General features: G+C 66.0%; 41 protein-coding genes (1 of these 41 running past the window's edge). 31 read left to right on the forward strand and 10 right to left on the reverse strand.

The features are described from left to right. The first annotated feature begins 40 nt into the window (after window positions 1–40). Window positions 41–4,642, forward strand: a complete 4,602-nt coding sequence (locus AB0H61_RS29550; RefSeq protein ID WP_357310802.1) for a type I polyketide synthase — start codon at window positions 41–43, stop codon at window positions 4,640–4,642. Between the two features lie 91 nt (window positions 4,643–4,733). Here AB0H61_RS29550 and AB0H61_RS29555 read toward each other — a convergent pair whose 3' ends face one another. From AB0H61_RS29555 to AB0H61_RS29565, 3 genes are all read right to left on the reverse strand, one after another. Then, a complete protein-coding gene (locus AB0H61_RS29555; RefSeq protein WP_357310804.1) occupies window positions 4,734–5,618 on the reverse strand; it encodes an alpha/beta fold hydrolase in 885 nt (294 codons plus the stop codon). A gap of 344 nt (window positions 5,619–5,962) precedes the next feature. After that, window positions 5,963–7,174: an MAB_1171c family putative transporter gene (locus AB0H61_RS29560; protein ID WP_357310806.1), complete on the reverse strand. Its 1,212-nt coding sequence runs from the start codon at window positions 7,172–7,174 to the stop codon at window positions 5,963–5,965. A 1-nt stretch (window position 7,175) separates the two neighbouring features. Continuing rightward, window positions 7,176–7,688 (reverse strand): hypothetical protein, encoded by a 513-nt coding sequence (locus AB0H61_RS29565; protein WP_357310808.1) that lies wholly within the window; start codon window positions 7,686–7,688, stop codon window positions 7,176–7,178. A gap of 265 nt (window positions 7,689–7,953) precedes the next feature. Between AB0H61_RS29565 and AB0H61_RS29570 the strand changes: the two genes are divergently transcribed. Further along, complete coding sequence (locus AB0H61_RS29570) at window positions 7,954–8,832, forward strand: proline dehydrogenase family protein (protein ID WP_357310810.1); 879 nt, start codon at window positions 7,954–7,956, stop codon at window positions 8,830–8,832. A 346-nt stretch (window positions 8,833–9,178) separates the two neighbouring features. Continuing rightward, window positions 9,179–9,787, forward strand: a complete 609-nt coding sequence (locus AB0H61_RS29575; RefSeq protein WP_357310812.1) for a hypothetical protein — start codon at window positions 9,179–9,181, stop codon at window positions 9,785–9,787. A gap of 337 nt (window positions 9,788–10,124) precedes the next feature. On the opposite strand, the gene AB0H61_RS29580 is transcribed toward AB0H61_RS29575, so the two are convergent. Further along, complete coding sequence (locus AB0H61_RS29580) at window positions 10,125–10,331, reverse strand: hypothetical protein (protein ID WP_357310814.1); 207 nt, start codon at window positions 10,329–10,331, stop codon at window positions 10,125–10,127. Between the two features lie 509 nt (window positions 10,332–10,840). Then, window positions 10,841–11,533: a MerR family transcriptional regulator gene (locus AB0H61_RS29585; RefSeq protein ID WP_357310816.1), complete on the reverse strand. Its 693-nt coding sequence runs from the start codon at window positions 11,531–11,533 to the stop codon at window positions 10,841–10,843. 277 nt (window positions 11,534–11,810) lie between these two features. On the opposite strand from AB0H61_RS29585, the gene AB0H61_RS29590 reads away from it, so the two are divergent. From AB0H61_RS29590 to AB0H61_RS29645, 12 genes are all read left to right on the forward strand, one after another. After that, a complete protein-coding gene (locus AB0H61_RS29590) occupies window positions 11,811–12,263 on the forward strand; it encodes a hypothetical protein (protein WP_357310818.1) in 453 nt (150 codons plus the stop codon). 49 nt (window positions 12,264–12,312) lie between these two features. Next, a complete protein-coding gene (locus AB0H61_RS29595) occupies window positions 12,313–13,206 on the forward strand; it encodes an ROK family protein (protein WP_357310820.1) in 894 nt (297 codons plus the stop codon). Window positions 13,207–13,363: 157 nt separating this feature from the next. After that, window positions 13,364–14,488 carry a GAF domain-containing protein gene (locus AB0H61_RS29600; protein ID WP_357310822.1) on the forward strand — a complete coding sequence of 375 codons (1,125 nt, stop codon included), beginning with the start codon at window positions 13,364–13,366 and terminating at the stop codon, window positions 14,486–14,488. Window positions 14,489–14,554: 66 nt separating this feature from the next. Then, the gene (locus AB0H61_RS29605) at window positions 14,555–15,568 is read left to right on the forward strand and encodes a conjugal transfer protein (RefSeq protein ID WP_357310824.1); all 1,014 of its coding nucleotides are present in this window, start codon (window positions 14,555–14,557) and stop codon (window positions 15,566–15,568) included. Window positions 15,569–15,587: 19 nt separating this feature from the next. Further along, window positions 15,588–15,848, forward strand: a complete 261-nt coding sequence (locus AB0H61_RS29610) for a hypothetical protein (protein WP_357310826.1) — start codon at window positions 15,588–15,590, stop codon at window positions 15,846–15,848. Beyond that, a complete protein-coding gene (locus AB0H61_RS29615; RefSeq protein WP_357310828.1) occupies window positions 15,845–16,327 on the forward strand; it encodes a hypothetical protein in 483 nt (160 codons plus the stop codon). The genes AB0H61_RS29610 and AB0H61_RS29615 overlap by 4 nt, the downstream gene beginning before the upstream one ends. After that, window positions 16,327–18,822, forward strand: a complete 2,496-nt coding sequence (locus tag AB0H61_RS29620; RefSeq protein WP_357310830.1) for an ATP-binding protein — start codon at window positions 16,327–16,329, stop codon at window positions 18,820–18,822. Before AB0H61_RS29615 ends, AB0H61_RS29620 begins: the two co-directional genes overlap by 1 nt. Next, entirely contained in the window at window positions 18,819–21,302 is a 2,484-nt protein-coding gene (locus AB0H61_RS29625) for a hypothetical protein (protein WP_357310832.1), read from the forward strand. Before AB0H61_RS29620 ends, AB0H61_RS29625 begins: the two co-directional genes overlap by 4 nt. Before the next feature lie 9 nt (window positions 21,303–21,311). Next, entirely contained in the window at window positions 21,312–22,181 is an 870-nt protein-coding gene (locus AB0H61_RS29630) for a hypothetical protein (RefSeq protein WP_357310834.1), read from the forward strand. A gap of 440 nt (window positions 22,182–22,621) precedes the next feature. Then, window positions 22,622–23,716 carry a DUF4226 domain-containing protein gene (locus AB0H61_RS29635; RefSeq protein WP_357310836.1) on the forward strand — a complete coding sequence of 365 codons (1,095 nt, stop codon included), beginning with the start codon at window positions 22,622–22,624 and terminating at the stop codon, window positions 23,714–23,716. Then, entirely contained in the window at window positions 23,717–24,946 is a 1,230-nt protein-coding gene (locus AB0H61_RS29640; RefSeq protein ID WP_357310838.1) for an FxsB family cyclophane-forming radical SAM/SPASM peptide maturase, read from the forward strand. A gap of 100 nt (window positions 24,947–25,046) precedes the next feature. Further along, on the forward strand, window positions 25,047–26,960 hold the full coding sequence (locus AB0H61_RS29645) for an HEXXH motif domain-containing protein (protein WP_357310840.1): 1,914 nt from the start codon (window positions 25,047–25,049) through the stop codon (window positions 26,958–26,960). A gap of 59 nt (window positions 26,961–27,019) precedes the next feature. On the opposite strand, the gene AB0H61_RS29650 is transcribed toward AB0H61_RS29645, so the two are convergent. Then, window positions 27,020–27,982, reverse strand: coding sequence for a transglycosylase SLT domain-containing protein (locus AB0H61_RS29650; protein ID WP_357310842.1), 963 nt, complete (start codon window positions 27,980–27,982; stop codon window positions 27,020–27,022). Between the two features lie 1,021 nt (window positions 27,983–29,003). Here AB0H61_RS29650 and AB0H61_RS29655 point away from each other — a divergent pair. The 7 genes from AB0H61_RS29655 to AB0H61_RS29685 are packed head-to-tail and all read left to right on the forward strand — an operon-like array spanning window position 29,004 to window position 36,517. Next, window positions 29,004–30,665: a hypothetical protein gene (locus AB0H61_RS29655; protein WP_357310844.1), complete on the forward strand. Its 1,662-nt coding sequence runs from the start codon at window positions 29,004–29,006 to the stop codon at window positions 30,663–30,665. A 24-nt stretch (window positions 30,666–30,689) separates the two neighbouring features. Further along, a complete protein-coding gene (locus tag AB0H61_RS29660; RefSeq protein ID WP_357310846.1) occupies window positions 30,690–32,180 on the forward strand; it encodes a PPE domain-containing protein in 1,491 nt (496 codons plus the stop codon). Continuing rightward, window positions 32,177–32,521, forward strand: coding sequence for a hypothetical protein (locus tag AB0H61_RS29665; RefSeq protein WP_357310848.1), 345 nt, complete (start codon window positions 32,177–32,179; stop codon window positions 32,519–32,521). Before AB0H61_RS29660 ends, AB0H61_RS29665 begins: the two co-directional genes overlap by 4 nt. Beyond that, the gene (locus tag AB0H61_RS29670; protein ID WP_357310850.1) at window positions 32,518–33,234 is read left to right on the forward strand and encodes a hypothetical protein; all 717 of its coding nucleotides are present in this window, start codon (window positions 32,518–32,520) and stop codon (window positions 33,232–33,234) included. The genes AB0H61_RS29665 and AB0H61_RS29670 overlap by 4 nt, the downstream gene beginning before the upstream one ends. Then, on the forward strand, window positions 33,231–33,593 hold the full coding sequence (locus AB0H61_RS29675) for a hypothetical protein (protein WP_357310851.1): 363 nt from the start codon (window positions 33,231–33,233) through the stop codon (window positions 33,591–33,593). Before AB0H61_RS29670 ends, AB0H61_RS29675 begins: the two co-directional genes overlap by 4 nt. Further along, on the forward strand, window positions 33,590–33,934 hold the full coding sequence (locus AB0H61_RS29680) for a hypothetical protein (protein ID WP_357310853.1): 345 nt from the start codon (window positions 33,590–33,592) through the stop codon (window positions 33,932–33,934). Before AB0H61_RS29675 ends, AB0H61_RS29680 begins: the two co-directional genes overlap by 4 nt. A gap of 6 nt (window positions 33,935–33,940) precedes the next feature. Continuing rightward, window positions 33,941–36,517 (forward strand): hypothetical protein, encoded by a 2,577-nt coding sequence (locus AB0H61_RS29685; RefSeq protein WP_357310856.1) that lies wholly within the window; start codon window positions 33,941–33,943, stop codon window positions 36,515–36,517. On the opposite strand, the gene AB0H61_RS29690 is transcribed toward AB0H61_RS29685, so the two are convergent. Further along, window positions 36,445–37,635: a hypothetical protein gene (locus tag AB0H61_RS29690; RefSeq protein ID WP_357310858.1), complete on the reverse strand. Its 1,191-nt coding sequence runs from the start codon at window positions 37,633–37,635 to the stop codon at window positions 36,445–36,447. The genes AB0H61_RS29685 and AB0H61_RS29690 overlap by 73 nt on opposite strands. Window positions 37,636–38,690: 1,055 nt before the next feature. Here AB0H61_RS29690 and AB0H61_RS29695 point away from each other — a divergent pair. The 4 genes from AB0H61_RS29695 to AB0H61_RS29710 all read left to right on the forward strand — a co-directional run bounded on the left by AB0H61_RS29695 (window position 38,691) and on the right by AB0H61_RS29710 (window position 44,118). Further along, entirely contained in the window at window positions 38,691–40,622 is a 1,932-nt protein-coding gene (locus AB0H61_RS29695; protein WP_357310860.1) for a type VII secretion target, read from the forward strand. 73 nt (window positions 40,623–40,695) lie between these two features. Further along, the gene (locus tag AB0H61_RS29700; protein ID WP_357310862.1) at window positions 40,696–41,091 is read left to right on the forward strand and encodes a hypothetical protein; all 396 of its coding nucleotides are present in this window, start codon (window positions 40,696–40,698) and stop codon (window positions 41,089–41,091) included. Window positions 41,092–41,129: 38 nt separating this feature from the next. Next, the gene (locus tag AB0H61_RS29705) at window positions 41,130–43,268 is read left to right on the forward strand and encodes a hypothetical protein (RefSeq protein ID WP_357310864.1); all 2,139 of its coding nucleotides are present in this window, start codon (window positions 41,130–41,132) and stop codon (window positions 43,266–43,268) included. 22 nt (window positions 43,269–43,290) lie between these two features. Next, on the forward strand, window positions 43,291–44,118 hold the full coding sequence (locus tag AB0H61_RS29710; protein ID WP_357310866.1) for a GNAT family N-acetyltransferase: 828 nt from the start codon (window positions 43,291–43,293) through the stop codon (window positions 44,116–44,118). Window positions 44,119–44,134: 16 nt separating this feature from the next. Here the strand turns inward: AB0H61_RS29710 and AB0H61_RS29715 are convergent, their stop codons facing one another. Then, window positions 44,135–44,905 (reverse strand): hypothetical protein, encoded by a 771-nt coding sequence (locus tag AB0H61_RS29715; RefSeq protein ID WP_357310868.1) that lies wholly within the window; start codon window positions 44,903–44,905, stop codon window positions 44,135–44,137. A gap of 720 nt (window positions 44,906–45,625) precedes the next feature. Here AB0H61_RS29715 and AB0H61_RS29720 point away from each other — a divergent pair. Both AB0H61_RS29720 and AB0H61_RS29725 read left to right on the forward strand, forming a co-directional pair. Then, window positions 45,626–46,570, forward strand: a complete 945-nt coding sequence (locus tag AB0H61_RS29720; RefSeq protein WP_357310870.1) for an NlpC/P60 family protein — start codon at window positions 45,626–45,628, stop codon at window positions 46,568–46,570. 3 nt (window positions 46,571–46,573) lie between these two features. Next, window positions 46,574–48,370, forward strand: a complete 1,797-nt coding sequence (locus tag AB0H61_RS29725) for a hypothetical protein (protein ID WP_357310872.1) — start codon at window positions 46,574–46,576, stop codon at window positions 48,368–48,370. Window positions 48,371–49,447: 1,077 nt separating this feature from the next. On the opposite strand, the gene AB0H61_RS29730 is transcribed toward AB0H61_RS29725, so the two are convergent. Further along, window positions 49,448–49,990, reverse strand: a complete 543-nt coding sequence (locus AB0H61_RS29730) for a type VII secretion system-associated protein (protein WP_357310874.1) — start codon at window positions 49,988–49,990, stop codon at window positions 49,448–49,450. 720 nt (window positions 49,991–50,710) lie between these two features. Here AB0H61_RS29730 and eccA point away from each other — a divergent pair. After that, complete coding sequence (gene eccA / locus AB0H61_RS29735; RefSeq protein WP_357310876.1) at window positions 50,711–52,471, forward strand: type VII secretion AAA-ATPase EccA; 1,761 nt, start codon at window positions 50,711–50,713, stop codon at window positions 52,469–52,471. A gap of 4 nt (window positions 52,472–52,475) precedes the next feature. Here eccA and AB0H61_RS29740 read toward each other — a convergent pair whose 3' ends face one another. Further along, entirely contained in the window at window positions 52,476–52,667 is a 192-nt protein-coding gene (locus AB0H61_RS29740) for a hypothetical protein (protein WP_357310878.1), read from the reverse strand. A gap of 737 nt (window positions 52,668–53,404) precedes the next feature. Between AB0H61_RS29740 and eccB the strand changes: the two genes are divergently transcribed. Together eccB and eccCa are read left to right on the forward strand one after the other, a co-directional pair. Then, window positions 53,405–54,958 (forward strand): type VII secretion protein EccB, encoded by a 1,554-nt coding sequence (gene eccB / locus AB0H61_RS29745; RefSeq protein ID WP_357310880.1) that lies wholly within the window; start codon window positions 53,405–53,407, stop codon window positions 54,956–54,958. Continuing rightward, window positions 54,955–57,671 carry the 5' portion of a type VII secretion protein EccCa gene (gene eccCa / locus AB0H61_RS29750; protein WP_357310882.1) on the forward strand. Its footprint extends 1,294 nt past the window's final position, so only the first 2,717 of its 4,011 coding nucleotides appear in the window; its start codon is at window positions 54,955–54,957; its stop codon lies off the right edge, out of view. Before eccB ends, eccCa begins: the two co-directional genes overlap by 4 nt.

Here is a 57,671-nt window from a genome sequence, read left to right on the forward strand (position 1 = left end):
CATCGAGCAAACACCGGCTGTAGCGGTGGAGCCGGTACCAGTGGTCAAGACCGTCCTGGCTGGTGGAGTGCTGCCGTGGGTGGTCTCGGCGCGTAGCGGCGAGGCTCTTGCCGGTCAGGCTGCCCGCCTGGCATCGCATGTGGGTGATCACAATCCGGATCCGGTGGATGTCGGTTTCTCATTGGCGTCCACGCGTGCTGTGTTCGAGCATCGTGCCGTTGTAGTGGCCGGTAATCGTGATGGTCTGCTGGCGGGTGTGCGCGCATTGGCTGCCGGTGTGCAGGCTCCTGGTGTGGTGACCGGTCGCATGGTGTCGGGTTCCACGGGTGTGGTGTTTTCGGGTCAGGGTGCGCAGTGGGCCGGTATGGCTGCCGAGTTGCGCGCGGCGTATCCGGTGTTCGCCGAACATTTCGATGGGATCGTCGCTGAACTGGATCCGATGCTGGGACAGTCGGTTTCGCTGAGTGTCGCGTTGGCGTCCGAGGATCTGGTTGATCGGACGGTGTTCGCGCAGGCGGGTTTGTTCGCGTTCGAGGTGGCGTTGTTCCGGCTGCTCGAGTCGTGGGGTGTTCGCCCGGACGTGGTGGCCGGTCACTCGATCGGGGAAGTGGCTGCCGCGCATGTGGCGGGTGTGTTGTCGCTGGCGGATGCGTGTGTGCTGGTGGCTGCGCGTGGCCGGTTGATGCAGGCACTACCCGCTGGTGGGGCGATGGTCGCGGTCGGTGCTTCAGAAACCGATCTGTCGCCGCTGCTGCTGGATGGCGTGTCGATCGCGGCGGTCAATGGTCCATCGTCGGTGGTGCTCTCCGGCGTCGAATCCGATGTCGTGGCTGTCGCCGATCGGTGTGCCGAGATTGGTTGGCGCACACATCGTTTGCAGGTTTCGCATGGGTTCCATTCGGTGTTGATGGAGCCGATGCTGGCTGAATTCGCCTCGGCAATCGAGGGTTTGGCGTTTGCTCGCCCGAGCCTGCCACTGGTGTCGACGGTAACCGGTGTCCGTGTCGAGCACGAGATGTCGGATCTGTCGTATTGGGTGGGTCAGGTTCGTGAGACGGTGCGATTCGCTGATGCCGTCACCGCTATGGCGGGGATGAGGGTGACCCGGTTCGCCGAGGTCGGACCTGATGCTGTGTTGACCCCGATGGTCGCCGAGACACTCGACACCGCAACCACAATCGCTTTGACCAAACGTCACAATGCGGACCCCGCAACCGTGCTGACCGGGCTCGCACGTTTGCATGTCGCGGGTTCGACGGTGGATTGGACGAGCTACTACGCCGGTTCCGGAGGCGCGATGATAGATCTACCGACATACAACTTCCAGCACCGCCGATTCTGGGCCACAGGTCAACTACATACCGGAGAGGCATCCGCGCTCGGTCTGCGGTCTATGGAACACCCCATGCTGGGTGCATTGGTGGCGCAGCCGGAGGGCGGGGGCGTCAGACTGACCGGCCGCCTGTCTACTGTCACCCATCCCTGGTTGGCTGATCATGACGTACTCGGCACGGTGCTGCTGCCTGGCACAGGATTCGTTGAGCTGGCCATTCACGCCGGAGACCAGGTCGACTGTCCAGAACTGGAGGAACTCACTCTTCGGGCGCCGCTGGTGTTCGAAGGGCATGGCGGAGTGCAGATCCAAGTGATCGTCGGTGACAGCGATGAGACCGGTCGCAGACTGCTCGACATCTACTCGCGTAAAGACGAGGACGATCCGGCAGTCTCATGGACTCACCATGCGCAAGGCAGTGTGAGCTCGGGCAGGGAGACCGAGGAGCCACAAGATTGGGCTGACTTTGTTCAGTGGCCACCGCTCGGTGCCACGAAGGTGAAGTTGGATGGTGCTTACGATGAACTCGCCGACTATGGGTACAACTACGGGCCTGCCTTTCAAGGGCTGGTAGGCCTATGGCGCCGCGGTGAGGAACTCTACGCTGAGGTTGCGCTCCCCGAGCAGACCGCTACTAGAGGCTATGGCGTACATCCGGCGCTGTTCGATGCGGCCCTGCACGCACTGACAATAGGCCGTGAGCATGCCGAGCGGCAGACCCTCGTTCCATTCACGTGGTCTTCGGTGCGTTTGCACGCCGAGGGCGCTCGGCGGGTGCGGGTTCGGTTGACCAGGCTGAATCAGGGCGAAGTCACCCTGGCGATGGCCGATTCCGGTGGCGCGCCATTACTGTCTGTACGGTCCCTCGCGGCGCGCCCGATATCCGTCGAACTGCTCTCGGCCGCAACCCGATCCTCGCATGACGCGCTGTACGAGCTCATTTGGCAGCCCGGTCCGGAGCTGCGATCCGCGGCGGGAGTTGCCTGGGCCGAGTGGGGCGCGGCGGAGTCGGCCTCGGTCTTCCTCTTCCAGCCTCCGGTCGACGGCGTCGACGTTCCGGTCCGGCTGCGCACGGCTTTGCACCGCACGCTCGGCGCCGTCCAGCAGTTCCTGAGCGAAGAGCGGTACGCCGCAAGCACTTTGGCTGTGATCACCAGCACCACGGCGGACCCGGCTCTGGCTGCGGTGTGGGGTCTGGTGCGCGCGGCGCAGGCGGAGAACCCGGGGCGGATCGTGCTCGTCGAGGCCCACGAAGAGGCGACTACGGATCATCTTGTGGCCGCAGCCATGACGGGCGAGCCGGAATTGGCTGTCCATGCGGATGGGACGCGGGTGCCACGGCTCATCCGCGCCGCGTCGCCCGAATCGGAGCGGCGCACATCCTGGGATCCTGAGCGGACTGTATTGATTACCGGTGGTACCGGCGGGATCGGTCGCCACATCGCCAAGCACCTGGTGAGCGAGCACGGTGTGCGGCACCTGCTGTTGGTCGGCAGACGCGGACCAGCTGCCGCCGAGGATCTCATCGAGGAACTCAGTGCTCTCGGCGCCCAGGTTCGCGTATCTGCCTGCGATGTCACAGATCGTGATGCGTTGCGAGACCTCCTTGCCTCGATGCCCGCGGAGCATCCGTTGGGTGCGATCGTCCACGCGGCGGGCGTTGCCTACAACGGCCTGGTCGATACCTTGACGCCGGAGCAGATCGACTACTCCCTCGGCGCCAAGGCCGACTCTGCTTGGTACTTGCACGAGCTCACCCGCGAAGCCGAGCTGTCCGCCTTCGTGCTGATCTCCTCGGTGGCAGGTTCGATACTGCCTGCGGGCCAGGGAGGTTATGCAGCGGCTAACGTGTTCCTCGACGCTCTCGCGACTCACCGACACACCGAAGGCTTGCCGGCCACTTCGCTCGCCTATGGCATGTGGGACATCGAAACCGGACTTTCGCAGTGGCTCAGCGAGGCTGACCGGCAGCGTATGCGTCGCCAAGGTTTTTCGCCGCTTACCGCTGATAGAGCACTGGAATTGTTCGATGCGGCATTGACTACCGAGCGTCCGGTGCACGTACCGGTTGAGATCGACCTAGCTGTACTGCGTGCTCGGGACTCGGTGCCTCCGCTGCTCAGCGACTTCGCCAAGAAGACCGGGCGCAGGCGGAGCAGCAAAACGCAGGACGTGGCGGCGCTTCGCCGGCATCTGACACAACTCTCCGAGTCCGAACAGGAGCAGTGGCTCCGGATGCACATACTCGAGAACGCTGCCCGTCTGCTAGGGCATGAAGGCGTCGATGCTCTCGACCCCGAGCGGGACTTCCTCGAATCCGGATTCGACTCACTGGCTGCCATGGAGTTGCGAAGCACCCTCAATGCTTCCACCGGTCTGACGCTGTCGACCGCTGCGATCTTCGATCACAAGACGCCGATGGCATTGGCCCGATACTTGCAGAAGGAGCTGAACACAGACTCACAAGAGGGCAATAATCAAGTCGGCGAAGACGACTCGCTGTACGGGATGTTCCGCGGTGCGATAGAGAACGGCCAGGCTCGTGAGGGCTTTGCTTTGCTGAGGGCGGTGGCGGAGCTACGTGAGCAGTTCTCGTCGGCCAACGAACTGGACCGATTGCCGGTGCCGTCACGACTCGCTGCGGGCTCCGTACTTCCAAGGATCATCTGCATCAATCCGCCATTGGCCACCGGCGGCGCGCATCAGTACGCCCGGGTCGTATCGCATCTGCGAACTGCCCGCGACGTCGTGGTACTGCCGCTGATCGGCTTCGGCGCGGGAGAGCCACTGCCGACGACGCCAACGACGGCATTGGAAGGATTAGCGCGCTGCGTCCTCGAGGCTGCGCAGGGAGAGCCGTTCGTGCTACTCGGACATTCCTCGGGCGGCCTGCTGGCGTACCTCGTCACTGAGTACCTGGAAACGACTGACCGCCCAGTGCCTGCCGGCCTGGTCATGTTGGACACCTATAGGGTGCACGATGATGGCGAGTGGCTGCTTCGGGAGATGGCTGAACACATGGTGTCGAACGAAGCTACGTTCGGTCGCTTCGACCAAGCCCGGTTGACTGGTATGGGCCGGTATGTGCATCTGCTCCGTGAGATGGTGCCCGGCTCTGTTGTCACGCCGACGTTGTTCGTCCAGTGTGCCCAGTCATTCCTGGGGAGCTCGTCGGATCGTGTGGACTGGCAGGCCCAACCGTGGGATTCAACGCAAACCGTTGTGTCGGTGCAGTCTGATCATTTCACGATGCTGGAGGACGGCTCAGTGGATGTTGCAGAAGCGATCGAGGGCTGGCTCGACTCATGAGCTAGGAGCAACGACCGGGTGAGCGAGTGCTCACCCGGTCGTGGCCGCCTTGCGTTCAGGAGCCTTCGATATGATCCGCGACGATTCTCGCCTAGCTCAACAGCGATTGTGAGCTATGGTCGCGGATCAGCTGCCCTACTGGGCCGCAATTCGAATCGAGAAAGAAATGACCGCCTGGAAATGATTTCGCGTAGAAGCTTCCAGAGGTGTGCGAGCTCCACGCCTCGATGTCCGCGAGACTTGCATCGGGGTCACGGTCGCCGGCAATTGCGACGATGGGGCAGCTGACGATCGCGTTCGTAGTGCACTCGTAAGTCTCGATAGCTCGGTAGTCGTTTCTGGTAATCGAGAGAACAATTTCCCGAAATTCAGGGTCCTCGAGCAATGCCGGTGGTGTGCCGCCGACGCTCAGTAATAGTTCACACAGTTCACGATCGCTCAGCAGGTGCACGTGCCCGGTTTGCGTCGACGAAGGGGCGCGCCGACCGGAGGCGAACAGGACTCTTGCGGTCGCTCCCACTTCCTGCTTGAGCCGCCTGCAGGCCTCGAAAGCTACAACAGATCCCATGCTGTGGCCGAAGACGGAAAAGCTCTCTGTGTCCTTAACCGTTTCGATCAGCTCAGGCAGCAGGCCGTCGACGAGGTCTGAAATGCTATCCACGAGCGGTTCATGTCTTCTATCTTGCCGTCCCGGATACTGGACGGCAAGAACTTCGTATTCTGATCCTATGCACTTTGCCAATGGTCCGAAAGATATGGCGGAGCCGCCAGCGTGGGGAAAGCAGACTAATTTATGGGATCCATTCCCTGGGGAGGGGGATAGGCGACGCAGCCAGCTATTACCCATAGGGCGGGAGCCTTTCTTCAGATTTAGTGTGACCGCCTCAAATGTACTCTGGGGAAGCTCGATCATGCCCATTGGGGTCTGCCGTCGAGCCCGCTCCGGGGTCGGTAGTACTTGTACTAGTCCTACCATTCCTCGAGTTTGGCGTTAAAAACAACCCGGACTCGACAAGCGGGTGATCTCGTCGTCGGGGACCGGTCAGCCGGGGCAGCACACGAGCCTGTCCGGTCTCCCGACGCGCATCGCCTGAGTCGGGGTTTTGCGTACGTGCGCAGTCGAGTGCGAGGGCGATGCCAGGCGAACTCGGGCTATTGGGGCCATGCTCATCAGGACATATCTGACCGGAGTGAACCTGCCCGGCGCGATTGCCCCGAAGGGACCGCTGCCGTCACGGCCTCCGAGATCGTCCGGGCCACCCAGCGTCGGCGCACCGCCGAATCGCCGGAGTGCGGCGACCGGGCGTGTGGGGAATCCGCTCAATCTGCGGATCCAGCCAGCGGCCGAGTCGGCTGGGGACCATGGTCGATGGTGGTGGTCAGGCCGCGGACGTGTGGCCATGCTTTGGCAAGTGCGAGTAGCTGGCGCAGTTCCGCGGTGAGGTCCCGTGCCCCTGGTTGGACTTGGTGCCGGGGCGTGAACCGGCTCGCGCTCGGGGGGTGCCCGGCAGCTTTGGTGGCAATGGCCTCGGCGATGCTGCGGGCACAGATATGTGGGTCACCGCCTGTGGCGGCCAGATCGTCAGGGCTGTCGCTGTAGCGCTTGAGATGCAGCAGACTGTCGCGGATCTCGACCGTCATGCGGTGCAGACGGATGGCCGGGTCTGTTCGGCCGTTGTGGTCGCGCCGCATCTCTAGGACGATTTCGGGTACAGCTGCAGTGAGATCCGTCCACATCGGCTGCAGGCGGCGGCAGTATCGGCCGGTGCGGTCCCATCCGATGCGGGTGAGCAGGGTACTGATCAGCGGCACCGTGACCACGCCGGAAGCGCCGACGGCCGAGAGAAAGAAGCCGCCCCATGCCTTCCAGTGCATCTCGGGATCGAATGACGGTCGGCCTGTCATGACACTGCTGGTGGTCTCGATCGGGTATACGACCGCTATGATCCCCAGGGCCACCGCGGTGCACAGGACCACTCTGTACAGCGCACGTTCCTGCCAGGTGGTGTCGCCTGTGGCGCGCATCTCGCGCACACTTACCCGGCCGACGAGCAGGGCTGTAGCGCCGAGCGGCAGGGAAAACGCGACCCAGACCACGACAGCCGGCCAGCCCAGGGCTTGGTCGATCAACTGGTCGGCGCTGCGGGCGGGCGTCCCTGCGATCAGGATGACGACGGTGGCGGTGATCGCGACGAGGTCGTAACGCCACTGCCTGCGCCACGTGTGGGCGGGATCGGCGCCTGCCCACAACTTCGCAAAGCCGTAGATATACGAGACGGTCAACACGGTTGCGCCCAGCGAGAGCTGTCGGGCGATGTTGACTACGTCGCTGTCGTCGCCGGGCAGCAGCCAGGCCAGTGACTGCTCGAACCATGCCTCCCGCAACAGGTGTTCGAAGAGACCGGCGGTGAGCGCACGGTTGATGAGCCGGTCGACGATGCTGTCCCGCAACAGCCACCACCGACCGGCGAGCACCAACGTGATACCTGTCAGGACCGGCCAGGCGATCAGACCTGGGATCGGAGAGGTCATGTCATCGATGCCGGTTTCGGAAGAACGTCGAGCGGAACCGGCTCGCCGACCGCTTCGGCAGCATCGCTTCGACCAGCAGCAGGTCGGCGAACGTTTCGGCGGCGTGCTCGCGATCACTGCCGTAGTCTTCGCGGCGTAGTGCGCTGCGGATGGTTTCCAGCGACAGCGAGGGCATCAATTCGCGCAACGGCAGATCAGCCGCGGCACCACCGGGACCGCTCGCAGTCGCGCCGTGGCCGAGCAGCATGTGACCGATCTCGTGGGCGATGATGTGATCGGCATGCCATTCGGTGTCGGCCCCGTACATGATCACGTCGTCGCCTTCCCGGGCAATCCACAGGCCACTTCCGGTGCCGCATCCGTTCCCCAAGAGTGCGCCGACGTCGATCGGGCACAACGTAATCGGCCGTCCCCGGTACTCTGCCACCCGCGCGATGTATTCCGTTATGTCCCATGGGTAGGGGATCGGCACCAGGCGACCCAGCTCCTCGAATCGCGCGGCGAGATCCTCCATTACGCCTTCCCCTCGTTGATCACTGACCTATGCCGATATTGCGGTGAGCGTAATCGCCTACAGAGCATTGTCGCGGACGTGGCCTGTCGCGCAAGCTTTCTCGCATCCGCCCTCTGCGGATCGGCCGCACATCATCGGCCTTGATCCGCTCACTACTCGAGCCAGCTCTTGCGCTGGTGGGGGAAGTTGCCGCACCTTGTGCCTGTGAGCGACGAGGGTGCGACTGGACAACCGGTGGCCGACGAAGGGCTGGAAGGATGTGACCATGTCGATTGATCGCGCGATCTTGTTCCGGCTGGCCACGAGTGTCGTTGTGGAGCGGGTTGTTCGGGCTGTGCCGCGAGGTGAGGACCTGGCTTGGCGAGCGGCGTCGCGGTATGTCGCGGGGACTGCTGCGGCCAACGCCGTCCAGGTGGCCGGGGAACTCCATGCGCGTGGCGTGGCCGCCAGTATCGATCAGTTCGGTGAACTGGTCGACGATACCCGTGTCGCGCAGCGGGTTGCTGATGACTATCTGCGGTTGGCCGACGACCTTGTCGGTCTCCCGCAAGACGTATGGCTGGCTGTCGATCTGTCCCATCTCGGCCTCGATATCGACCCGACCGGCTGTGCCGATCGTCTCGCGGCGATCGCGCAGGCATTGCCGGAGGGTCGGCGTATCCAGGTCGGCGCCGAGGACCACGCGCGCGCGGATGCGGTGTTGAAGTGTGTACTCGACGTAGCCGGCCGAGGCATGGCCGACCGCCTCGGTGCCACCGCCCAGGCCAATCTGCGCCGGACGCCCGACGACATGGAGCGTCTACTCGAGGCCGGCGTCCATATCAGGCTGGTCAAGGGCGCCTACCTCGAATCGCCCGATCGAGCCTTGCCGTACGGCGAGCCCACCGACGTCGCCTTCATGCGGTTGGCGCATCGGCTGGCGGCAGCACATGCGCCGTTCGCGCTGGCGACCCATGACGGTGTCCTTCGTGAGGCGCTTCTGACCGCGCTCGGGCCGGTACCGGTGGAACAGCTGCTCGGGGTGCGACCGGAGATATTGAACGATCTGGCCGCTCGCGGTGTGCCGGTTCGCTTGTACATCCCCTTCGGCCACAACTGGTTTCGCTACTGGATGCGCCGACTTGCCGAATCGCGTGGCGCTTGACCATCGCCCACCGAAGGTAGACGCTGCGATGGGTCGGTCCCACAGCGCAGCGCACGGCGGCGGCAGATCGGCGCGCACGTTGTCATCAACCGTGTCCGTTAGCTTCCGACCAGAATGCGTGCCCGTAAGTGCGTCAGCGACGCGCTGGGCTTGTTCGGCGCTTGCCTGGCAGTCCAGGCTCAACTGGCCCGATTCGGCAACCGCCTGACCCTTGCGCGCAGCTTCCCACCAGCGAACGATTGATTGTGCGGCGGCGGCGTTCGCGGGCCGTGCGGTTGCGCACCCTTCGGTGGACCACGACGTGTCGGCCCCGCACAGGAGTGAACGCTCCGCACGAGGAGGACAGATGTTCATTCAAGTCATTCAAGGCAAGGTTTCCGATCCGGACCGACTACAACGGTGCATGGATCGGTGGACCGAGGAACTGCAACCGGGAGCCGTCGGCTACCTCGGGACGACCAGCGGACTGTGCGATGACGGGACATTCATCGCGTTGGCGCGCTTCGAATCCGCGGAGGCGGCGCGACGCAACAGCGAGCGCCCGGAGCAAGGTGCGTGGTGGGCCGAGACCGAACAATGCTTCGACGGGCCTGTCGAATTCATGGACTGCCCCGAAGTCACGCAGTGGATGGGTGGTGGCTCCGACGAGGCCGGCTTCGTGCAGATCATGGAGGGCCACACGCGCGATGCGGCCCGGATGCGCGAACTGCTGACGCAGGGCGGCGATCGTGTGCACGAATTGCGCCCGGATATTCTCGGCGGGCTTTTGGCGACGAACGGTGGCGACGCATACGTCGAGGCGGTGTACTTCACCTCCGAAGCCGCGGCTCGGGAAGCCGAGAAGTTGGAGATCCCCGACGACCTGCGGACGCTGTTCGAGGAGGAAAGCGAGCTCATGGGTGAGGTCGAATACTTCGACCTGCACGACCCGAGGCTGGTATCGGCGCGCAAGTAGTCGGCCCGTACCGCCCCCGACGCCGACGGGTTGGTCTCGGTCGATCTCCCCGCGTCCGCGACTGACACGGCGGCGCCGATCCGCAAAGGTTACGGGCGCGCGAGCGAAGTCTTCCCGGTTTCGCTCGCCCGCCGTGGACCGCGGCGATCACCTCGGCACTTGCCCTACGGGGGCAACAGGATTCGTGGAGTGACCTTCCGGCGTTGCGCCGCCCTGCACCGCGGCATTATCGGTAATGCCACCAGGGGTGAGATGCGGCGCGCCCGCGTCGGCCCCGATGCTGATCCGGTGCGGGGGAGAGTGCGACGTCGACCGGGCCGAGCAGGCTCGGTCCGCGCTACGACCCGTGGACCAGGCGGCCCACCAGGCCGCGCAGGTACCGGTACCCGCGCGGGCGGGGATGGAATGTGAAGTCGACGGTAACCGCCGCGGCGAGCCACAGCAGAATCGTCGAGGCGACGACAGCGGCCGAGCCGAGTGCCATCGCCAGCATGACCGGCAGTATCCCGACAGCGACCAATTTCTTGGCGCTTCCTGCATTCATGGTCGGCACTGTAATGCCCACGGTCAGGCACCGCATCACGGCTACGCGCCGTAACACTAACCCGAGCCAATGAGGTCGGCGCCGAATGCGTGAATCCTGTTGGTGGAGAAGCCGCATGCGGAATAGCTCTGAACCGCGGGGCGCGATGAGCGCGACCGACGTCACAGTTACCGTGGCTCGCTGCGACGTCACGGCATCACCTCGGACCAGCACTGATCGGTCGGGCACTGGTCGTCGACAACGGTCTGACTCACCGGCCTTTCGGTGTCGGCGACGAGCGCCCGCGCGTCACGGGTCGGGCATTCGCGGCTCGCCCGTCTCGACCGCGTGACGGGCGCAGAACGATGCCCGGTCCGCGGCCCCTCTCGGCGCGCTACCTCGCCCACGGAGCGAGCCGAGCGCATCCGGTCGACGATCGCGACCCACATCGCGCGGGGTCCGCAAAACAACAGCTACACGATCCCGCCGACCACGCCGACCGAAATCACCGATGGAACGACCCTGCTCGATCAGCCCGCCTGGGGACCGAAGGACAGCGGCGGTGCTTCGGCATGCCGGGCGAACGCCTGGTCGATCAGTTCGGCGGCGGCGCGGGTGACGATCAGGCGCGCGATGGCCAAGTCGGTCTCGAACTTCGTGCGATCCTTCGGGCTGCGTTCGGACTGCTCGAAGGCCTTACCGGCCAGGCTGTGGAAGAGTTCGTCGGCGTAGCGGCCCGCGATCCGGTCGCAGTCGGCGCGTAGTCGCTCGACCATTTCGAAACTGGTGTGCACCGGGATCCCGCCGTCGACGAGTCGGGTGGCGAGGTCGCAGCAGCGCGGGTTGGTGACCCGGTAGGCCTCTAGCGGGTCGTCACTGGCGGCGAGCGCCTGCTTCGCATACTCGGGGAGTTCGGGATGCGACTCCTCCGGTTCGGCGGGCTCCGCGGCGGGCTGGTCGGGGACGCCGAGGACCTCGGCCAGTCCGTCACCACGATCCCACGCCTCGAGTAGTTCCCTGATTCCGTTCAGCTTCATGCCCCGGCCCAGCAATCGGCTGATCGTCTGCAAGCGGCTCAGATGATCGGTCCCGTAGTAGCCGATCCGCCCGCGTACATCGGGTGACGGGAGCAGCCCCCGCTCGTGGTACACGCGGACACTACGCACGGTGGTGTCGGCCACTCGCGCGAGTTCATCGATCGTGTACTCGGACTCCGCAGTCATACCTATCAGGAAACCACATCTTGACCCGATGTAAAACGGACCGTAACTAAACGGACCGCTAATTAACGTTACGCTTGCGCCACATCCCGGTCAACGTGCCGTTACGTAGCGGCATGAAGTCTTGCCGAGGTGGCCAGCGGTCGGTTAGCGTGCGATGTGCCGGCCTTCACAGTCGGCGCCTCCGGGGACTGTTGAGCAGCCCTGATGACTGTCTGACTGTCCGATCCATGGGCCACGAGTCTGTTGCTGCGTGCCCTCGGCATCCTCGGAGATGGCTATGAGCATTACCCAAACCCCCACGTTGGCTACCGGATTCGCTGAGTCGATGGAGATCCCGTCGGCCCGCGCCAAGTCGACACAGCGGCCACCCTGCGCGGACGTCCCCAACAACTGGGACCTGGACGCCGGAACCCCCGATGCCTGGCGCACCGCCGTCCGGCTGTGCGCCGACTGCCCGTTGCTGACGCAGTGCGCCCAGCTGGCCCAATCGCTCACTGCCAGCGGTGATGGACCGCGCGCGATGATCTGGGCCGGTGTCGCCTATGACGGCGCGGGCAAGGTCGTCGAAAACCTGGACAGTCATCGGACCACGCCGCTGGATCACAAGCGGCCCATGCGGATCGTGCGCAATGGCGCGCGGCCGGTGTGTACCGAGCCCGTGCCGACCGCGCCGCGGCGGCGGATTGTGCTCGGTCGGCCGCTGCGGCCGACCGGAACCGACGGCATCTGAGAGATGTTCGTGGCAGAGTGCTGAAAATTATTGCGGCGATAGGAAACTCATGACAGTGCTCTCCCTGGAGATCGGTTCGACCGAATTCGCGGCCAGCCGCGTGGCTGCGGATGTCGAAGTGGAGGACATCCGCCGGATCCCGATACCGGACCGGCAGGCCTGGGATCGGTGCCGGGAGTTGCTGATCGAGGTTGCCGAAGGCGGCGAGGTCACCTGTCTGGGTATCGCCGCTCTCGGTCCGATCGATATGTCGGCGGGAGTGGTGGCGCCGGTCGAAGTGCCGGAGTGGCGCATGGGTTTCGGCATTGTCGAAGCGGCGCAGAAGTTGTTCCCGGCGGCGAAGGTGCTGTTGGCGCTCGATGGGGTCTGCATGGCATTGGCGGAGCGGACCTTCGGTGCGACCGTCGAGGTGATGGACGCTCTGTGTATCTCTGTCTCCGATCGCATCAGCGGCGGTGTCATGGTGGGCGGTTTCGTCGTAGTGGGGCGCACCGGGAACGGCGGGCATGTCGGCCATGTGCTGGTCCCAGGCTTCGACGATGCCTGCACCTGCGGTGGGCGCGGGTGTCTGGAGGCGGTCGCGAGCGCGACATCCGTGCTGCGCTGGGCGCGCGGGAAGGGGTGGACCGGGGAGTCGATCGCCGAGCTGATCGAGGCCGCAGGGGCAGGTGAAGCGGTCGCGGTGTCCGCGATGGAGCGCGCCGGAACGGCCCTCGGGCGGGCGATCGCCTCGGTGGCCGCGCTGCTCGACCACGACCTGGTGGTGCTCGGTGGCACCCTGGCTGCCGCTGGTCCGGAGCTGTGGAAGCCCCTCGGCGCCGCCGTTGCGACACATGCCCGGCTCAGCTTCCTGCCCGGGCTGCGCGTTGTGCCATCGGAACTCGGTGAATTGGGGCCACTGGCAGGTGCCGGCGTGCTCGCGCTGTCGGCCAACACCGAGTGATCGCTTTGCGCTGCACGGAACCTCACCGAACCTATTGATCGTGCCGCTATACAGCGGTACATTGCTTACGTATTGCAAGTTACCGTCTGGGCGGTGACTCCACGGTGAACGGCGGGTACGGGCGAGTGCGATGAACAGTGGCGTGGTGATTCCGTGGGTGACGGTCGAGACTCTGGCGCCCGACGCCCTCTCGGTGGCGTCGGTGGGTGATGGGCCGCGCGAGTTCGCAGGCTGGCAGCGTGTGCTGCAACGGATCCTGGCCAAGACGCCCGCACTCTACGACGGCCTCACAACCGAGGGCATCGGTGCCGCCATCGGCGCGGTGCGGGACAGGGCCGAGGAAATCGACCTGACGATCCCGACCGCCTCGGGCCCGCACAAGCTGAGGGTGAAACCGGTGCTGGGGCCGGACGGGGACGTGCACGCGGTTCGGCTGTGGCTCGGATCCGCGGCCGCGGCGGCGCCGATGCTGCCCGCTGCCGTGGGAGCGATCTGGGATCTCGACAGCCAGACCATTCGTCTGCCCGCGGATATCGTGCGGCTGCCCGGTGTTTCGGCCGAAGAGTACGTGCCGCGGATGTCGATAGCGGAACTGTTCCATCGGGTTTCGACATTCGACCGGCATGCCGAGGTGCTCGATCTCCTCTATGCCCCGCAGCCCGGTGGCAAGCTTCAGTTCGACGTCACGGTGACGGATGGGTCCGGACGTCCCGGTAGGTGGCGGATCACCATGCGCGTTCGTGACGACGACAAGGCGCGGGGCGCGTGGTGGTTGATCGAGGATGTCACATCGGAGCAGGTGCCATCGGCAGCGCCGACGTTGGAGCGAATCGGATTGCGGGAGGCGCACCGTCGTGCCGGAACGCATCTCGCGGTGGTGCAGCTCGCCCGCACCAGCATCTCGCACTGGCTCACCGATCCGGCGCCCTGGATCCGGTGGGACTATCTGTTCCGTCCGGTGGATGTATTCCATCCCGATGACCGCGCCCGGCTGGTGGAGCTCGGAGACCGGCTCCGGTCCGGTGATTCGGCGGGAGTCACCGTGCGTGCCCTCAACTACCGGGGTGATTACACGCCGACCTCGCTGCTGCTCTATCCCTACCCCGGATTCTCGAATCGGAAGCTCGCCATCGCGCAGCTCGTGCGCGTGGCGGACGACGTTCCGATGCTGGAGCCCCATCGCGATGCGCTGGAGCGGCATCGGTCGAGCGTGGCGATCGGCTACGACGAGCAACTGCGGCACTGGCTAGCCGGTCGCATGAAGCACAGCCCGGTGGGCTGATAGTTCTTCCCGTTGTTGGGAATATTGTTGAAAGTCGGGTCGGCTGTGCTCTCTACCATTTCGAGAATGCGGACAGCGGCTGGCGGACAAGCGGATTCGGGTGAGGCGCTGCTTCGCCGAATGGCCGCGCGTCGCCGCCGCGACAATATCGTGGTCGCCGTTCTGGCGGTCCTGGCCGTGCTCGGGGGCGGGCATGCGATCTTCAGCATCTTCTCGTCGGCGGCGCCCGCCCGGGCCACCGATCCGACGATCGGGGTCATCGGGCACGCCCAGCTCGCGTCGGCGTTCGCCGAGGAGTTCGTGGTCGCCTATCTGGGTGCCGCTGCCGGACAACAGGAGCGGATCGGGGAATACGTGACCGGGCAGCAGATTACGCTGCCCGCGACCGGTCGTCAGGTCTCCGATCCGATCGTGGTGTATTTGGCGCGCGCCATTTCCAGCGGCAATTTGGACGTCTGGGCAGTCACCGTGTCGGTAAAGGTCGGCAAGGGCACCGGTGCGATTTCCGGAGCGCGGCAATATTTCCGAGTCGCGGTGTCGGTCGCCGACGGTCTGCGCCGGGCGCTGTCGGTGCCCGCCGAGGTGGAGCCGCCGGGCCGCAATGCTGATCTGGCGCTCGCGTACTCGGGACCGTGTTCGGCGGATACGCCACTGGCGCAGGTGGCCTCGGGATTTCTGACGGCCTTCTTGACCGGTAATGGCGATGTGGCCCGGTACACCACCCTCGACGCCGGGATATCGGTTCTGCGGCCGACCCCGTTCACCGGGCTCGAGACCGCGTCGATCATGGCCGACGACTCCAGCTGCGGGACCCGGGGGACCACCGCCCGGGTGCTGGCCAACGTCAATCCGAAAGGAGACGGCGGCGCCACCGCGACGCTGGCGTATCCGTTGACTCTGGTGCGCACCGAGGGGCAGTGGCAGGTGCGGTCCATGGATCCGATTCCGGCATTGGCCGATCCGCTCGCCCTGATCGTCGGCAACGATCCGGGCCGTCCTGCACCGACAACCGCAGCCGCAACCGCTACGACCACAGCACCTTCGAGCTCGGTGCGGATTCCGCCGCCGACCCAGAACTGATCGGAGAAGAGGCAGCTCCATGGGTAATTTGAGCGAAATCCTGGTCCGCATACTGCTCTTCGTCCGCTGGGCGGGCCTGATTCTCATCACGATCCTCGCCATCTCGGTGCTGATCACCGAGTCGGCCAAATCCAAACTGTCCCCGGCGAAGATACTCGGGGTCGCCGGATCGGCGATTCTCGCGGCGGTCATGCTCTGGATGTTGCCGACGCTGGTCAACTACGCCCGCACCGATGCCAATCTCATCGTTCCCGATCATCCGATCGGGGGATATCGATGACCCAGGTGATCAAGGTCTTCACGCCGATCAAGCGGGTGCCGACCATGATCGGCAAGGCGCAGAACGGGCAGAAGTTGCCGTTCGGGCCGTACACGCTGCCGCAGGTGGCGGGCGGAGCGGGTGGGCTTCTGGTGGTCTCGTTGTGCGCCATGACATTTCCGGTGAATCCGGCGGTCACCTTCATCGTCGGATTGGCGCTCACCATACTGGTCGTCTTCCTGCTCGGGCTGGTGCCCTACACTGGCGTCCGGATCATCTCCCGGGCGCTGTGGCTGGGCCGGATCATCTTCTTCCGCAAGCCGGTCTCGGCCTCCGGCATGCCGATCACCGCCGACTCCGTGCGCGACACCTATTTCGTCGAGGAGACCACAGTTCTCCTGCTGCCGGACTTCGTACTCGCATCACCGGTACCCGCGGGTGGACAACCGGCACTGCCCGGGGGCTGGATCGAAGCGATCACCGGTGAGGGGCAACGCTGATGGCCTTCGGACGAGATCTCCAGCCCACCGCGGCGATTCGCGGGAATCTGCAATTCACCCATGCGGGTCTGGTCACCGCGACCTACTTCATCAACCCGCTCGGCTACGGATTGCGCAAGGCGACACATAAGTTCGACGTCAAACAGGCTCACCACGCGCTGGTCACCAGCCTGCCGAACGGCTCGCTGCTGCTCGGTATCCAAGCCGAGCTCAACACCCTCGACGTACTCAGCAAGATGGTCGAGGGCGTCGATCTCGACGATTGCGAGGACTACGCCGCCGAGGTGGTGGCCTCCTACGATCGGGTCCAGGCCATCGGGCCACGCACCCGGATCCACCTGCTCTCGATTCCGGTCGGATCCACCAATCCGGGTATGTCCGCGCTGTCGAGAATGTGGCGCGGCGGCAGTACCACGATCGATGCCACCGCCATCGCTCGCGCCGACCTCGACAGCTACGACGCGACGGCGAATGAGATCCTCTCGCGCATCGGCGGCGAATTCGACCCGGTTCCGGTCCCCGCCGCACTCTTCCAATGGTTGTGGGAGCACTATCTGTCGCGCGGTGCGTCGAGCGATCCGGTCGCGCCGACGCGGGCGGGGGCACTCGACGACGCGACGGCGGCCGTCTTCCGTTCCGCGGCCCTGGACGAGGGTGCGCAGGCCGACAGCAACCGCCGCATTCGACCCTCCTTCGTACCCGTGATCAAGATCGTGCAGCCGGACTACGAGTACCTGCCGTCCTACCAGGCGATGCTCACACCGCATTCATTCCCCTATGGGGGCATGACATTTCCGGGCGGCAGCGAGTTCCTGAATGTGCTCGAGAATCTGGGGGATGTCACCGTCGACTGGGGTATGCGGATCTCGACCAAGCCCGCGGATCAGGTGCTCAAGAATAATGAGCTGAACCTGCGTCGCCTGGGCGAGCAGATGGATCAGCGGGACCAGGAGATCTCCTTCGCACAGAACACGCTGACCTCCAAGGCCCAGATGCTCGGTGAGTACAACCAGCACTTCGAGGTCAACGGCGGCGAATCGGAGGTGTCCTTCACCACCGTCATCGCGATCGGCGGCGACTCTCGTGAAGAGACCATGGACGCGGTCAACGCGCTCAAGCGGCGCTACAAGCGTTTTCAAGTGGAGATGACCACTCCGATCGGCGCCCAGATCGATCTGTGGTCGATGATGATTCCGGGTAGCCAGCCGCGGCGCGCGTACGACGACTTCGCGCATATCGTCCCCTCGGATATGTGGGCCGGTTTCGTGCCGTTCACCACCAGCCAGATCGGTGACGACAGCGGACCGGTGATCGGAATCAATTTGCTGTCGGGCAATTTCGAGCCGATCCACTTCGGCATCATGGAGGCGGCGCTACACGATATGTCCGCGTCGTTCGCGGTCACCGGCGAGCTGGGGTCGGGTAAGTCCTACTTCCTCAAGCTCATGGCGGTGCTCGTACACGATATGGGCGGTCAGTTCCTGGCGATCGACCGAAGTCAGGTGGGGGAGTGGGAGTATTTCGCGTCCTCGATCGATGACGCCGTCATCATCGATCTGGCGAATCCGACGGTATCGCTGGATCCGCTGCGCCTGTTCCACCCGCGGATCGCCGGGGAGCGGGCGCTGGATTCGATTCTGCCGCTGCTGGATCTGTCCCCGACCTCGGGAGCCGGTGCTGCCGCCAGCAACCTGCTGACGCCCAAAGGCATTGCCGAGCACGGCATTCGGAGTCTTCTGGATCTGTACCACACGGTGCGGCGACTCTGTGATCAGCCGGGAATCGGGGAGGAGTACGCCGACCTCGCGGCGCGGCTGGGCACCGTGGTCGAACGGGTACCGGTGCTCTTCGATCCGAAACTCAAACCACTGCGGCTCGACGCCGCGGCGACCGTCGTTCGCAGCCACCACCTGGCGCTGCCGACCGCGGAGGAGCTCACCACACCGCACCTGTACAGCAGGTTGCCCTTGACCAAGCGGCTCGGAACCGCGCTGTACGAACTGGTCGGCGTCGCCGCGCGCGAGGCATTCCTCACCGACAACGGCAGATTCGGGCTGCTGGTCGGTGATGAGGCGCACCATTTCACCCAGACCCAGGTGGGCTCGGCGGTGACCTCGGACTTCAGCCGCGACGGCCGTAAGCACCTGGCGGCGATCGGGCTGGCCTCGCACGATCCGGCGACCGACTTCCAGGGCGCGGCACATAATCTCATTCCCAACCGCTTCGTATTCCGCCAGCGTGATGAAACCCTGGCCCGCAACAGTCTGGAATGGCTGGGCGTCGACTTGGAAGAGACGCCGTTTCTCCTGCAGATCCTGCGGGAGGAGACCTCGCCGCCGATCGCCGCCGGACGGCAGGTGCCGGAGGAGCGCCGGGGCGAAATGTTCATGCGTGACGCGCTGAATCGGATCGGTCGCGGCAAGGTGCTCGGGCCGGCCCGGCTCGACCGAGCCATGGCGATCGGGAGCACGCCGGAACGTCAGGGCGGCTCGTGACCACCGCCGGCCGGTCGGCGTCGAGTCTGGAGTTCTGGGATCCGACTCGGTGGCAGCCGCGTGCCGTACGTCGCCGGATTCTACTGTGGGTCAATGCGACTCGGCGTCGACGCTGGAGCACGTGGCTGCTGATCGCAGTCTTCGGTCTGGTGATATTCCCCGCCGTCGTGGGTGTGATCTCCACCGCGCACGCCAGCAGCTCCACCGAAGGATCGGCGGCCGTCAGCGCCCTCAGCTGGACTCAGGTCAAAGACACCTCGGGGGTGGACCTGTCGAGCTATATGTTCGCCACCGATCGCGGCGCCATATGGCGACCACAAGATACGGTGATGTCGCTGGTGATCAGCATGGAGTTCGCGGGCTGGCTGGCCATTGTGACGACCGGGATCTGGTTCATCGGCTACACCTTGAGTTTTCGGTGGATGGATTCGTTCGCGTCGATCCTGCGTGGCGTGGCGGGGGGTTTGACCGAAACACTGGCCACACCGCTGATGCTGGCGACCGCCGCGGCCATCGGCGCGTTCGTGGTGGCCTGGTTCATTGTGCGTGGCTACCATGCCAAAGCCACGCTACAGACCATCACCATGTTGGCGGTAGCGGTGGTAGGGCCGGTATTCCTCGCGGATCCGTTGGCGGATGTGCTGTCCTCGGACGGGTGGCTGGCACAGGGGCGGAATGTAGGTCTGTCGGTGGCGGCCGGGTTGAACGGCGACGCGAATCCGAATCCGGCACAGCTGGTGCCCGTGATGCAGGCACAGATGGCGGACAACTTTGCTCGAAAACCATTGCAGGTATGGAATTTCGGGCACATCGTGGATATGCGCGGGGCCTGCGGTGCGGCGTGGTCGGCGGGCGCACGGACCGGCGAGAACGACCGGCTGAAGTCCGCGATCAAGGGGTGCGGCGATAATGCCGCGTACCAGCAGACCGAACATCCGAGTGTGGGACAGATCAGCTCGGGTCTGCTTATGATACTTTCTGCGCTGGTATTTTTGGTTTTCGCCGCATATTTGGCAACCAAGATCATCTCGCGAGCCTTGCATGCCGTCTATCACGGACTCATGTCGATTTTCGGATTCGCCGCGGGTGGGTTCGTTTACGGGCCGACACAGACCTTTTTGGTCCGGAACCTCGTCGACGCCTTTATTGCGGCTGTTGCTATGGCGCTGTATACGATTGCGCTCGCCTTCTACCTGTTATTCCTGGGCCTGCTGTTCGAGCAGGCCCAGGATCAGGTCATGAGGGTTCTCATCCTCGGCGCTATCGTGCAATTCATTGCGGTGAGCCAGCTGAAGACGCTCGGCGCAAGCCTGGATCGTGGTAACGACTGGATCGCCAACCGGTTCGCGCTGGCAATCCAAGGTGGCGGCGGCGGTGGTACTGGATCGGGATCCGGCGGTGGAACCGCCTTGGGCATGGGCACGATGCGGTCGAACAGCGGCGGGTCGGGCGGTATGGGATTCCTCGCCGGGGTCGGCGCCATCAACGCCCTCAATTTGAACCCGGCGACCGCGTGGCTGGCCGGAGGGGTGCGGGGGCCGCTGAATCCTCTCGCTCGGAAGGAGGCCCGAGCGACGAAACGCAAGTACAAGGCGCAGGGCAAATTCTTCGAGCCCGCGAATGCCCAGAGCATCATGAAATGGGTTCCATTTGTGGGTGAAGCGAAAGCTGCCGCAAAGTCCTGGGGAGGTATCAATTCGATTCGGGGTGCCGGGGCGGCCATGGCTGCTGTGATGAAGCAAGGTGGCGGCATTGACTCCGCGTACGGCGCGTTGCGTGGCGCCAAATTCAGGGATAAGAAGTGGATACCGCATTTGATGTCGGGCTGGCAAAATGCGTGGAACAACGCCGAACGTCAAGGCGTCAGCAACAAGGATCTCGGGTTCGCGCTTTCTTCGATGAAGCAGGCGCATCTATCCGCATCACGTCTGGTGAGCGGCAGGGGTTCCGCAGAAGAAGTCGCGGCCCATATGACGGTGATGCAGGAGGCGGCGCTCGAATTTTCCCAAAATTCCCCCCATGGGATCCGCCTCGGATCGCCGCAGGCGCGGCAGTACTTGAGGGACTATATGAACGGTCCCGATCATCTGAAAGCGGAGAAGATGGAGGCGCTGAGTCAATGGATGAAAGGTGATACGACGACCGCGATTCCCCATGCGCATGCGGATCTGACGGGCCTCACTACCGAAGACGCGAGGCAGATTCAGGGCGCGATCGGAGCCGCACACGCCCGTCGGGTCAACGAGTCGGTCGCCAATGTGCTCCAGAACCCACACGACGAGCGACTGTGGCAGACAGCCCAGAAGGAATTGGCCGATGCTGCGTACAGCGATATGCGCGCAGACGGTAAGGTCCCGACCCCGTGGTCCTCGGGTGTTCCACCGGTAAGCGGCCGGCGCAGTGGATGGAGCCAAGCGCTGTCCCCGGTGGGACGGCATCTGGAACTGAGGCCGGGCGATACCCGCGCCGGGATTCCGTAGGCATTGTCGATGCTCGCCAAAATTATCTTTCTCACGACGGTGCCGATCTGGATATGGGCGCTGGTGGCCATTGGCGCACTGTGCGGCGGGTTGGGCATCGTGGTCGCTGTGGTCGGCGGCGGAGCGGTATCGACCGGCTACGCGGACCTGTACAACCAGTGCGACAGTGCGGTCGGGCCCGATCCGGCGATCACCGCGACTTCGACTCCCGGAATGCGCGCAACCCCCGAGGCGCGACCGTCTTTCGTGCCGCCTACGGCCAATCCCTATGCGCAAATGACTATCGCGGCCGATGATACGGATGCCTCTCCTTGGCAGCGCGCCTGTGCGGCCGCGATGCCCTCGGCGTTCTATCAGGGCCCGGCGCTAGGGGATATCAACGGGGGATTCGCCGTCGACTGTGCCCGGGCACTGGCCATGGCGGAGGTCTTTCCGTCGACGGTCTCGACCTCCGCGGCGCTGACGCAATACGTGATCTACCAGGCCTCCCGAGCCGCTCTGACCGGCCGTTGTGAAGTATCGGATTCGACCGCCGGTGCGGCCCCGACCGCGTGGGCGCTGCCCGCAGGGGAGCAACCGGCTCCCGGCGGGTGTGGGCAGCCGCCGACGTCGACAACCGGCTCCAGCCCCGTTGTCGTCGTGCTTCCGGACATCATTGCGGGGCAAGGGGTTTGCGGCCACCGGGTAGAGCCTGCCGCGGTGTCGGCGGGAGATCTGATCTTCTGGGATTACCGGGATAGTGCACCGACCCAGGTTGGTCTCGCGATCGACTCGTCGTACCTGGTGACCTGCGACGCGGTCTCCGGACGGATTGTGCGGCAGCTGATTCCGGCCGACAGCGACGTTCGGGTGAAACGAGTGCTGGGGAGTGGGTCATGACCGGGGCGCAGGTGTGGGGGACGGGTGAGGCTGTCGGGGAGGCTGATCCGGGTGAGACCGACGCGGGTGCGGGTGAGGGTGATTCGGGGTCGGGGACGCCGTGGTCGCGGCCGGCTGGGTCGCGGTCCGGTGCGCGTGCGGGTGTGCCGGGTGGTCTGCCGTCCGGTGCCGGTGCCGGTGCGTCGTCGGCCGGTGCAGGTTCGGGGTTGGGTTCTGGTGGGCCTGGTTCCGCATCGGTGGGTTCGGCCGGCGCCGGTAGTGCGCCGGTGGTGGGTTCGGCGCAGGCGGCACCGGGCGCTGCGGCTGGGCCCGGTGCAGGGGCAGTGCCGCCGACAGGGGCTGTGCCCGGAGCGGGTTCGAGTGGTGCGGGTGCCGTAGCGCCCCGCACCGATAGTGTGCCTACCCATCCCGAACTCGCACCGGCGAGACCCGCTGGGCCGTTGATCGATCCGGAGATGATCGCGGATGCGGCTCCCCTGGCGATGGGCGCCGGGATGATGGCGATGAGCGTGCTGCCGATGATCGCCTCGGCGCTGGCCGGGCTGGGCTCCGGTGGTGGTGAGTCGAGCGCTCCACCGCAAACCGGCACCGATACCGGTGCCCCCGAGGGCGGGTGGTCGCCGGAAACCATGCGTGCGTTGCAAACCTTACAGAAACTGGCCGAGGTCTACGGTGACGGCGAACCGACCGCCCCGGCCACGCCGGGTCGCCCCAGCAAACCCGGCAGCCCCGGCACTCCCGGTACCCCGGGAACTCCGGGCACCGATCCGGGTTCGGGTGAATCGGCCAATATGATCCGGGCGAAGCAGTTGTTCCAGCGCAACGCCCGCACCGCGTTCTACAACCTCGACAACCAGCTCGCCCAATACATGGTCGGCCTCGCCGGTAGTAACAAGGTCGACCGGAACGCGGTCAAGGCGCTGCTGGGTGAGGTCAATCGCGCTCTGGTCGAACTGGGCCCGCTCGCCTACACCAAGGCAGGCCAGCAAAAGATCCGTCAGATCCTCACGACCGCACTGCAAAAGGCGCACACCATCGTCTCCGCGGGACAGACCAACTCCACCGACACCGCGAACGCCATCGGCCATCTCACCAACCAATACGTCTACAACCTGCTCGGCAAGCAATACAACGTGAACCTCGGTGGCGCCGCCGGTAGTGGCGCGGGAATGACACCGGCCGCGCAGCAGGCGATTGCGACGGCGGTGGCGCAGACCGGCAAACCCTACGTGTGGGGTGCGGAGGGGCCCAACGGCTTCGACTGCTCGGGACTCATGATGTACGCCGCGGCGTCCGCCGGAGTCCGCATCCCACGGACCGCGGAGGAACAGTACCGCCAGCTGCCCCAGGTCCATCCGTCGAATATTCGGCCGGGCGATCTGATCTTCCCCGCCGATTCATTCGGTTCCGGCGGCCCCGGACACGTCATCATGTACATGGGAGACGGCAGGTGTATCGCGGCCTCGCGCACCGGGGTGCCGATCGGTGAGGTCCCGCTGCCACGCGACTACCGAGCGACTCGCTGGACTCGGTAGATGGAATCCGTGCCTGTGCCGTGGGGGCTCTCTCGGCAGGAGAAGCTCTGGCCCGCATCGGGATTGGATCTGACGCAGCTGCGTGGGAGGGGCTGGGAGCCACCGCCTTTCACCGAATTCGTCCTCGAGATCCACGGTCGCTGCGGCGACTATTGCTCCACCTGCGCGGTGGCCGACCGGGGTTGGTGCGAGCGGCCCGAGACGATGAGTCGCACAGTATTCGCGGACGCCTGCCGCATGATCGGTGAGCATGCCCGCCGCTGCGAGCTGCCCGCGGTGGATCTGTTGTTCCACGGCGGTGAACCGCTGATGGTCGGGCACGAGAATCTGGCCGAGTACGCTCGGCTGGCCAGGGAGTTGCTCGAGCCGATTACCAAGGTGCGGATCGGCATGCGGACCAATGGTGTGCTGCTCGACGAGGAGTTCGTGCGCATCTGTGATCGCTGGGGGATCCGGATCGCTGTCGGCCTCGACGGCGACCGGATCGGCAACGATCGCCATCGCCGAGAGGGGCGAAGTACGGCGAGCTATGCGCGCGTTGTCGCGGGACTGGCTCAGCTGGTGACCGATGAGCGACGCCACCTGTTTTCGGGATTGCTGTGCACGATCGACATTGCGAACGATCCGGTCGATACCTACGAGTCGCTTCTGGTATTCGATCCGCCGGTGGTCGACTTCCGACTTCCGCACGGCGACTGGACAACACCCCCGCCGAACCCGAACCCCGGCTCCGGCGACACCCCCTATGGAAACTGGCTGATCGAGATCTTCGATCGCTGGTATCCGGCATCCGTCTTGGAGCCGAGGGTGCGACTGTTCGATGACATCATCGAGCTCTTGCTCGGTGGCCGGGTCGTGTCCGAATCCGTGGGGCTACAGCCTATTCGGCGGGTTGTGATCGACACCGACGGCACTCTGGGAAAGGTCGATGATCCGCGATCGGCCTCGGCGGTCGCCGCCGTCTCGCGGGCCGTCGGTGCGGCAAACCCACTCGACAGGGCGCTGTGGGAACCGTCCATGGTGGCTCGTCGGATCGGGGTCGAGGCTCTAAGCGACACCTGCCGCCGCTGCCCGATCCATACGATATGCGGCGGTGGACAGTACGCGCACCGATATCGCGCGGACAATGGCTTCCGCAACCCCTCGGTGTACTGCGCCGATCTGACGGCGCTGATCATGCACATCGGATTCCGCCTGCGCGCGGACCACGACACCGCGCTGGGTGAGTGAACGCTTCCCGTGTCCGGGAAGTAACTATCCGTGAATGGCATTGTGCCGCACTAGAATTCATCCCACCAGTTGGTCACGTATCGGGCAAGAGGAGTAAGGGATGGAATCCGTGCCGGTGGCCTCGGAGCTTTCGCGTCGTGAAGAGTGGCCGCCGGAACGTGGATCGGAGATGGCCACCTCGCATCGCGGTGGGGGAATCGCCATGCGCGCGACTGCCACCGAAATAGACGAGGTCATCGTCGATTTGAGTTCGGGGTACGGCAGCGTGGCCGCGCTGGAGAAGTTGGCGGACAGCCTGCTGATCACGCGAATGTTTCGGGTGCGGACCCTCGTGGTCAAGGCGTCGAAATTGCCCGAGTTGATCGATGGCGCCCGATTGCACCTTGCCTATGGGGCCCTCGCCGACTTGCAGCGATCGCATCCGGCCGAGGTCGCGGCACTGCTGACGTACCCGCATACCGGCCCGTGGCTCGCCGACGTGCTGGAGCGGATTGATGCGTCCGAGGACGATTCGGCGACGCCGCTGTGGGCGGATTGCGGATATCTGGGCTGGCTTGCCGCGGCGGCGAGCGTCACCTGCCGCCCCGAGGGGTCGATGACATTGGTGGTGCGCGGTGGTGTGGCGATGCTGCCGGGCATCGGCATGGCCCGACTCGGCCCCACCGGCGACTACGGCCACTGTGAACTGCACTGGACAGCCGACGGCGCCTTACGGTTTGCCCGAGGCGGCACCACCCTGGTCGTCCCGTCCCCGGACGAGGAGACCGACCCCTCGTGGCTGCCGTTGCGCCGGATGCGTGGTGCCGACGGTGAAAAGGATGTGTTGCTGGACGATCTCGACCCGTTCCGGGCTACGCGCGCGGACCAGCCGACCCCGCCCCGTCTGGCGGCCGGACACGTCGCGCTGTGGCAGGACGATTTCGTGTCGGCCTGGGATCTGCTGGATCGAGATTTCGCACGGTACCTGACCCCGATGCGCGGCTGCCTGCGGATGGTGGCACCACTGGGCCCCCGCCCGAGAACCGCGAGCCACACCTCGTTCCATGGCGTCGGGTGCGTGTACACCAGCGTCCCGGCCGATCCCTGCCAGCTGGCGCTCACGCTGATCCGGGAGATCCAGCACACCAAGTTCACGCTGCTGAACGATCAAGTCCGGCTGTTCGACCCGGATACCGGTGCGCGCTTCTATGTGCCGTGGCACGACGATCCCAGACCGATCCTCGATCTGGTACGGGGGATCTACGCATTCTTCGGCGTCACGGACTTCTGGCGAGTCCACCGCGACGCCGATTGTCACCGATCCATGCGGTCACATGTCGACTTCGCGTTGTGGCGGATGCGGGTGGAGGGTGCGATAGCGCGGGCATTGAGCTCCGGATTGCTCACGACCGCGGGGGAACACCTGATGAAGACGCTTCGGGATGCGATGCGACCGTGGAGCGCCGAGGAGGTGTCCGCCGAGGCCAGGCGCGCCGCTACCGAGGTGTCCACCGCGCACCGGACCTTCTGGCGGGTCCGCAATCTGACGCTGGGCAGCTCCGATATCGCGGACTTGGTCGCGGGCTGGCGCGCACAGGATCCTCCTCCTGCGGTCCTGCCACCCGCGATCCCGGTGGATCAGCGGTCGATCCCGAATCATCATCGTCACCTGTACCTTTCGGAGTCATTGACGCAGCGGGGCATCGGCGAGGAAGCGGCGGTGTTCACCCTGGACCAGCCGTGCGGTGACCGGGCTTATCTGGCGGGCGATGTACTGTGCGCACTCGCGCGGTACGCGGAGGAAATGCGCTCGGACCCGCTCAGACCGCAACTGTGGGCGGGCCTGGCGGTCACGCTGCCGACCCTGGATCCGGAGACGGACTACCGCATGCTGAGCGAACACCCCGAAGTAATGGCCGGGCTATATGCGGCGCTGCGTGCGGAAAGTGAAGAGGTCGGCATTCTCGAACTCCTCCGCTGGTTGTCGAGCGGCACACTGGCAGATAGGGAGCTCTCAGGACTGCCTGATAGGTAACAGCCCTCCGAATGTCGAGTCCTCCTGTCAGGGCCGCGAGGCCTCAGGGCCGAATCGCTTCAGTATCCGACGTAGGATCCGCCCCCGCGCATTTGGCGGATGCCCGGTACGTCGCTGACCGACCCGTAGCGGTCGATGGCGTAGCGGACTCCGGCGATGATGTTGTCGACCGGATTCCAGATGTCTCGGTGGCCCGGCAGGGAGTAGGAATTGAAGGTCGGGTCGATCGTTTGCATCAGGCCCTTGGACGGAATTCCGGCCGCGGCATTGCTATCCCACAGGTTGATCGCATGCGGGTTGCCGCTCGACTCGTGCTGGATGATCGCGGCGATATCGGCGGGATCGATGCGGCTGGTGTCATAGCCGTTCTGCCGCAGCACCTGTAGGGCTTCATCGATCCACTGGGCCTGCTGGCCCGAGGGGCGGGTGCGTGGCGGACCGCTGCCGATTCGCCGGGGATCCGGAACGACCGTGCGCCGCCGCCGGGACCGGCGTGGGCGCGAATCCCGGAGGTATCGACCGGCCAATGCCTCCACCCGGTCCGCGGTGAGTGCGGCGGCGGCTTTGCCCTGCGCCAATATCGTTGTGGCGCGCTGTAATGCGGTGCTCAGGGTGGTAATCAACAGTTGATGTCCGGCGGCGGTGTCCTCGATGGTGCCCAGTGCGGTCAGAGCCGTATTGACGTCGGCGATAATGGCGGCGATGGCGGCGCGCCCGCGAACGGTGTCGTCGACCGCGCTGTCGAGGATGCGGCCCAGTTCGGCATTGAGCGAGCCCACGGTGTCGATACGGCGAGAAACATTCTGGTTATGGTCGGTGTACCGCGAACCCAGCTCGCCCTCATGGAGCCGCGGACCGGAGGGACCGCCGTGGGCGACGGTCGGCGGCGCGTACGGCTGGCCGGTGTCGGCTGTGGGAACGCCATCGCCGTAATGGGCGGCGATCGATGCGAGGGAACCGAGGGCGGCCGCGGTGAACGGTGTGGTCGCACCCGACCATGCGACGGTGTCCGGTCGTGGCATAGCCGCCGAAGGGGTTGTCGCGGACGAAGAGTCGAGGATCGGGGCCGGTTGAGCACCTCGGGCCGCTATCGGAGCCGAAGACGCCGCCGCGGGTGTGGACGGCATCGATGTGGTTGTGCCGGTGGCCGATAGCGGTGGCATACGCACCGGTGGGCGTCTCTCGGCGGCCCGTTTGTCTTGGCCGGGTGCGATTTCGACGGAGTTCGTGGCGGTTCGCTCGTCCTCGCGGACCTCGGTTTCAGACCTGTCGGGAATGGGTGACATCAGTACGGCACAGACGATCTGCCGCTGCGCACCGCCCGCACGCCGGACACTCCGGTGTGTTCGACCAGTCCGGTGCGGAGGCTCATTCCGGTGCTTCCTCCTGTATCGATCACCGCGTTCAGTTGAGACACAGACACCCTGGCGGCCGGTGGAACTCGTGGAGGCCGCTGGTCAATGATCCTGCCGGACCGCACCGGCGGAGGCTTCCCGCGGTTGGGAATCGCCGACAATCGGTGAATCGAGGAGGAGAGCTGATGGGATTCTGGGACAAGGCATGGCGTGTCGGCCTCATGGGTTTGTCCGTCGGCGCGGCGTTCACCCCCTGGGGGATGGTCGGGGGCGCTGTCGCGGGCGCCGTGACCGGCTTTATCGCGGGTGGCGTCAATCAGAACGGGAATGGCTGGGACTGGAGTAATGCCTTCGCGTCCGCAGGTCTCGGCGCGGCGACAGGAGCAATCCCGGGTGGAGCCGCTGCAGGCCTGCTCATGCGTGGCGGCGCGTCGGCGGCGAGAACCATGAGGGCGGGCCGGACAGTCGCGGCCTTGAGCTCCGGATCGGTCCCGGTGTGGTTTTCCGCTGATCCAGGTAAGCAACCACCGCCGAAACCCCCGAGACCCCTGGGCTTGCCGATCATCGAGCTCGGAGATGGAATAACCAATCCCAATGGTCTGGTACCCAGCCCGATAATCGGGAATGCGAACCGCAGACCCGGCGTCACCGTCTGAAGCGCGACACCATGGAAATGGTTTCGATGTGGATGCCCGACCCCAAAAGGCTTCCCGCCGAGTATCAGGTCGGTCAGTCGGTCCTCGACAAATACGTGGAACTGCCTGTCAAGTTCCGCGGGTACTTCGAGCGGTTCGGCAAGGACGCAGACGCTAAGGCCGATCCGCCTACGCCACCGGATGTACCCCAGGTTGTGGGTGAGGAGTTGGCGAAGATCCCGACTTACGCGACGAAGGCGCAGGGGATGCGGAACGCCTATCGTGCCCTCGTCAATTCGACCACTCAGCTGGCGCCACTCACCCGCGAGTCGGTCGCCAAAGCCGAGGAGGGCAAGGGGGCAATCAATTACGTCATCGAGCAGATGAATGCCGAGGCGCCGAAGTATCCGCCGGACGGTACGACCAAAACCGAACAGGTGCTGACCTACATGACGGCGGCCGTTGACAGCGGAGCGAAAGCCATGACCACGGCGATTTCGGGACAGGAAAAGGTCGGTGGGGAGGTCAGCAAAACGACCGAGGAGCTGAAGGCCGAGCTGGCGAAGGCGCGGAAGGAGATCGAGGAGCTGAAGGAGCGGCTGAAGACGCCCGGCCCTCCGGGTAGCCCCCCTGGTGGCAACAACTTGAACCCACCACCCGGGCCGGATCTCGGCGGTAACAACAAATTTCCTCCCCTGGGCACGAATGAGCTCCCGGGCCTCGACGATCTCTTTCCGAAGGATCCGAAGACTCCGACGCCCACCCCCGACCCGAAGCTACCCGGCGATCCATCGGATCCGACCACGCCGCCGAAGGACCCCATCACGCCGCCGGACAATATCGGGCAACCGCCGTCCTCCCCCAATACTCCTTCGCCGCAGCCGGTTTCCCCGATCAACTCCGGCTTGGGTGGCATGAGCGGCATGGGTGGCATGGGTGGCATGAGCCCGTGGGACATGATGAATATGCGGAATATCATGGACCCGGACATGAATCGCCGCCGCAACGAACTCGACCCGGACCGCGGAGAACGCGAACCCGTTGTCGCCGCACCTGCTCCCATTACGCCCGCGGCGGCGCAAGGCAATCAGCCCGCGCCTGTGGCCGCCGCGCAACCGGCGGCGGTCACCGCTCCGCCGGCTCCGCCCGGACAGCCCCAGACGCAGCCGGTCGCAGGCCCGCCGCAGCGCACACCCGACGCGGACGGAAGCGTGCTGTACACCTTCCCGGACAACCGCACCCAGCGGGTATCGCAGATCGTGGCACAGGCGTTGGACGCCGCGTTCTTCGATGGTGCCGACGCGAAGACCGCCTACGAGAAGACCTCAGCGCACTGGGCCGACAATAGCCACATCGGCGAGCCTGTCGATCCGAACAAACTGATCACCGGTGATGTCGCCACGTGGGAGAAGGATCGCACCGCGATAGCGGTCGTCTTCGGATCCGGTGAAACCGGCACGGTCGAGGTCGTTGTCAAGGCAGATAAGAAGCCGTCGGCGAATAACGAGGAGAAGACCGAGAAGAAGGAAGAGACCGTCCTCAACGGTGTGCTGAAGCCGTTCGCCAACGAAATGAGCGACAGCACAGGATCTTTCGGAGCATTCGCCGGATTCAAGCACCCCGCGGGCATCGAGCTCGCCCAGGCCAAGGATGCCACCGCGGACCCGACCGCCCCGACCGATCAGTCGGCGCCGGTGCTCGCCGCGCCCGCCTGAGTCGTGTGTTGAGAGGAGGTGGCGATGGCACTCGATGTCGACCTGGATGAACTGATCAGGGAGGCGGCGAGACTGGTCGTATTGGCCCAGCAAACCGGTGCGGCGATACCTCGTGGGTGGGTGCCGCCCGCGGGCGCCGACCCCATTTCCGCATCGACGGTGCCGCGGCTCAACGCCCAGACGGCGTCGGTGTTCAACCAGGCGATCGACGTGTTGAACGACATCGCCCGTACCGCACACCATGTCGGTGCCTCCGCCGTCGACTACAGCACGGCCGACGATCACGCCGGCCGCGTGATCGGCGGCGCGGGCCGTGAGATTCTGTCGAATCCGGCCGCGTCCGTCGAGCAGTTCGCCCCGCGAATGCCGCCGGTGATCTCGGGTGCGCCCGGCGGATCGATCGATCCACTCACCTTCGCGAAGCAGTTGCGCGCCGGGCCGGGTCCGAGCGCGCCCACCGGATTCGCCGACGGGATACGCAGATTCATGGGCGAGTCGTACGCCGACGTCCTCGATGGCGTCGATCGGTCGGTGCTGGCGATGCAGAATTGGCGACCGGTCGGAGCCTCGGCGGCCGCCGAACTCACCCGGCATCGAGGCACACTGAATGACGTCGCCGACGACCTGCGGGCACTGACGGACCGCATCGATACCTACAGCAACGCGTTTCGGACGGCGAAGGCCAAGCATCCCAGTCCGGAGGAGATTCAGGCCGCCCGCAAGGAGCTGCTGGCGGCAATGCGTTCCAAGAACGAGGCGCGGATCCAGGCGGCGCTGGCCAGATTCGAAGAGCAGAACGCCCGATCAGCGGAGACGGTGACCAGCTACGAGGTGGAAGTCGATGCCAAGGAACGTGGCATAGACCCGAAGGATCCAGGGAAGGAACCGCCCAAGGAAACGCCGGGTGGGGGCGGATCCAATGACTCCGGTGCCAATGACGCCGCCATGTCGGCCATGATGCCCGCCCTCATGAACGCGATGCAGATGGCCAATTCGGCGCTGAACCAGCCGAATTCCGAATTCGATGAGTGGTCCGACGAGGAATACCTCGAGGACGAATTCGGCTATCCGGGCATCCCATCGCCGGGCGGCGGCGGTTCCGGTTCCTACGGTGGTGGAGGCGGCGGTGGGGCGGGTGGCTCCCTGAGCTCCTATCCGGTGGCCCAGCTGCCGATGGTTTCCGCGCCGAACGGCCCCACAGCGGCCGCGCTGCCCCGCGCAGCGGTGATCGAGCCGCTGGCGGCATCCGGTGCGGGCGCGGCCGGTGCACGTGGCGCCGCGGGCATGCCGATGATGCCGTATATGCCGATGGCGCCCGGCGCGGGCGGTGCGGGCGGCGGCACTGGCGACCGCAACCGCGTTGTCGCGTGGCATCCCGACCGCCTGATGTATGTCGACGACACGCCCCATACCGAGGGAGTGATCGGCGAGCGGCCGACCATCGCGCCGACCGTGACACCGCCGACACCGACTCCCGCCCAACAGAATTCGAGTCAATCCGGAGGTAGCGCATGAGTCGAATCCACCCCAATGTGCAGGCGGCCCTCGACGCCGCCCGCGACCTGCGGCACCGGATCGCCGATCTGCGCGAGAAGATCGACGGCATCCAGGCGCGCAGGCCCTCGCCGAGCGGCGCTGTCATTCCGGAGGTCGACGCGATGGGACGGCTCACCGGTCTCTACCTGGCGCCGGGCACCGCCGCCAGGATGTCCAGCCCGGAGCTCGTCCATGAGATCGTGACCGCCATCCGCGAGAGCGCCGCGGACGCCGCCAGGCAATACCAGGTGTTGATGGACGATGTCACACCCTGGGAGAACGAACCGGCATCCGCCGACGCGGCGGCGGGGCAGTCGTGACGGAGCCCGCCGGTGTCACCATCGCCGACACCGTGCGGTGGCTGCACGACGAGGGACTGATCCGGTTGGCCGGTGTCGCGGAGCGGATGCCCGCTCCCGTCGCCGCGTACACGATCGATATCGCCACTGGCACCGTCACCGCACACCCGGCGGCCGCCACGGCCGCCGAGACGACCTCGCTGGCCGCCGATGACCTGCCCTATCCGGTGGGTACGCCCAAACGGTTGGTGGTCGTCGGCGTCACCGCGTCGGAGTCGATGCTGGTGATCGATCTCGCGGCCACTCTCACCGTCGCGATCAATGCCGACCGGCCCGAGGTGGCCGCCAGGGCCTGGATGCTGCAACTGCTGTTGAATCCGGAGATCACGCTCACGACCAATAGCGCCGATCTGGCCATCGGCGACAGCCCACGGTGCAGGCACGGTTTCATCCCCGGCGGTGGCGCGACCATTGTCAGCGTCGACGATGGGCAGCCCCCGGTCACCACCGTCACCCTCAATTCCACCACCGACGGGCCCGATCACCTCGATGTCGCCGACGATGGCACGGGGGAGATGTACCTCGGGACCAAGTTCTGGCAGCTGAGTCAGGTGATGACCGTGGGTGACGCGGCGTGGTCGGTACTCGCCGCGCAGCTCGGCGGTGAACCTCCTGCCGCTTTGAATCAGATCTCCACCGGAACCGGTGGACAACTTTCGGAGAGCACGCCATGACAAATCCGCAGCCGATCGATTTCTACGACGCCGACCCGGATGAGCCCGAGGCCGAACCGGATTGGAAGAACCGGATCTACGAGGTCTTCAACGCCGATCGCACCGTCGGTGTCGCATGCAACCGCGACGGGGAGGTCATCGGCTTACATCTCGACGACGAGGCGCGCGAGAACGGCGACAGCTGGCTGGCCTCCGAGATCGTGAAGCTTGCCCGGCTGGCGCATCTGAAATCCCGGGTCGGGCTGCGAGAGGAGATGGAATACAACGGTTCCCGCCCCTACGTCGTCGATTCCTTCGATCTACCCACCGAGAACTCGTATCGCTCCATGGAGCGGGCCGAACTCGGCACGACGTCATGACCGCGGATCGGCTCCCGGACACGGGCTTCGACAGGGTGGATATGGATCCCGCGGCGGAGGTCATCGCGGTCGCCGATCGGCACAGCGGAGCCATCACCACGATCATCGACCAAGTGTCCGCCGTGGTCGGGGAGTTGACGCCGAGCTGCCGCCCGGAATCGGATCTCGACCGTGCGCTCAACGGATGGTGCGGGTGGATCGTCGACGAGTTCGGCGCGGTGTTGTCGCCCAGCCGTGAACTGTCCGAAGTGACGCGCGCGCATGCCGCGGTCGCCGCCAACGCACTCGACACCACGGATATCGCGGGAGGCGCATCCGTGCGTGGAGCCCGGCCGATCTGATTTCGGATGGAGTCGGAGCGGGACAGCCCGCACTGGAAGGCGATCGTCGGTGACAACTGGCCTGCGATCGGCCCGGCGGACTGGAGCGCGCTGGAGACATTGGCCCGCGCGGGTGCTGCCGTCCTGGACCCCGACAGTGTCGAACGGCAGCGTCGTGAGTTCGACGAGAGGGTCCGCGCCAGCAAGGGTTTGGATCCGGTCAAGGATTCGATGCGGTCCCAGCGCGGCACATCGCAGGGCTTGGCGGATGCTCTGGTCGCCTCCGCCGACACCTTCCGTGACTTCTCCGATCTGGTGTACCGGACCCGCAATCGGATCCTCGATGTGGTCGATCGGGCCACGCGGCAGATCCGCGACGCGCCCGACCCTGATACCTCGGGCGATGGGACGGTCGACGAGGCCGAAGCTACTGCCGCACGTGCCCGCACGACGAACATCATCGCCGCGGCCAGGGCCGAGGTCGCCGACGTAGCGGCCGAGGCGCTGCGCGGGATCAGTCCATCGGGCCTGCCGAGCCTGGCCGCGATCGCGGAGGCGCTGGGACGGCCCGGTCCCTGGGGACCGGGGAGCCGCGGTGGTCCCCCGGTGCCGAGAAAGCGAACGCAGACCCCGGGCGGCAAGCACACCGATCGGCCGACGGACCGCGGCGCCGACCACAAGTCACCCCCGTCGGCGCGGCCGAATCCCGCTCCGGTGCCGCCACCATCGATCGATCGACCGGTCTCGGACCGAGTGCCTCCGGACGAGGATCCGGATGTGGTCGTTATCGACCCGGACATGCCGCACCCACCCGCGGACGGTGGGCGACCACGCGCCGACCAACCGATTGTGGACGGCGGCCCGACGCAGCCCCGCCCACAGACGCCGTTCCCGGCCCACCCGAGCGGCACGACCCCGATCTACGCGCCGAACCCAGGTTCCGGCGGCCCCGGCACCGTATACACGCCCTCGATACACCCGAGCGGCGCACCGGACGCCGAATCCGGCGCGCCACCGGCCGGTGGCGCGACGACCCGATCCGGTTCGGGCGCAACGGGTTCGGATCCGATTCGGGATGCCACCGAGCGCGCACCGGCGGCGGATGCGCCACTCGGCGCACGGCGGTCGGATCCGAACCAGCTGGCGGCGTCCGCTGAACGGGGGACCAGTTCCGTCGGTGCCTTCGATCCGGCTCCCGACGAGATCGGCGGAGCACAGACGCCACTGGCGCCAGCGATGCCGCCGCCGATCATGCCGCCCGCGCCACCAGTCGCCGCGCCACCGACTGTGACCGCGGCCCCATCGGTCACCGCGGCCGCGACGGGATCATCGGCCGGTGGCACCACGTCGGCTTCGTCCGCTGCGGGCGCGTCACCGCAAGCGCGGTCCGCGCCGGTGGCGGCGGAGTCGAAAGCCGCTGTCGCAGGCCAGGTGTCGGCGAATCCCGGATCGGTGTCCGCACCCGGCAATGCCACCTCGCCCGCGGCCAAGGACCCATCGCGCGGCCGCAGTGGCGGGCACGAGGACGGTGGCGCGGACACCGTGGGCAGTGACGCGCTGGTCCATGGCGTGGTCGGTGCCGCCATGGCCGCTGCGGCGGCCCCGGCATTCGTGATGGGAGAACGGGTAGACGGTGATCTGGTACTCGCCCGGACGCTGTTGAGCGGGGCGCTGGCCGTGGCGGATTCGTCGACGGTGGGGTTGGCACTGGCCGTCTCGATCATGCGGCACGCGGGCGGCGTCAACGCGTTCGTGACCTCGAACGAGGGCCGCGGGTGGCTACCCGCGGGCTTGTACCTGCCGCGCGAAGTCTCCACGCCGTGGGTGTGGCAGGTATCCAATGGCACCGCCTGGGAGGGCATTTCGGACCCGGCTCGGGTGCTGGTCGAATTCGGGGCCGCGTGGGGAGCGCAGTCCGGAGCCCGGCTGGCCGCGGTCGTCTCCGCACTGCCGATCGACGCGGGAATGCGCGCACAGCTGCGGGACGTGCCGATGCAGGGCGAAGTAGCCGCGGCATCGGATATGCCATTGGGTTCGCCGGCGCCGGGTCTGGCCGACCGACTGGAAATGGTTGCCGCACCGCGGCTGCTCGATCGGATCGCACGGGTGGCCGGGGCCGATATCGGTGCACGGCGTGTGGATTTGGCGAGGGACGCCGATGCGCGGGTGCGACGGCTGGGATCGGCCGCACCGTCATCGCTCGAGCTGCCCGCCCTGCGCCAGCGCATTCTGCAGGCGGTCGTGCGGGGGCGAGAGGTGCGCGAGCAGTGGTGGGAGGATTTGCGCGACGCTGATGATCTGCTGGTCGCCTCGATGCTCTCACTGCGGGCCGATGTCGCGCGGATTCCGCTGGGACAGTTGCGTTCCGAGCAGCCATCGGATCAGTCCGCCTCCGCCGCGACCCTGCGAGGGATGGTTTTCGAGCGGCGCTGCGACGAACTCGTGCTGCTGTTGGAGCAACCGCCGACGAGGCAGAGCCTGCGCGATGCGGTATACGCGCACGGCCAGATCACCGATCATCCGCTCTTCGCTCAGACACCACCCGGCGCATCCGGTGCCGCCGCGGCGCCCCGTTCGTCCATCTCGGCGGGTCCGCCACGGTGAGCCGCGGGCGGATTCAGCGCCATCGAGATCAGCAGGTCGTGCAGTTGAGCGGCCAACGCCCCGGCGCGCTTTCCGTATAGCTCGAACTCGGTGAAACCGTCGGCCAAGGCTTGGCCGAGATCGAGCAGTCCGGGATCGAACCGGTCGCGCCGGGACCAGAGCCGCCTCTCGCGGGAGCGCAGCCGCTCGGTGACCAGGGCGCGCTGGGCCGCGGGGTGTGCACGCCCATCGCTCACGAGATCGAGGGCCCGGCCGAATTCGCGAACGACCGCCGCGTACATCGGCTTTCGGTCACGGACGCGCCAACCTCGGTGCACACCGTCGGTGTCGGCGGCAACCCGGATCGTGGCGTCGCGATCGAGAACGATCCAGAGCGCGGCGGATTCGCCCGCTTCGGCGGTGTCGGGCCGAGCGATGCGCGAGGGTGTGCCGCCTGCACTGAGGTCGGCGATCTCGAATCCGCGCAAGGCGATCGGATACTTGGTCATCAGATCGTCGAGGGCGGTAGCGATCTCGTGCAGCGAGTCCGCATCGAGACCCGACGATTCGAATCCGATGATCTCCAAGTGATGTGTGTCGGCGAGTTTCTTCAGGAGTCGGTTGGTTTCGTCGGCGTCGATCGGTTCGTGCGACTGCCTTATACGCCGTGCGGTGTGTCGCGGTCGCGGAGTGGGTTCGGTCGCGGGCAGGTGGGTAGGTAGGCCCGGCGCGGTATCCGGTCGCGGGCTCGTCTCGGTAGGACGCGCGACAGCGGGTTGGTGGGCCGGTGGGTGGGTTGCCGGTTGCGCGGTGGCGGGTCGCTGGATCGGCAGCAGGGGCGGGACGAGTTCGGCGAGGCGTGCGGTCGGGTCCTGCCGGGGGCGTCGGGTGCTGCGGTCCGCCTGTGGCACGGCCGGTTCCGGTCGCGGAGTGGGGGAGGTCGCGGGCAGGTGGGTTGGATGCGACGGTGCGGCGTTCGATTGGGTGGGGCTCGCGGCGGGGGCCTGGTCGGTCGGTGGGTGGGTTGCCGGTTGCGTGGTGGCAGGTTGTGGGATGGGCAGTAGGGGCGGGACGAGTTCGGCGAGGCGTGCGGTGGGGTCCTGCCTGCGGCGTCGGGTGCTGCGGTCTGCCTGTGGCACGGCCGGTTCCGGCTCGGTGGCGGGCAGAAGGGTTGGTTGCGCGGGCGTGGTCGAGTGGGGGTTCGGCTGGGTCGGGCCCACGGTCGCCGAGTGGTTCGGTGGGTGCGCTGCGGGTGGCGCGGTCTTGGGTTCCGCGGTCGGCAGCAGGGGCGGGATGGACTGGAGGAGTTCAGCGGCGCGCGCGGTGGGGTCCTGCCGGGGGCGCAGGGTGCTCTGGTCTGCTTCCCGCGCGGCCTGCCGGGGTTGTGCGGTGGATGGGGTGGCCGGTGGCGGCGGGGCCGTCGGTGCTGGTTGCCGGGTGTGCGGTATCCGTGGCGGGGTCGGTTGGTGGAGTGGGCTTGTCGACGGTTGAGTCGGTGGGAGTTGTTGCAGGAGCGGGGTGACTTGTCGCCGGATTCGCAGACGACGCCGCGGGCGTGGGTTTCCCGGCTGCGGGATCGGCCGGGGTGGCGGGGTAGGTGCGGCGGCAGGTTCGGGTTGCGGTGTGTGCGGGATGGCCCGAGGCGGGATCGGTTGGGGCTGCGTCGTGGTCCGAGTTCCAGGCGACTGAGGATGCCGTCGGCGCGGGGGCGAATGCCTTTCGGCGTCGGCGAGTTTCGACCAAGGCGTGCGAGGTGCGGGCGGCGACCAGGGGGTTCGTGCGGGCCGCAGGTAAAAGGTGGCCGTCGGTGCGGCCGGGCCCGGTTCAGTGGCAGCGAGGCCGACCGGGACGGTGGTGCGAGTCCGATACTCCTCTTGCTCGACCCGGGCGATGGTGGCTTGCAGTCCGACGACCGTGAGGGAAGTGTCGGCGATGAGGTGTTCGAGCGTCGTCACCAGCTCACGCAGCTGACCGGAATCGACCCGCGGCACCCGGCTCACCCCGCTCTCACTGATTACTGCGGCGGTCAGGTCGTCCAGACACGCTGGATCGCACCGGTATTCGGGCCACCTGACAGTGCCGACGGGCCTGATTCGATTGTCCAGCCGACAGGGCGCGATGCCCAGAGTTGGGTTCCCAACACCGGGAAGCCTCGACAATGGGTCGAGTCGGTTGTGGGAGAGGATTGGTGGGCATGCCGGATCAGTATTTGGATATCGATCCGTCGGTACTGCGTCAGCTGGCCAACCAGCACTTTCAGGTCGCACGCGACACCCGGGAATGGGCAAGGCAGCCCACCGAGTGGCTCAACAGCTTCCCCGACACGTACGGCGATATCGCGGATCCGGTGTACAACGCGCTCAAGAGCTACTACAAAGCCCGCGAAGACGCCGGAAACGCACTGGCCGACGAGCATGACGACACAGGGCGAAATCTGCTCGCCGCGGCTGCCGCCTACGAGGAGGACGATAACGAAATCGGCCGGCAGATACGCGTCGGCGGTAACTTGGTCGAGCACGGGGGACTCGGTGATCCGGGCATGTCCCCGCCGCCGCCCACCACGCCTCCGACCCCTCCGCAGGGCCCGACCGCGCCGATCGGCGAGGTTCCGGGCGGACAACCGCCGACCACGGTACGGCCCGGGCCCGATACCGATACGCCGCCGGTCGTCGGCGCTCCCGGTGGTGGTGGCTCCACCACACCGGTCGGAACGGGAGCCCCCGCGGGGACCGGCATGCCTACCGCGACCGGCATGCCATCGACCGCCGTGCCATTCGGCACCGACGGCACGGGCCCGGCAACAGGCACCGGAGCGGGCAGCGGCGTGACCGCGCCGACGGCGGGCGGTATGCCACCCGCATCGGCGGTGCCGGGTGCGACCATGCCACCGTCGTTCGGCTCCGGCGACGAGCGGACCTCGACCCCGCCTGCGGCAGGATCGTCCTCGGCCGCCGACGTGACGCCGGTGCCGGTGCCCCCATCGTTCGGTGCGGCGGTGGCCGCCGCCAAGGACAAGGAGGCCGAGCCCGCCTACGTCGTCGGCGCGGATGTCGACGAAGACCTGGTGCTCGCCCGCACACTGCTCAGCGCGGTCCTGGCGGCGGCCGACGAGCCGGTTGTCGGCCTCGCCTGGGCGGTGGCGGTGCTTCGCGGACCCGCGGGCACGGGTGTCTTCATCACCTCCAACGAGGGCCGGGGCTGGCTCCCGGCCGGACTGTTCCTGCCACAGCAGGTCTCCACCCCGTGGATTTGGGACGAGCTGCTCGGCGTGGACGGCACCGGATCTCCCTGGGAGGGCGTCTCCGACCCCGCGCGAATCCTCACCGAATTCGCGCTGGCCTGGGGCCCCAAAGCCAATGCCCGGATGTCGGCGCTCGTCTCCTCCGGCCCGATCGATACGGGCCTTCGGGCGCGATTGAGCGATGTGGCGATGGAAGGTCTCGTCGGCCCGGCCTACGAGGTCGACCTGCGGGTGCTCACCCACGACACGACGGATCGTCTCGGGATTGTCGGCTCTCCTTCCGCATTGGAACAGATTGCGGCGGTGCCGGATTCCGCCGTCCGCGCACGCGCGATCGAACTGGCCTCCGACGCGCACGCCCAAGTGGGCCGATCGGTGCCCAGCTCGCCGGAGACGGCCGCGCCGCGGGCCGTACGCGAACGGATCCTCACCGCGATCCAAGCCGGACAACAGGTTCCCCGTGCGCTGTGGGACGAATTGCGCGACGAGAACGACCTGTTGGCCGCATCGATGCTGTCGCGTCGCATCGACGTGGGCCGGGTCGAGCTGGGTGAGTTGCGCGTCGACGAGCAGGGTGCGGGGTTGCGCGCCATGGTCTTCGAGCGCCGCTCCAACGAACTGGTGCTCCTCCTCGAGGGCGAGTCGACCAGGCAGTCCCTGCGCGACGCCATCTACGCCCACGAACAGATCGTGAATCACCCACTGTTCGTGGCGGTTCCGGCCGCAGTCTCGACTACGGAGACCGATCGTGTGGTGCGCCCGACGGCAGGCACCGGAGCCGTCAGTGCGCCCGCTGTCACCGCGGGTCCGCCCAGCGGTGCTGTTGTTGCACCGGTAACGTCGCCGCCGGGTGGACCGCGGAACATCGCGCCGGATCGTCGCTAGCGTGGTCGAAGCAGCCACAACGAGATGTCGCACGTCGGTTCAGTACGCTCGAGCCCGAGTCCGGCAATCGTCGATGGCTGAGCATGACTACGAGCCACCAGGCGAAGCCCCGCCGACCCTCTACCCGCTGTCGTACCAGGGTCAATGGAATCCACTGACGAGAAGCTATGCGGACCCGATGTCACCACCGATCAAAGCCCCGGACTGGTTGAAAGCGCAGCGCGGGCAGGCATACCAACGCGACAGCATCGATGAAGACCGGAAACAGACGCAGCTGGCCCGCAGGGCTGGCGAGAAAGCGAAAGCCGAGCAGGCTGAAAAGGACCGGAAGGCTGCCGGTCTGGATCATGGGTCCTACGCGATCACTCTGCAACCGCCGATTGTTTCGAGTTCCCATGTGCTGACAGCACTGATCAATGCGCCAGGTGCCGGTCTCGCCGCCGGATGTCGTGCCGCGTCGGTCAGATGAGCGTCGATGCCGAATGGAGAAGGGCAGGGTGAACTGCGATGAGTATTGAGGACGAGGAGCGGGCAGGCTACAAAAACGGCAAGCCGATTGCGGACGGAGCCGGTGGGGGCACCCAAGGTGGTCCGACTCCGAAGCCCAGTCCGGCACCGGCACCGACTCCGCAGTCGAAGAAAGAGCCGGAGAAGCCCGCCGATCCGCCGAAACCGTCCCCGAAGCCGACCCTCACCGAATTGAAGCCGGGTGAATCACTCGAGGTGGGTCAGTCGGTCAAGTCGGCGAACGGCAAATACGAACTGACGCGCCAAGCCGACGGCAACGTCGTTGTCAAGGGTCCGAACGGCGTCTCGTGGGCGAGCGGGACCGACGGCAACAAGGTCATGTCGGTCACGTTCAGGCCGGACGGTTCGCTGGATATTTCCGTCGACGCGTACTACTACGCCGACAAAATGTGGGCATCGCAGCCCGGGCAGCGCCCCGCCGTCGCGCTGCGGGTGAATGATGACGGCAGCGTTGTGGCTGTCGACAGTCTGGGCAATCCAACGGCCCGGCTCGCGCCCCCGGACAGCGGTAAGCACTTCCATTTGGTCAATCTGTACCATCCCTACGGCGCTGGGCGTGGCCTGTGGAATTTGATCGATGCCGCCCAGCTGGCATTGCAACTCCAGGTGGATCTATTGGGTAGCGGAAGGCCTTCTGCGGCGCCGGATTTCTCGGATCTGTTGCACGACAAGGGGCTACTGGATACCGCGAACAGCTCCACAATGACGAAGAAATATGATGAAAAGGTCGGCAGCTTCGACGAGGTGAAGGCTGAGCTCCGAAAGCGTCAGAAAGCGATCGAGGCCGCAAAATTCGATACCGAAGGAAAAGTGCAGGGTACGCTCGACGCGGTTACTCATTTGATCGATGAGCTCGATCAAACACTGCGAAAGGCTCCGACGGTGCGCAAGTACGATGAGGAAACCAAACGAATCCTGATTTCAGCCACCATGACCGCTGAAAACGAAGTGAAACTGCAGCAGAGCATCCACGGCACCGTCGAGAAGGTTGAGAAGAAAATCGGGGACGTGCGTGATTTCGCCGAAGGCAAGCGCAACGAAATCGAAGGTGAGAAACCAGGCAAGCCTGGTGGGGAGAAAGGTCGTCCCGGAACCAGTCGAAAACCGGGACCCGGGAGCCCGGGCGGTCCAGGTAATCCTGGAGCTCCCGGTGGTCCCGGCAACCCGGGAAACCCCGGCCCGGGAAACCCCGGTCCCCCCGGAACCGATCCGAACGATCTCCTGCCGGACATCGACCTGAACGGCGACAAGGCGGATCCGGAATTCGGGAAGGTACCACCGGGCGGCGACAAGGGCGATCCGGATTATGGCAAGGACGCGCCGGGTGGCCGTTCGGGTGCCGATCTCAAACAGGCCATTGCCGACTTGGGCGCCTCCATGGCCCGTGACCGCGAGAATGCGGCGAGGCAAGCTGTCGTGCAGAATCCCGCACCCCCTCAGCAGAATGCCGGAAACCCGATGGCGGGGATGCAGAACGCGTTCCTGCCCATGATGCTGTCCGAAATGATGCAGCGCAGGAACCAACCGGATCATGAGCCAGGGCGGGGCAACGATGATCGGAAATCGCGCTCGCGTAAGGAAGATCAACCGGCACAGGCGAATCAGGCCGCAGCCGCACCCGGTCAGCCCGCGGTCCAGGCTGGGGCGAATGCCGGGCAGCCGCCCGCAGGCAACCAGTCCATGGTGGATATGAAGATCAATGACAAGAACCTGGGCGAGATTTCGCAGAAGGCGCCGTCGGCGGTGGCGGAGGCCGTCCACCGGGAGATGAATAATCACAACGGCGCCGATGCGGAGGCGGCCTACCGCGGTACGGCGGGTGAGTCGAAACCGGGTGCCGAGTGGACGCCGGTAACCGAAGGGAAGCTGAACACCGGCGACGTGGTGCAGTGGGGGCACCGATCCGCACTGGTGGTCAGGGTGAACGGGAAGCTGTATGTCATCCTCAATGGAGAGCTCGTGCCGTTCGATTTCGATGTGAATAACCCACCGGATATCGGCAAGGGCCCCTACGGCGATTTCATGGGATATCGCCGTCCTCCGGTTCCCGGTCTCGGGGACCCGGAAGCCCCCGCGCTGACCCCGCCGCCACTGCCACCGGTGGTCGCGCAGGTCTGAGGTCCTCGGGAGAAGAACCAGTGTGACCCTCCAACTCCTTCGGACCGTCACCACCGACGTGCTCGACCCGTTGGTCTCCGGATTGACGAGAGCCGGGGGCGGTATCCACTCGGGGTATGCCCGCTACGGCGGCAGAATGCGCCAGCTGGTCGATTCGGTGGGCGATGCCGACGCAAGGCGGTTCGATACGTTCCCCGGCGAATGGTCGATCGGACAGTTCTCGCCGAGCTATCTGGTGCCGCGCACAGCCGATGCGCCATACCGCCTGGTCGCCAATGGGAACGATCGAGCGCGAATAGCGGACCTATTGACCTATGAAAGAGCCCGAATCGAGGACGTTCCGAGCATCGTCCGCTGCCATGTGCTGGCGACCGATGAGGGTTACCGCGGCCTGCCGGGGGCCACGGGTCCGCACTTGCCGCCGGACAGAGGTTTGGCCAACTTCGTTCTACGCAGCCTGGGACCCCGCAAGCTCCCGTACTGGAAAGAACTTGTGGCCGACGAGAGCAAGACGCTCTTCGTCGCCCGCACGCCTGACGGTGGCGTCGTCGGATTCGTCCATCCGGAATTCAACGACGATGGTTCGGGCTACCTGAACGCCTGGTATGTGCTCCCGGAGTGGCACGATTTGAAGGTCGGCAGTCGCCTGATGCGGTCCGCACTCGACTACCTGGGACCGGTCGATATCCAGTTGCACGTTGCGGTCAGCACCAAGGCCGAGAACATCTACCGGGGGTACGGCTTCGAGGAAATCGATGGCCTGATCCCCACGCCACCACCCCTGGCCGAATACGGCCTCACCGTCCTCTTGCAGGGGTATATCCGACCCGCGGCGGCCTACGAGCCGTGATGATCCTCGGGTGGGTCTAGGCCGATGCGGCCACCGGTGAATTCTGCTGGGGTGCGGCGGCATCCGCGGCCACCGGTTGCGCGGGTGTGCCAGTGGGGCTCGGGGTGGCGGACGCATTGGGATCGCCCGGCGCCGGTGCGGCGGGTGCCGGAGCTTCGTCCTTCTTCGGCTCTTCGCCCTTCTTCTCGTCCTTCTCGTCGTCTTTATCCTTATCGCCGTTCAGCAGTTCCGGCAGCATCTGCATCAGCGGCATCGCCATCATCGGCAACATCCCGAGCATCTGCAATAGGCCGCCGAGTCCGCCATCTCCACCGCCGCCTCCCGCGGGGCTCCCCGAACCGCCCGACCCGGAACCACCCGAGCCCGAACCGCCCGAGCCCGAACCACCGGACCCCGAACCTCCCGACCCGGAATCGCCTTTGCCCCCGCCGCCTTTGCCGCCGTCCGCGATCTCATGATTGCCGGTGAGGACCGTGCCGATCAGCCGATACAGGTGCTCCATCGAGTCGGCGATCGCCCACACCAGCCTCGCCTCGTCCGAGGGTTGCAGCTTCCGGCTGCCGTAGAACGCGAATTCGCAGTTGAGTCTGTCGACTATGCCCTCGATTTCGCGCATGGTGTGGCCGTGTCGGCCCGCGACCACGGCGGAGGCGGCGGCCACCTCGTCGTCCATGCCCGCCAGTGTCGCCTTCTTCGTGTCGATCTTGGCAACGTGCGCAAGGTAATCGGTGATCGCCTGGCCCGACCCGGGATTCTGGTACGGAACCGGTTTCGGCGGCGGGTCCATTTTCGGCGGCGGGATCGTCTTACCGGTACCCAGGCTGAGAACAGCCCTTCGGATCGCGTCATCGGCCAGTTCGATGAGTTTCTTGAGGCCGGGTGAGGCGCCGGGCGGCGGTTTCAGGCGTTTGGCCCAGTGCGGTGTGCCGGGAAGTGGGGGCTGAGGATGCGGAAGCGGATGAGGTCTGTCGGGGTGGGGCGGACGATCTGTCGGGCCCAATCTTCCGACGGGAGGCACCAAGTCCGGCGAGGGCCCCGCAGGTGGGTACTCCCCGGGACGGCTCGGTGGCGGACCCGCCGGACCGACCTGTGGTGGCGGCGCCGGTTGGGTGGGTGAGACGGTCGAACCATCCGGGGGGAGGTACGGCGAGGTGGGTGTCGACGGGTCCGTCGGCATCGGCGAATGGCCCGATCTCAGGTAGATCGGGTCGTCCGCTTGTACCGGTGAGTCCAACGTCGCCGCCCCCGGGAGTGTCGGAAGCAATGTCGCGCCCGAGACCGAACTGTCCGCCCCGTCTGTAGCCATGCGTCGATACCACCTCTCAGAAGATCACCCTCATTGTCATGGCTTCTCGTCGGTGGGAAGCGGGTTTGTGCGGTGATCGGCGCCATTGCCGCATAGTCGACAGCAAACCCACTACGGGACGGTATGGGACTCGAACGGGCGGCACGACGGGTGCGCCGGACCTGAGAGGTGATGGGTGATGTACGACGGGAAGTCGGTCGAATGGCGCCGGCGCTGACGGGTGCGCTGGACGGGGTTCTGCAATCACTGCTCGGGCTCTACGGTGCGGGCCAACCGAATTCGAACCAGTCCGGATCGCTCACCCAGTCGACCGTCGCCGAATTGCGCGGTCAGATCGGTACCGGGTACACCGGCGCCCACGATGGGCGGGCGAAGGTCGTCGAATCGCATACCGCCAAGGAAGGGACGGTCGGCACCGCCGTCACCGCCTCCAGCGACGGCACCGTCATCGGCCGCAACAAGATCAACGGCCACATCGCCGACCTACAGGCCCGCCTTCAGGCGCTGACCGCCATCGGCGATTCCCGGTTCGCCGGTCCGGCGATGCTCAACGCCGCGCAAACCTCCTTGGCCAACGCCACCAAACAGGTCAACACCGATATTGCGGCGACTCGCGAGCGCGCGGCGCAGATCATGCCGCCGACAACCCCGCAACCGGTCCGCGGCACGCTGCGCAGTAATCCACGCCGACGGCCGAGACGTCGTATCGGCTCCGGTGGTCGCAGTGGTCGCAGCGGTCGCGGCCCGTTGCGCTCCGATCGAACCGCCGGTGGCAGGGCCGTGAACGCGGCAAGCGCGTGGCTCGGCGCACCCTACATCTGGGGCGGCGGCGGTGCGGGTGGTCCCAGCGGCGGCGGCTTCGATTGCTCCGGATTGACCCAGTACGCGATCGCCCAGGCCACCAATGGTGAAGTCGTGCTGCCGCGCACGACCTACGACCAGATCCATAGCGGAATACGCGTGCATCCCAACGATGTTCAGCCCGGTGACCTCGTCTTCCCGGCCAGCTCCTTCAGTAGCCCCGGCGTCCCGGAGCATGTGCAATTGGCGGTCGGCAACGGCATGGTCATCGAGGCCCCCTACTCGGGTTCGCACGTCAAATACTCACCCATGACCAGCAATGCCGTTGTCGTTCGCGTGCTCTGATCCGTGGCCATCGAAATCCCGAGCGAGGTCGCGCTCTTCCTGAACTACATCGGCATTCCGTACCCGGATATCAACGAAGACGATGTGCGCGCGCTGGCCCAGCAGGTGAACACCTTCGCCGTGAATGTGGCACAGACGCACGAATCGGCCACGGGCGCGATCAAAGATATGGGTTCGGTCTACTCGGGCTACTCCTATGAGGCGCTGGTGACTTCGTGGGCGTCCATGAGCGCCACCCACATGGCCGATCTGGACCGCGCTTGCAAATTCGTCGCCAAGGCCTTGGATATCGCCGCCGACGTGATCGTCGTGGTCAAGGTCGCGGTCCTGGCCGAACTCGCCGCGCTCGCGGCCGCCTTCCTGGCCATGTGGGTCAGCCCCGCGGCGGCGCTGACCCTACGGCCGATCCTCACCGCGGCCGCACGCAAGATGTGCTCGGCGATGGAGGAGACGCTGATCGCCTATATCGCCGCCGAGGTGATCGGCAAGGCGATCGAACCGCTGGAAGAGACCATCGATCGGATGATCAATCGGGTCGCCTACAACGCGGCCCGCGATGCGCTGGGAGTACCTACCGCGCCGGACAGCTCACCCTCGATCCCGCTGCGCATCGAACCCGACGAGGTGCTGCGGTACGCCGATGTCCTCGACAAGCTCGCCGACGACATTCTGGAACACGCGAAGACATTCGCCGATAATGTATCGCGGCTCGACTTCACCACCCGCGACCCGCTCGAGCTGCCGGGGGCGCCGGAGCTGCCGGGCACCCCGACCATGCTCCCCGGTGCACCTCGCGTCGACACCTATCCCGATACTCGGACGCCGCGGCACAACCAGCCGGACTCGCCGCCGGGCACGGTACCCGGATCGCGAATACCGGACGTACCCCGCGGCGACGGTGTACCCCGCGGCGACGGTGCTAAGGCAAGAGCGGCAGACACATTCGACGAACGCAAACCCACCGCCCCCTGGCAGCGCGGCCCGTCCGGGTCCGGCGCACCGCAGCAATCCGGCTCCGGCGGAGCCGAGGCCACCGACCCGGGACGGGGTTTGCCCGGCTCGACCGATCCGGGCACCGCGGCATCGGGGAAATCGTCGAGTCGCGCCGTCACCGATTCGGCGTCGGGCCCGGACGCGAGTCCATCGAGCAGGCCGGACAATACGATCACGTCAGGCCGAACGGACAGTCCGCCCCACGCCGCTTCGCGAATCGTCGGACCCGATATTCGTGATCTCGAATCAGGCCACGCCCCAGCGACATTCGGTGGCAGTACCGACAGTATCGGCCAACCCGCGACGGACCGAACACCATCCGCCGATCGGTCGGCCAACTCCGCTGAACCGGCGGGCGTCGGGAACGGCGCACCGTCGACCGCGCAGACCCCGCGCAACGCGTCACCGGCCACGCCGTGGGGCCGATCCGAACGAGCGGGTAAACGCGGCCGCCCCGCGAAGTCGGCGTCACGCAAACCTTCCCGACCGAACGTCGATGCCTCCGCGAACCGCAAGCCGACGGAAACACCGTGGTCGAAGACCACCCCGAACGTGACCCCGGAACCCGCGCCAAAGGTTTTCGCGCCCACCGCGGCGGGCCACGCACCGCGCTCGGATCGGCATACCGAGCGAACTCGAGAAGAAACAGACCACGAAAACCGAACTGCAGGAGCGGAATCAGTGGTAGTGGCGCCCCCTCACGTCGCGACCGCTACCCCTCCTGGTGCCGACAGCAACGATGTGGACGCGCCGAAACACCCCGTCGGCTCGGACGAGTCCCCATCCGGAATACGATCGGGACGGTAGGCGATCAGTGGGATCCTGGTACTGACTCCACACGGTGCCGATCGACTCGCACAGAACGATCTGGCGGAGTACTTCGAATTGGCTCCGGACCGCGCGGATGTCGACCCGCGGATCCCGCTCGAGGGAACGATCTCGTTCCACCAGGTCCACGGGAACCGGATGCTGATATTCCAATTCCGCTACCGATCACGCGTACTCAGGTCGATCGTCGTACGCGAGAACGACTGATGCCACGTACCCGATAGCGTCATCCTGTCCCCGGGGCCGATGGTGCGGGCGCGTCGGCCGGTGCCGGAGGAGATCGTCCCGGGGATTCGATGACCTCCCAGTCCCGGCCCGTATCGTCGGAGGCGACCTCGAGTACGGAATTGTCGCGATCCGCCGGAAGCCGGACCTGGTTCCTGGCCGCGTGGACATCTCCCCCGAAGCCGTTGGCGTGCACGACTGTAGCTACCTGGCGAGCCGCCGGACCTTTGGCCGCGCTGCACGACAACAGCACAAGGGGCGCGGTGGCGTCGGTCCCGGCCGCTTGCTGGAAGTATCTGTTGGAGCTCAGGATATGACCATAGGTAGCTCCATCCACGTGCACCGTTCTCCACCGCCACGGTCCCGTTCGAACCCTTATCCGGAACGCGTATCCACCCGAGCCGTGAGCGACGGCGTAAACCGGCGGTTGATCGGTTGTGTCGCGGGACCAGTTGGCTTGCAGCCGCCGGGGCCATCCCCATTTCGGATGGGTCGTCCGATAGTAATGGTCGCCTTCTCTGTTCTTCGCGCGTGCCCAGCGCAGGGATCCACCGATATCGCCGAACCTCGAAGGGAAAATCGGTCCGAGTATGTTTCCGCTGCGATCCCGCATCGGAATACTCAGCACATCGTCCGGAGTGAACTGTCGATACGCCAGGTCATCACCGCGTCCGGTCAATAGCGGACCGGTGCTATCCGCATCGGCTCGTGTCAACTGCCGAGCGCCGGCACGTACGTAATTCGATGTCTCCGTGTAGGTCAACCGCGTCGCGTCGGACATGAGATGTGCGCAGGCTTTCAGGCGGGTGGCGACACCCCGGAGCGTGGCGGCTAGCACGGCTCCTGCGCCATTGTCCGGTACTGCAATGAACTCGTGACGAGGCGCATGGGCACCCGGCCGTGCGGGTTGAGGAAGATGTCGACCCCGGGTTGGACGACGTCGGGAAGCGCGCGGCCTACTAGTGGCCACCATCGCGGCGCGTCGATACCTTGCTTCTGTACCGCGGCGGTGGCGACGAGAACGCAGGCGACGCCATCCGGCGCCACGTCAACGATCGGATTGTCCTGAACGTCGCATGCGATCTCGACGACGGAATCGCTCAGCGTGCGGATCAGTTCGTCACCGAGTGCCGCGCCGTCGCGGATGAGACACAACACCGCATCGGTCGGGTCGGTCGGCGTCGATTCGCTGGAAGGTACGTAGTCCGGGTTCGGTTCGAATGGACCGGTCCCGCGATTCTGCTCCACTTGCCAACCACCCACGATCGCACTGTCGGGCGGCGGTGACGACGGTGTCGGCGGGGTGAACCCGGGGTCCACCAGAAGTATCCAGTCGCCTTGGCGAAACGTCCCTGGCATCGGTTCCACCACCATCGGCCCCTCACAGCTCAACCAGCGACATCCGGCACAGGTGGGTTGTCGTACTGATGTCGTCGCCGATGTGCAGTGTGATCACTCGGCGGGCTGATGCGTCGGCGCAGTATTCCCATTGTTGGGAATACTGTCATCGGTGCGTCATGGCCGCGGATCGTCTCGCCGCCGCACGGCTGCGCAACTTTCCCGTCTCACGGGCAGGCGGGCCGGTCCTCGCGCGAGTGGGCGGGTTTGATGAGGTCCTCGGCGGGGGACTATCTGGACGGTGCGCGATGCGGATCTGGGGCGCAGGACCTGAACGTCTTATCTCGGGGAAGTCTGGATGCTTGTCGGGCCACGACGATGTCCGGGGATCACCCCTGGCGGCGGCCGTTGTCCAGGCGGCCGCCGCCCGTGGGGGTTGAGTCATCAGGATGAGGGGGCTGACGACCCGATGTCGACAATAGACCAGATTAACGAGCCATGCAATAGCGTGCACGTAAACAGCGGCACATGAAGGAAGGTTCGGTAGATCTCGGCGTGAATCGCGCCCGTCTGACTCGAAACTGCCTGCAAGACGGGCGCAAGATGGTCGTCACCGCGCCACTATGCCGTTGTTCGACGTCACGATGAATGGCGGCATATGATTACGATCATTCCCAAAGCTGGGGACAAGGTTGGCTGGTGCTGAACAGCGACTGTCTATCGCCCCACGGGCGAGATCGGTGAAGGGAAGGCCGAGTGTCAGCAGCCGAGGACGCGTTCTACACGGGTGTGCAAAGTCTGGGACTTGTCGCCGGGGGCGTGCGAAACGAAGAGCACGCCGGGGCGGCGTTCCGGGCGGCGACCGATCTCGATCCGGATATGTGCGATGCGTGGCTCGGGCGCGCGATGGCCGGTGAGGTGACCGGTGAGGTGATCTACGGGGCCTACCGATCGGCGCACAACCTCTATCGGGATCAGCAGCGCGCCGGGCTCGCGGACCGTGCGCTGTGGTGCCAGGTCGAGATCGGGATGTACGGACTTCGGGTGGCCATGGCCGATCGAGATCAGATCGCCATCGCACAGGCCTGCTCGTATGCCTCGGCGGGTGAATGGCAGGAAGCCGCGGCGATTCTCGATGAGGTGCCGAGAGACGACGTCGCGGAGTTCGTGCGGATGTCGCTGTTCTACCGAACCGAGCGCTGGACCGATGTGCTCAGCGCCCGGACCGCCAAGCCCTCGCTGGAGGACGGTCTGCTCGATATCGCGGCCGAGCTCATGGCGGCTCAATCATTGGCGCAGCTGGGCCGTTTCGGCGAGGCTCTGCCCAGGGCGCAGCGGATTGTCGAGGATAGTTCGGCGGGGAATCTGTCCTACATCTGGGCCGACGCGCACTTCCTGCTCGGAATGGTGTTGCGGCACAACGGTGATCACGATGCCGCCGAGCGGGTACTCAAGACGCTGCCGGGCTCGGGGCTCTGGTCCGAGCGGCCCGAGTGGCAGAAGGCGTTGCGGGACAAGTCTTATCGCTTCGAGGTCGCCACACCCGAGGTCATTTCCTCGCGCACCGACAAATGGGATCCCAAATCCGGTGACGATCCGGCCGAGGTCGCGGCCACGGCCGCGCGCGCCGAACGAGAGGTGTTGCTGGCGGAGGCATCCGACCTGCTACAGGCCCAGATCGGCATGGATTCGGTCAAGGAGCAGGTCGACCGGCTGAAGTCGGGCGTGCTGATGGACCAGGTGCGCGCCAAGCGCGGACTCGCGGTGGACTCCCGGTCCCAGCACCTGATCTTCTCGGGCCCGCCCGGCACCGGTAAGACCACCATCGCCCGGGTCATCGCCAAGATCTTCGCGGGGCTCGGTGTGGTCGAGAACTCCGATGTCATCGAGGTTTCGCGCAACGATATGGTCGGCACCCACCTGGGTCACACCGCGCCGAAGACCAATGCGCTGATCGACTCGGCGCTGGGCGGGGTGCTGTTCATCGACGAGGCATACACCCTGATCCAGGAGGGTCTGTCCGGCGGTGATGCCTTCGGTAAGGAGGCCGTCGACACCCTGCTGGCGCGTATGGAGAACGACCGCGACAAGCTGGTCGTGATCATCGCCGGATACGAGGACCAGATCGACCGCTTCCTGGCCTCCAATGACGGTCTTGCCTCCCGCTTCACCAAGCGGATCCGGTTCTCCAGCTACGAGGCCGACGAATTGGTGCAGATCGCCGATCACATTGCGCGCAAGAAGGATTCGAAACTCTCCGAGCAGGCGCTCGAGATCCTGCGGGAACGATGCGAGAAATTGGCGGGGGAGACCCGCAATGGCAGGCGGCTGATCGACCTCGCGGGTAACGGCCGTTTCATCCGCAATGTGGTGGAGGCCGCTGAATCCGAGCGCGATTACCGGTTCACCCGGGAGAACGCCGACGTGGCCTCGATGACCGACGACGAGCTGATGACCGTCGACGCCTTCGATATTGCCGCCGCGCTGGCGGGTTTGGCGCCTACCGCGGCCAGATAGCGGGTCAGGGGTGCAGTGTTCCGTACCGTGACCAACGGCGGATCTCTCCCGGCCAGTTCTGGCCGGTGATCATGCCGCGCGTCTGAATCTCGTCGAGTCGGCTCAGCGTTCCGTCGATCGCCGCCGGGCTGAGCCTCAGATCTTCGAGGGCGGCCCGCAGGGTGGCCGGGTCCAGCGCGTGGACGCTGTCGAGCACGCTGTCGTCGAGTCGGTGACCCTGGTACGCCTTGACGAAATCGGAACGGATGCCGAAGTCCGGGTCGGGAGCCTCGGGAAAGCAGAACCCTGAGCTGCTGAACCGATCCTCGGCCGCACGGTCCGTAGATCAAGGCGGTCGGCGGCACCAGATCGAAACCGAGCAATTGGGCGAGTCGATAAGCCGCGACTTCCCGCTTGGCGAGTTCGCCCGGCTTCGCCGGGATGCCGATACGCCGATGGCGTTCGCCTTCGCGCAGGTGGTACACCGAGTGCGGCAGTCCGTTCACCCGTCGCGGGTGTTGTCGGTACCTTGGGGTTAGCTCGGGCCTCTCCAGCAGACGGTTCCGCATTTCCGCCTCGCCGGGACTCGGCCAATAGCGCATCGAGACCCGCGCGCGGTCGACAGTCTCGGAGAGGCTGATTCCGCGAGTCGCGTTGATCTCACCGGCACAGTCGAGATCGGCGACGGCTGTCCGATGCGCTACGCCGCGCAGGTGGCCGGCCGTGCCTCCGAGCTCGTACCGGAAGGCGTCGCGATAACCTTCGATTGCCGCGAGTGCCTGCTTCGAGGCGGCGACCAGCGTTCGCCCGATATCGAAGGTCACGGGCCCTGTTGTACCTCCGGCGGCGCGGCGGATTCTCCCAGAATTCCCGTGGTTGGGAATAGATCCGGGGTGTGGATGCGATCGCGGCGGCTAGATTTCTGCCCCAGGTCGGCGGAAGGAACGAAAACCCGTGGCGCGCTTCCGGGTGGTGACCAAACACCAGATTTCGGGGTGGCGGTTTCTGCTGCGCCGGATCGAGCACGCACTGGTGCGCCGGGATGCCTCGATGATCGACGATCCGCAGCGCGGGCGTGCGACAGCACTGACCATCGGTGTGGCGCTGGCGTGCGTGGTGATCGCGGGGGCGGCGGTGCTGGCATTCTTCAAACCCGCCAAAAAGGTCGCCGATTCCAAGATCGTGGCGGAGAAGGACACCGGTGCGTTGTTCGTACGCATCGGGCCCCGGATGCATCCGGCGTTGAATCTGACGTCGGCGCGACTCATTGTCGGTTCGCCCGAGAAGCCGGTCCAGGTTTCGCGAGATGAACTGGCGAAGTTCCCGCGCGGACCGTGGGTCGGCATTCCGGGTGCGCCGGGCAGCATTGTCGACGGCGACGATAAGAAGTCGTCGTGGGCGGTCTGCGATGCCGCGCAAACCGGTGCGGTGGCGCGGGTCAATCCGCAGACGGGACTGCCGACGACGGCGCGATCGGCGGTGCGCACCACCGTGATCGGCGGTCCGCTCACCGTCGACGGGGAGGCGACGCGCATGCTGGCCGACGGGGAGGCTCGCCTGTTGCGCGATGACACCAGCGTGTGGCTCGTCTACAACGATGTCGAGAGAGGTGTTGTGCGCGCGGCGATTTCGCTGTCCGATGCGCCGGTCATCCTCGCGCTCGGTATCGACGCCACCGCGCCGGTGATGACCGCGTCCAGCGGCCTGATCAACGCGATCCCCGAGGTGCCGCCGCTGAAGGTGCCCGCGGTACCCGGCGCCGGGGAAACGATCACACTGTCGTCCGGTCTCACCACGCCGGTCGGATCCGTATTGACCGTATCGACCACGGATCGTGGGGTTTCCTACTACGTGGTCTCGCAATCGGGTGTGGTGCAGGTCAGTTCGGTGCTGGCGGCAATGCTCCGCAATGCGGATTCGCACGGCGCGATATCCACCAGGACGGTGGGCCCGGACGTGATCGCTGCCAATCTCCGACCCGGTGCGTGGCCGGGAACCGCGACTTATCCGACGCGCCCGATCCGATTGGCCGAACCGGCCCAATTGGGGGTGAGCTGCCTTCACTGGTTGCGCCCGAGCGCCGATCAGAATGCCGTCGTCACCATGATCGTCGGCAGGCAGCTGCCGCTGACGGCCGAGGAGCAGAGCCGTGCGGTCGACCTGGTGACGGCCTACGGCTCGCACGGCGCCACCGCCGACGCCGCCTATATGCCGAGGGACACAGGCAGTTTTGTTCAGGTGACCGGGGTGGATCCGGCCTCGCCGCGGCGCGAGTCGCTGTACTGGGTCTCCGACAGCGGCGTCCGCTACGGCGTCGAAGCCAACCTCGCCACGCAGGGCGGCGATCCGACCGTGCGTGCCCTGGCATTGCGGCAGCCGCTGACCGCGCCGTGGAGCATTGTGTCGTTATTCGCGGTGGGCCCGGTGCTGTCCCAACGGGATGCGCGCATCGTGCACGACGGCATCCCGCCCAATAGTTTCGGCGTCGGCTTCGGGAGTGGTTCGTGACGAGTACCCGGCGCTTCGTGCGCCCGGCCCGCATGGTGCGCGGTCCGAAAGCGCCCGCCGTCACCGAACTTCGGTTGCAGCCGCCTACCGAACTGCCCAAACCGGTGCCGATGTCCCGGCTGAAGATAGTCATGCCCGTCGTCATGGTGGCCGCCATGGCCGGGATGATGGTGATGATGTTCCGAAACGGCGGTCAGATGTCGCCGATGATGCTGATGTTCCCGATCATGATGCTCGTGTCCATGGGGGGCATGATGGGCGGGGCGATGAGCGGCAATCAATCCGGCGGGGCCGCGAGCCTGAACGAGGAGCGCAAGGACTACCTGCGCAGTATCACCGACAACCGGAAAACCGTGCACGAGGCCGAGGCCGAGCTGTTCGCCTATCTGCGCTACACCCACCCCGGACCGGATGAGATCGCCGCGTTGATCGGCGGCAAGCGGATGTGGGAGGTGCAGGTCGCGAGCCCGCAGTTCCTGCGGGTGCGGATGGGTAGGGGTCGCATCGCCAATCAGGTGCGGGTGATCGTGCCCGAGGCGGCGCCCACCTCCGATCTCGATCCGGTCGGCGTCGTCGAGGTGACCCGGTTCGCGAAGGCGTACTCCACGGTGGGCGGCATGCCCGTCGCCATCAATCTGCTGTCCGCGCCACAGGTCGGCATCGACGGGGATATGGAGAAAGTCGTCGGCCTGGTGCGCGCGATGATGGCCGAGGTGGCGGTGCTGCACGGTCCGGATCAGGTCGCGATCGCCGCGGTGCTGCCGGATCCCGATGCGCCGGAATGGTCTTGGCTGAAGTGGTTGCCGCATACCCAGCATCCCAGTGAGACCGATGCGATCGGGTCGAGCCGGATGGTGTACCGCACCGTCGCCGAGCTGCGCGCGAAGGTGGTGGCGGGGCTCAATCGCGGTCCGTTCTCGGCGAATTCGGAACCCACATTGGACCGCAAGCACTATCTGCTGATCATCGCGGCGGGCGGATCGTCGAACGAACGCGATATATCCGGCATCGACGGCTGCACCTGGTTGCGGCTCGGCCCGGTGGAACAATCGCTACCGCGCGCGCTGAGTTTCACTGTTGCCGAGGATCGTTCGCTGCAGGAAATCACCGCGCGCGGAACGCGCCGGGTCGGAGTGGTCGACACCATGTCGGCGACCGGAATGACCCGGTTGGCGCGCAGTATCTCGCCCTACCGATTGTCCACGGTGGTCGAGGCCGTGGCGGCCGAGCAAGCCAGCGTCGGTACCTCCTGGGAAGAGATGGTCGCGATCCCCGACCCGGGCGCGATCCTGGTCGAGCGGCAGTGGCCGGTGCGCCGCGACGCCGACCGCTCCCGCCTCAACATCCCCTTCGGCCACGACCCGGCGAGCGGTCTGGTCTACCTCGATATCAAGGAATCGGCCGAGGAAGGTATGGGGCCGCACGGCATGTGCATCGGCGCGACCGGCTCCGGAAAATCGGAATTCCTTCGCAGCCTGGTACTTTCGGCCGTCGCCACACACTCTCCCGATGTGCTGAACCTGCTGCTCGTCGACTTCAAGGGTGGCGCCACCTTCCTCGGGTTCGACCGGCTCTCCCACGTGACCGCCGTTGTCACGAATATGGAGGAGGAAGCCGATCTCGTCACCCGTATGGAGGACGTGATCAACGGCGAAATGGGTCGGCGGCAGCGGATTCTGCGAGACGCGGGCAACTTCGCGAGCGTCGCGGACTACGAGCGGGCCCGCGAACAGGGCGCGAATATCCCGCCCCTTCCCACATTGTTCATCATTCTCGACGAGTTCGCCGAACTGCTCGAGCACCATCCGAACTTCGCCAAGCTCTTCGTGGCCATCGGTCGACTCGGCCGCTCGCTGCGTATTCACCTGCTGCTGGCCTCACAGAAGGTGCCCGCCAACCGGATGGGCGAGCTCGAGGCCCACCTTTCCTACCGGATCGCGTTGCGCACCAACCAGACGAGTGACTCCCGCGACGCCATCGGCACCGCGGACGCTTACCACCTGCCGAAGAAGCCGGGTGCGGGATACCTGCGGGTCGGCTCCGGCGAACTCCAGCGCTTCCAGGCCGCGTATGTCGGGTCGCCGTATACGCCACCGGCGCAGACCAATACGGCGACCGCGCAGCGAGCGCGACGGGCCGGCGGTTCCTACCGCCCGCCGCAGCGGTTCACCGTCGCGCATATCGCGGAGATACGACCCGCCGCGGTGGCGGAGCCCGCCTCGCCCGCCCCGACTCCCGAATCGGACGGTGAAGTTGTCACCGTCATGGAGACGGTGCTCGAACAGCTGGCAGGCCACGGCAGGCCCGCGCACCCGATGTGGTTGCCGCCGTTGGTTATCCCGCCGAGCCTCGACCAGTTGGTGCGCGCCGCGACACCGGGAGCATTGCAACTGCCGTGGGCGCTTGTCGACAAACCCAGGCAGCAGAGCCAGGACGTATGGTCGGTGGATATGTCCGGCGCGGGTGGTCACGTGGCCGTCGTGGGCGGGCCGCAGTCGGGTAAATCGACCGCTTTGCAAACGCTGATCATGTCGGCGGCACTGACCCATACCCCGGAGCAGGTGCAGTTCTACTGCCTCGATTTCTCGGGTGGTCTGTCCGGTCTGCGGAAGCTGCCGCACGTGGGATCGGTGGCATCCGCGCGCGAAGGGGACCGGATCCGGCGGACCTTCGCATTGGTCACCAATCTCATAGCGGCCAGGCAGGCGCTGTT

The organism is Nocardia sp. NPDC050710, assembly GCF_040654375.1.
In the GTDB taxonomy this organism is placed as follows: Bacteria; Actinomycetota; Actinomycetes; order Mycobacteriales; family Mycobacteriaceae; genus Nocardia.

What these genes read in the sequence shown, in the direction of transcription:
- AB0H61_RS29555 (WP_357310804.1), bottom strand. Translation starts at nt 5,618, where the DNA reads ATGGTAGGACTAGTACAAGTACTACCGACCCCGGAGCGGGCTCGACGG.
- AB0H61_RS29560 (WP_357310806.1), bottom strand. Translation starts at nt 7,174, where the DNA reads ATGACCTCTCCGATCCCAGGTCTGATCGCCTGGCCGGTCCTGACAGGT.
- AB0H61_RS29565 (WP_357310808.1), bottom strand. Translation starts at nt 7,688, where the DNA reads ATGGAGGATCTCGCCGCGCGATTCGAGGAGCTGGGTCGCCTGGTGCCG.
- AB0H61_RS29570 (WP_357310810.1), top strand. Translation starts at nt 7,954, where the DNA reads ATGTCGATTGATCGCGCGATCTTGTTCCGGCTGGCCACGAGTGTCGTT.
- AB0H61_RS29575 (WP_357310812.1), top strand. Translation starts at nt 9,179, where the DNA reads ATGTTCATTCAAGTCATTCAAGGCAAGGTTTCCGATCCGGACCGACTA.
- AB0H61_RS29580 (WP_357310814.1), bottom strand. Translation starts at nt 10,331, where the DNA reads ATGAATGCAGGAAGCGCCAAGAAATTGGTCGCTGTCGGGATACTGCCG.
- AB0H61_RS29585 (WP_357310816.1), bottom strand. Translation starts at nt 11,533, where the DNA reads ATGACTGCGGAGTCCGAGTACACGATCGATGAACTCGCGCGAGTGGCC.
- AB0H61_RS29590 (WP_357310818.1), top strand. Translation starts at nt 11,811, where the DNA reads ATGAGCATTACCCAAACCCCCACGTTGGCTACCGGATTCGCTGAGTCG.
- AB0H61_RS29595 (WP_357310820.1), top strand. Translation starts at nt 12,313, where the DNA reads ATGACAGTGCTCTCCCTGGAGATCGGTTCGACCGAATTCGCGGCCAGC.
- AB0H61_RS29605 (WP_357310824.1), top strand. Translation starts at nt 14,555, where the DNA reads ATGCGGACAGCGGCTGGCGGACAAGCGGATTCGGGTGAGGCGCTGCTT.
- AB0H61_RS29610 (WP_357310826.1), top strand. Translation starts at nt 15,588, where the DNA reads ATGGGTAATTTGAGCGAAATCCTGGTCCGCATACTGCTCTTCGTCCGC.
- AB0H61_RS29615 (WP_357310828.1), top strand. Translation starts at nt 15,845, where the DNA reads ATGACCCAGGTGATCAAGGTCTTCACGCCGATCAAGCGGGTGCCGACC.
- AB0H61_RS29620 (WP_357310830.1), top strand. Translation starts at nt 16,327, where the DNA reads ATGGCCTTCGGACGAGATCTCCAGCCCACCGCGGCGATTCGCGGGAAT.
- AB0H61_RS29630 (WP_357310834.1), top strand. Translation starts at nt 21,312, where the DNA reads ATGCTCGCCAAAATTATCTTTCTCACGACGGTGCCGATCTGGATATGG.
- AB0H61_RS29640 (WP_357310838.1), top strand. Translation starts at nt 23,717, where the DNA reads ATGGAATCCGTGCCTGTGCCGTGGGGGCTCTCTCGGCAGGAGAAGCTC.
- AB0H61_RS29645 (WP_357310840.1), top strand. Translation starts at nt 25,047, where the DNA reads ATGGAATCCGTGCCGGTGGCCTCGGAGCTTTCGCGTCGTGAAGAGTGG.
- AB0H61_RS29650 (WP_357310842.1), bottom strand. Translation starts at nt 27,982, where the DNA reads ATGCCACGACCGGACACCGTCGCATGGTCGGGTGCGACCACACCGTTC.
- AB0H61_RS29655 (WP_357310844.1), top strand. Translation starts at nt 29,004, where the DNA reads ATGCCCGACCCCAAAAGGCTTCCCGCCGAGTATCAGGTCGGTCAGTCG.
- AB0H61_RS29660 (WP_357310846.1), top strand. Translation starts at nt 30,690, where the DNA reads ATGGCACTCGATGTCGACCTGGATGAACTGATCAGGGAGGCGGCGAGA.
- AB0H61_RS29665 (WP_357310848.1), top strand. Translation starts at nt 32,177, where the DNA reads ATGAGTCGAATCCACCCCAATGTGCAGGCGGCCCTCGACGCCGCCCGC.
- AB0H61_RS29675 (WP_357310851.1), top strand. Translation starts at nt 33,231, where the DNA reads ATGACAAATCCGCAGCCGATCGATTTCTACGACGCCGACCCGGATGAG.
- AB0H61_RS29680 (WP_357310853.1), top strand. Translation starts at nt 33,590, where the DNA reads ATGACCGCGGATCGGCTCCCGGACACGGGCTTCGACAGGGTGGATATG.
- AB0H61_RS29685 (WP_357310856.1), top strand. Translation starts at nt 33,941, where the DNA reads ATGGAGTCGGAGCGGGACAGCCCGCACTGGAAGGCGATCGTCGGTGAC.
- AB0H61_RS29695 (WP_357310860.1), top strand. Translation starts at nt 38,691, where the DNA reads ATGCCGGATCAGTATTTGGATATCGATCCGTCGGTACTGCGTCAGCTG.
- AB0H61_RS29700 (WP_357310862.1), top strand. Translation starts at nt 40,696, where the DNA reads ATGGCTGAGCATGACTACGAGCCACCAGGCGAAGCCCCGCCGACCCTC.
- AB0H61_RS29705 (WP_357310864.1), top strand. Translation starts at nt 41,130, where the DNA reads ATGAGTATTGAGGACGAGGAGCGGGCAGGCTACAAAAACGGCAAGCCG.
- AB0H61_RS29715 (WP_357310868.1), bottom strand. Translation starts at nt 44,905, where the DNA reads ATGGACCCGCCGCCGAAACCGGTTCCGTACCAGAATCCCGGGTCGGGC.
- AB0H61_RS29720 (WP_357310870.1), top strand. Translation starts at nt 45,626, where the DNA reads ATGGCGCCGGCGCTGACGGGTGCGCTGGACGGGGTTCTGCAATCACTG.
- AB0H61_RS29730 (WP_357310874.1), bottom strand. Translation starts at nt 49,990, where the DNA reads ATGGTGGTGGAACCGATGCCAGGGACGTTTCGCCAAGGCGACTGGATA.